A 57,671-nucleotide genomic window follows, 5' to 3' on the forward strand; every position below is an offset into this window, starting at 1 on the left:
AAATACGGGTATAGAAAAGCCTTTCTGAAATTGGATTGAATTCTTAGGCATAACGTCACTCCTATACTTCAATATATTGAAGTATAGGAGATAATTTAACAGTGGCTGTTAAATAGTGGTAATCAGGTTTATTTTTATAGCCTAATAAAAATGAATAATTATACATAATTAATGGTAGATATTATGAAGGAAGGAGTGTGATAAGTAAAATTATTAGGTCATGGAACGATGATCAAGGGATCGATAAAATCATTGAAAATTTAAGATATCGTTTTTTTTAACACATTGTTTATAAATGTTTTTATTATTATAGTTGGTTTAGTGCCATCAATGTAAGCTTGTTTTTGCCTTAGTTAACCATATATTGGCCAGTAGATTTTAGTTGAAGTTACATTCCCCGTAAAAAATCGTATCTTGATCATCGTTCTGTTACTGCTTTTGTCGTTTTTTTCTTAGAAATAAGACAATGAATAAGTAATGAGACAATAAAATCATAAGTAATAAATTTATTATTTATGATGAATGTCTATAAAGGCGGAATTATGTTGAAGTATATTGGTGTTTTTTTTGTTTTTTTTTCATTAAATTTAACTAGTTATACTGTGTACGCTTCAACCTTTCAGAATGTGGTTCTAACTAAAACAGTGACAAATATTACGCAACGTAGTGAAGCATCAACCTTGATCGATGCTAAGCCTGGCGATGTGATTGAATACAATATTTATGTTGTTAATAGCACCAATAGTGCTATTTCAAACATTAATATTTCTGCGGCTATTCCTCTATTTATGGTGTCGACAGCGATCATTGATTGTAGCAATAGTTATTTACCGTCGTCATTGCGTTGCCAAATTTTGACGCCTGATGGTCTTAACGATTCTGGGTATCAGGGTGGCATTATTTGGCAATTATTTGGCGAACTTGAGGCTGGTGTTACGACACGAGTAAGTTATCAAGTGATGATTAAATAATAGAGCCACCGGTTCTTTGCTTTATAGCTAACCATACTCCCGCTATAGCGTATGATTATCGATGAAGCGCTGTAATATTTGCAGACTATCAGGTGAATTAGCTTGTTCCGCAACTAAAAAGTAATAAATAGCATTTTCATGGTCAGCAACTAAATTAAATATTTTTTGGTGTTGTTGTGCATTTTCAGCCTGCTGTTGATAACGTTGTTGATAAGGAGCAACCCAAGCAACCATCGTATCAATTAATGCAGTCCATGGTAGATGTAGCCATTTACTTGCATCTTCAACCCCTTTTTGTGCCATTTTTTGATCATAATTTGGGCATGTTATACCTAATGGAATTAATGCTATTTTTAACTTTTTTGCGGTAATTATTTCAATCTTTAATAAGGCTTGCAATTTGTTGTTACAGTTATTGTCACTATACTGTTCAATAAATGTAGTAAAAAAGCTAATACCATAAAGCTCACCTAAGTAAGCATTGTGTAAATGATTGAGTGTCATAGTTGATCCATCATAATGAGTATTTCAGTTATGATATGCTGTTTTGTGGTAAATGTTGAGTATCAAGGAGCGAGTTATGGCGTTGAATATTTTTCCATCTTGGATTGGCGGTTATGAAATTAAGCAACATATTACTAACCCAAATATAGAGGTGGGTGATTATAGCTATTATTCAGGCTATTACCATCAGGATCACTTTGAAGATCAATGTGTTCATTATTTATTAGGTGATCAATCAAGTAATGAAGTGTGGCAATCGGGTGTTTTTGGTGATGTTGATAGACTCATTATTGGTCGCTTTTGTTCAATTGCCAGTGGCGTTGTAATTATGATGGCCGGTAATCAAGGTCATAGACATGATTGGATTTCATCTTTTCCGTTTGATTTTGCTGAATTCGGTGATGGAGTAAAAAGTGGCTTCGAACGAGCAGGAAATACTGTTATTGGTAATGATGTTTGGCTAGGCGCTGAATGTGTGATTATGCCGGGTGTTATTATTGGTGATGGTGCTGTTATTGGAACTCGTGCAGTAATTACTAAAAATGTTGACCCTTATTCGATCGTTGTGGGTAATCCAGGACGGTGTATTAAAAAACGATTTACAGTGCCGCAAATTAGTTTATTACTTGAAATGCAATGGTGGAATTGGTCACAATCACAGTTAAAAGCAGCAATGGCAATTATGTGTAGTGCCAATATTGATCGTCTTTATGATTATTATATAACAATGGATAATCCATCAGCAGATTAATAATTTGTTATTGACTCTAAAAAAAGCGAATTATTTGTGATCGGTAATGTTTTCTTACTATTTAGTATTCGCTGTAAGAATGCATAGCTGGTAATATTATTTTTATTAAGTCTATGCCATCACTCGATTGAAATAATAGCGCTAAAATGACGTTTATTTGAACTTTTTGATTGAAATTTCACGTATTGTTATTAATGACAGCTTAAAATATGAAAAAATTTACATATTAAATTCAACTTAATTTGATTAAATGGTGCAGATTTATGCGAATTAAATCGATTTTTAGTCTTTAAATTGATCTAAGCCAGTAAAATTTAAATTTTTAAGTGGTTTTTGAAACAAAAGTTGAGACATTAAAAAAAAATTGAGTAGTATGGGGTAGAATATACTTACTGAGTTAAATGAATATTACGCATTGAACTGAGTAAAAAAAAACTGGATGTTGTTAATAAATCCGAAATTCGCCCTTAAATATTCTGATGAGATAACCATGAGCAATTCTTTAGTTCTTGTAATCAATTCTGGTAGTTCTTCACTTAAATTCGCATTGATTGATACAGTAACCGGTGAAGCTACGTTAAGTGGTCTTGGTGAGTGTTTTAATCTTCCTGAAGCCGTTGTTAGCTGGAAAGTTAACGGTGTAAAACAAGAGTTCAAACTCAATGGCCTTGATGGTCATCATCAGCAAGCAATTGATCGTATTGTTGCTTTAGTTGATGAGCTTGGTATGAAAGACAATATCGTGACAATTGGTCATCGAGTTGTGCATGGTGGAACTAAGTTTAATTCTACTGTTCATGTTGATGAGCAAGTAATGGTTGATATTGAAGCGTTGAGCGATTTAGCTCCGTTACATAATCCTGCCCATGTTTTGGGTATGCGCGCTGCAGCAAAAGCTTTCCCTACATTGTCACAGTTTGCTGTGTTTGATACGGCTTTCCACCAAACCATGCCAGAAAAAGCATATACTTATGCAATTTCTAAAGAAGTTTGTCAGCAATATAATATTCGTCGCTATGGCGCTCATGGCACAAGCCACTATTATGTTACTCGTGAAGCTGCGAAACGAATTAATAAACCTGTTGAAGCATCAAGCTTTATTTCGGTTCACCTTGGTAATGGCGCATCTGTATGTGTTGTTAAAAATGGTGAGAGTATTGATACTTCAATGGGTTTCACCCCACTTGCTGGTCTGATGATGGGCACACGTTGTGGTGATATTGATCCAAGTATTCTTGAATATTTATTAAAGAAAGGTTGGACGCCAGAACGTTTACATAACGAACTTGTTAGCAACTCTGGTTTCTTAGGTATTTCAGGCTTAACTAGCGATTGTCGTGGCATTATTGAAGCAATGGACGCGGGGAATCATGACGCTAAACTTGCATTTGAAGTCTTTAGTTACCGTGCTGCGAAATATATCGCGTCTTATATGGTCGCATTAGATGAACTAGACGGTATTATCTTTACTGGCGGTATTGGTGAGAATTCATTACCTGTACGTCGTGAAATTATGCGTTTATTGAAGATTTTTGGTTACCGTGAAGATGTTGCGGGTAATGAAGCGGCTCGTTTTGGCGCTGAAGGTATTATTAGCCAGCCAAATACGCCATTAGCGATGGTTATTCCAACCAATGAAGAATTTGTGATTGCACAGCAATCACTAGCGTTACTGAATGCTGAAGCATAAGTAGTTGTAAGCATCTTAGATGGAACGCTAAGATGATATTCTGAAGTGGAACGCAGAATATAGTGAACAGGAAAACGGCTTTGGACATATGTCTAAAGCCGTTTTGCTTTTTTGCGTATTAATGCTTATTAATTATTAGGTATACAGCATTACAGCATTTTTTTAGGCGGAGAATGTTGGTATTTTTAAATATTTACGATGATTATTTCCTCATCACGCCAGCGATAAGTTATATCTTGTGGGTTTGTTTGACACCCTTGGCACTCTTGACTGCATGTTTTTATTGGCTCACAACGTTCTATTTTTCCTCTTTTGATTAAATCATCAAGTAATATCAATAGCCATTGTGGTTCACTGTTAAATTTTTTGGTGAGCTGAATTAGTGAAATGATTTTCGCTGTTCGTATCGCATTTCTCACGGCAATTAAGCTAGTCATTAATGACATCCTCCACTTTTATGTTGTAGTGCTGTGGTTGGAATTGACATTTGCCAATCAACTTTTTTACTTAAATAACGAATTCCAACAATGAAACTGGTGAGTAGTAATACTGCAAAAATCACCCAACTGATGGTGGCTATTGGATGTGCCATAAAGGTTGCAGTTTGGTAGAAACCTATCGCTAATGCATAAGCAACAGCGATTCCCCAGAAAGTAGAAAACCAAGCCCAGTTACGACCAATTTCTTTCGCAATAACTCCGATTGTCGATACACATGGCACATACAATAAAACAAAAATTAAATATGCATATGCGCCCGCCATTGATCCAAATTGATTCTGCATTTGCCCCATTGAGGTGGTATTCATGGTGCCATCAGCTTCGCTGGCTTTGATTGGATTTTTAAGCGTAGTTAATGAAAAGCTATTTACTACACCATTAATCGTATCTTGCCATGCTGTTTTTAATTCAGCGAATAGATGGAACGAGTGTGATCCATCTATGATCTGCTTATTGGCTAATTCAGCACTATAAAGGGTATTAAGTGTACCAACGACAACTTCTTTAGCTAAGAAACCCGTTAATAAACCAACGCTTGCAGGCCAATTTTGTTGACTCACTCCCAGAGGGGATAAGACAGGTGTTACCCAACGGCCAATATCAGATAATGCTGACTGTTGTTGCTGACCCGGTTCAATAACTCGTCCAGAAAACGTAACACTATTTAGCGCCATCACAATCATACAAATAGGAATGATAAGTCGGCAAGCCTTAACTAAAAATCCCCGCAGACGACTCCAGCTATGGATCAATGTTGTTTTAACACTGGGTACATGGTATGTCGGTAATTCCATAATAAAGGGCGATGGCTCACCCGTTAATAACGTTTTCTTTAATATAAAGCCAGTAAGAACTGCGACAAAAATACCCAGTAGATAGAGAGAGAAAACAATCAAGCTTCCCATGCCTTGAAAAAACGCAGCAGAAAAAACACCAAAAATAGCTAATCGAGCACCGCAAGACATAAAGGGTGCCATCATGGACGTTAGAATCCGATCTCTTGGGGTTTCAAGTGTACGAGAGGCCATGATCGATGGGATATTACAACCAAATCCAACAATTAATGGCACAAAGGATTTTCCTGGTAAGCCTATTGATTGCATTAAGCGGTCAATAACAAATGCCGCTCGTGCCATGTAGCCACTGTCTTCTAATACTGAAAGATATACGAACATTAATCCTATTTGAGGAATAAATGGCATTACTGTATTGATACCACCGCCAAGGCCCTGTGCCAAAATGGCCGTTAACCAAACAGGTAAACCGAGATATTGGCATAGCCACGCAGTACCATGAATGAAGATTGCGGCTGAGCCTTGATCAAAAATAGGTTGGAGCCCGCCACCAATGTTAATTGCAAACCAAAACATTAAGTACATGACGAACAAAAAGATCGGCAAGCCGAGATAGCGATTAAGGACGATTGAATCGATCCATTGGGTTAATTTGTGCTGTGTTGCCTGTTCATGAGAGGTACATTGATGGATGAGATTGGCGACGGTTTGATAGCGAGCATCAGCAATTAATAAATCAGCCTGTTCATGGTATGTTTGATAAAGTGAATGTTGATAATGTGTTACGTGAGTAGGAATATTCGTATTTATAACATGATGTTGTGCTGAAATGTCAGATTCAAGTAGTCGTAATGCTAACCATTCTTTATTGTTATCTGCAATTAATGTGGTAGGGATTTCTGCTGCTAATTGTGTGATTGCTTGATGTAACGGTGCTGGAAATTCTGTTTTAAATTGAGATAATTGAGGCGCAATAAGTTGTTTTTCTATTGCTGCTTTTAATGGTTCGACACCTTTGTTTTTATTTGCAATTAAACTGACGACTGGGCAACCAAGTTGAGCGGATAATTTTTCACTATCAATGATAATGCTTTTTTGGCGAGCAATATCTAGCATATTGAGCACAACTAGACAGGGAACATTCATTTCAAGTAATTGTAATGTTAAGTAGAGATTACGTTCAATATTGGCGGCATCAACAATATTAACCACAAGATCCGCTTCACCACTTAAAATATATTTACATCCAATTTGTTCATCAAGAGATCCTTGCTCATCAAAGGAGCTCATTGAATAAATACCAGGTAAATCTACCACCGTAACAATTTGGTTATGGTAGTGATAAAGTCCTTCTTTTTTATCAACGGTTACACCAGCCCAGTTGCCTGTGCGTTGTCTTGAACCCGTTAAAATGTTAAATAATGTGGTTTTGCCACAGTTTGGGTTTCCCAATAAGGCAATACTATTTGCCATTATTATTTCTCCGAACATAGTCTGATAATAGGAAAAGTAGCTAATAAAATTGAGATTAAAAGTATATTAACGTTATTAGTTTGATTATTTAATATAAATGTAAATAGCTATCAATTACATTTATATCGGGGTTGATAGCAACCGTCAAATATTATTTAAAAAATATGAGTTATTTATTATGGATACTGATTTTTTAGGCATAATTATTACACACTAAGAATGAAATCTTTTATATATTAAGGATACGATTAACGTAGTGAACTTTTATTGTTATTACTGAAATGAAGAATAGTTAATAAAAATGGCTTACATTTAGTTGTCTATTTATTTTTGTTAAATGATACCTATTTTCGGTATCATGCCGTTAATTAAAGGGGAATGTTAACTTTAGTCCATGACGCAACGGTGAGATGTTATAAGCGGTAAGTTTTAATACATTCAAAAATCATGCTTTAATCTGAATAGTACCTAATTTGACCCAATTGTTATTTTTTATGGTTATATTTGCGATGCGGTTAATATTTGTTAACAGTTATGTGTTTTTGAAAACGATTGTTTTAGTTTATTATCACTGTGTTTATAATCAGTGTGTGAAATGTTTTATGTGGTTTGAGAGCAAAAAAAATACAGCTACAGTGGATAAAGATAAATTAATTTCTGAAATTCATGAGCTTGTTTTAAAACAATATAGTCAACATGATATAAAATTAATAAAAAATATCACCTCGAAAGGTAGTATTGAGTTACATTTTGCTGTGGCGGGTGAAGATGTATTACAGATGAGTATTGAATCATCTAATGCTTAATTGTTTTATCAGAAAATCAGCCATAATCATTTATGGCTGACGATAATGTTAAATTATTAATTTGTTTTTTGTTATTGAATGAAAAAATATAATTAACTGCAGCATACGTTATTATTGTATAACCTAATAGTTCAGTAGTTTCTTCCGCAATATTTTTTACAATACGCTGAAAATCAGAATTCATTACTTGATGCCAAAAAACTTCCATACCAAATAATCGAGAGAATACAAAAATAATGGCTAATCCAATACATAATATTGGAAAGTTTTTGTTTTTTACAAATAAATATAATGTGTTAAGTGTATTTTTTCGTTTTTGTATAGAGTAATAAAGTGCTGTAATTGCAGTGATTATCGCTGGATAAATCCAAAATCCATGAAAGACTAAATTATCAAAAAATGAATCGAGTTCTCTAATTAATATACAATAAAAGAAAGCTGAAATTAATATAAAGCCATGATGATATTTTCTATCTATGAAGCTAATAAACAAAAAAGATCCCGCTGTAATAGTTAATAATATTTCTTCACTCCATTCTGTTAGTGATTGTTCGGGTATATTATTATGTAACGTTAAGACATCGTAACGAACAGTAAGAATAGGTAGCGTAACAAGAATTAGAATAAAAATGAAATTAATGAATTCCATAAGAATATATTTAAAATGTTCAGTCATAATCTCACAATTTATTTTGTTTTATAATTATCCTTTGAATATGATTTAATTAAATCAATTAGTTACGGTCCCTGTGAGTAGGCGCGTATAATAGGTTAATTAATTGGTTATTACAAAGTATAAATAAGTAAAAGACTTTTACTAAAAGCTATGAAATTGTTTTATACGCAATAAGTTAATTAATAGAGGATGTAAAGTTAATACTGTTGTTTTATAAATAGATAAACGATAAGTATTTATCTCGTTGAACTAAAAGATGATCAATAACCCCTTTTTTATTAATTGTCGTTATCACCATATGATGTGGAAATAGAACGACTTCACCATTATTAGAGGCAATTACAGCATGAGTAAAACTATGCCATAATATTTCCTTGTTACATGGGATGTCGCCCAGTACAAGGTGCTGCGATTGATGCCACTTATTGACACCCTCACTTAGAGTTATTTTTTAAAGAAAGAGATCAGATTATTGCTGAAACAGGGACGGTATCAATGGGGCTTGGAATGGCACATTTATTGATAGAATATATGCTTTGATAACTTATTCTATAGCATGATTGTTAGTATATATATTGTTATTGATAATAAAAAACGCCAACCATTAATTTAATGATAGGCGTTTTTATTATTTAAAGTAGTATTAATTTATAGCGGGTTGTTGTGCTAATTTGCGGATTTTAATTTCTTCAAATAAAGCAACAACAGCCATTAATACAAAACAAGCGATCGCAGCAGCTTTAATTGCGGCAAAAGTACCAGTCCAGCCATCAAGACCAAAGAATGGGTTACCTTCTGCAATATAGCCAAGACCAATTTTTGCAAATGAATCACCAATTAGGTAAGCAAATGTACCTTTAACACCGTCAGCTGCGGCTAGACCTTGTTTAGGTACAAAACCGATAGCTGCCACACCAATCAGTAATTGCGGCGCAAATACTAAGAAGCCAAGTGCAAACAATGATGCTTTATAAGCAAAGATAGAATCAGCGTGTTGGTAGTAACCTAGGGTAAATACAATACCAATTAAAGCAATGCAAGATACCGCGCCACGACGACCATTAAATAAGTCTGATAATAGACCCCATAAACATGTACCAACTAAAGCACCCACTTCAAACATGGTAAAGCCAGAGTTTGCAACATCTTTAGAGAAACCTAAAATTTGGTGTGCATAAACTGTTGACCATTGGTCAATACCGCTACGTACGATATAAAGAAAGACGTTAGCAAAACAAAGTAACCAGATCACTTTGTTAAAGAGAACATATTTCTTAAAAATTTCCATTTTAGTCAGTTTGTTTTCTTTAACTGCATTATCTTCTTCTGAAATGGGTTCTTCAAAAAGTTCTTCTACAGTACCAAGACCATAAGCTTCAGGGCTATCGTTACCCATAAAGAAGCCGATGATTGCAATAATGATAGCGATAATTGCTGGGAAAATGAACATCCCTTTTACATCACCACCAAAGAAGTAATCAGCACCAAACATAGCAACAGCAGCGGCTAATGCACCACCGGCATTATGTGATATGTTCCAGAAACCAACGCCAAGGCCACGACGATTACGTGGTGTCCAGTTAGTAATGGTTACTACTGAGTTTGAACCACCACCTGATTGGAAGAAACCAGATGCGGCATAAAGGATGGTCATCATAATAAATTGGCTAGAACTTGGTCCCATGACTAAGCCCATACCAAGAATACAAAAACCTGATAATAAGAGACCTAAAGGAAGAATGTTTTTCGCATTCTTACCGCCAGACCAGTAATTTAGAACAGTCTTACCAACACCGTAAGTAATTGAGAATCCAAGACCGATAGTACCAAGCTGGGTTAAACTCATGCCGTAATCAGAAATCATGTCATTCTGGGCAATGTTGAAGTTTTTACGGACCAAATACATGGCCATATAACTAACGAAAACTACTAAATAGGACTTTAAAAAAGGAGAAAACCATAGTTTACGACGTTCTTTTGGCGATAGGTCAAGCGTGGGCTTGCGGACTCGTTTAAGTATTGATAATTCCATCGGCTGGATCTCTTAGGGCTTAAATAAGATTTGTATTAATAAGACAAATCACTATAGCGAGACGATACCGATACTATTGATAAATGGATTAAGAATTTTTCCTAGTTTTTTTGTGGAATTTTAAATCTCAAAGTTAGATCACGTTTTTTGATATTTGCTATGAAATCTTTGGTTTCATTTTTGATGAGTTTAGGGCGTAAATATTTTAATATTATGAGTACGTTTTCACAGAAAGCAATCAAATTATAAGAATGAATGATAAATAGTATTATTGACAATGATTATTAGTAACAAAATTTTATTAGGTATTTAACTGTTTTTTATCATATTATAATTTTGTAATATATTGATTCTTAATATAATTTACAGGTAGATATCATTATTGATTATGATTTTTGTTAAAGATTACATTTTTAAATTTGCCTATTATCGATTTATCTACCATAGTTTAATTAACCTGAACTGAGATATATCATCAAGCTTACGGAGGAAATAAGCTGTTTTCATCTAACTTAGAGATTCAGGTTCCGGTTGTTATTGGTAGACCTATTTAACCCGTTATTAATAGCAATCAAGTTGCAACGCGTAACAGTAAGTGAAATACGTAAAAGCTTCTAAGGTAACACTCTTAGTTGTTAACAATTTGGATAGTAATACCGTAAAACTCTTGCTTCTTCGTCAAAATATGGGTCCATACATAGTTATCGGACACGCCAAGCTCAACGTAATGAGTGACGAAGCGTAATAAACTTGATGTGCTATGTATAAGTACATTAAGTGCAACATCCTAGCCGCACTTACACAGTGCGGCTTTTTTATTTTCAAATATTTGCTATTGAAAATAATATAGTATTGATATCTAAATATAAATCACTGTTATCCACAAAAAAAGTGGGTAACTATTCTAGCGAGTTGATAGGTGATAATTATTATTGTTGTAATATGATTTTGAGTAAACATTGGCGTTTAGTGGCTGAAGCTGTGCGGATAAAAGAGCATAGTAACTAAAGATAAAGGTTAATTATTGACGTAATATTGAAGAAGGAATGTTAAATGTTAACTATGATTGATATTGGCATTGATAATGCGGTGGCTTTTACGTTATCAGGAAAAGTAACAGAAGATGACATGAAGCGCATTTTGATGGATGCGGAAGCGAAAACTGTCGATCATGGTGGAATTGTTATCTATGAAGAAATTAACAATTTTTCGGGCATTGAATTAGCCGCAATTATAGAAGAATTAAAGTATCTTGTTCATGCAGGCTTAAAGCATATTACTCAAGTCGCGGTTGTTGCAGATGCTAGCTGGATCGAAAAAGTAGTTAAAGTTGAAGATGCATTATTTCGTAACATAGATATTGAATACTTTACTTTTGCTGAAAAGCCACAAGCGATCATGTTTTTACAACTGCAATAAGTCAATTTAATATCAATTATAGCGTCAGTTAGTGGTTGTCGAAGCCTTATGTGTTAATACTAATACCCTATTAAGTTTACTAAGCCGCTACATTTTTCGTTCAATGAGCGAAGAATGTAGCGGCTTTTTTATATCTGGTTATTAGCGATGCATATCAAGGTATAAACTTTCAACTTTAGTACGTGCCCATTCAGTCTTACGTAAGAACTTAAGACTTGATTTAATGCTTGGATCATCATTAAAGCAACGGATGTTAATACGTGCACCTAGTTCATTCCAACCATAATGCTCTACAAGTTCAACCAATACTTTCTCTAAGGTAATGCCGTGTAGCGGGTTATTTTTCTGTGTCATGGTATATGCCGTCTGAGTGACTAATTTAAGATGTTGAGTGAGTCGTCGTAGTGTAACTGACAATGGTCAGATAACCCACTGTCGTTTTTAGTGGTATGCATTATAGCTAAACTGCGGCGTGTAGGGATCGATGTATTGAGAGGCTTTAAATTACCTGAAATATAATCGACATGATTGAGCTATTTTATTAATGGTAACGTTAAAAATAAATGCTTTATATATTTAATATAATCGACTGTCATCGAGGATTAATAATAATACGATAAAAACTATATGCTTTACGCTTTCTTCTTAAGAAGCATAAGCGGTATTTTATTTTTACTATCAATAAGATTGTAATAATTTAATTGGCGGTTGGTTATTTATCTGACTGATTTTTTTCCTTCTTTGTAATGCACATTTTGGACAGCCACTACCTGCAAGATGGTTGGTCGGTAATTGGGTAAATTGATCATGAATAGTGCAAATAATAATACCTTTTGTTCGCATATTCTGATATTCAAATAATGAATAGTTATACCGATTGCCATGAATTTTTCTTGCATCAATGATAAATTGTTTTGTGGTTTTTTTTTGATTGTTGTTCACACATTTTGGACAGCCACTACCACGTAAATGAGCATCAGCACGTTGAGAAAAATCACCATGAATAAGACACGTTATGTCTATTTTTTGGAGCGCACTCGTGTAGTTCACATTAGAGTATTGATAGCGATTATGGTGAATTTTATTAGCCTTTGTTATATATACTGTTTGTGAGTGATGATAAGACGATGCACATTTTGGACAGCCTTTTCCTGCAAGATGTGCGTTAGGACATTGTTCAAAATCACCATGAATCTGACAATATATAACCCCTTTCTGTAATGCCCCTTTATAGATAAATCCCATATAAGAATATTTACCGCCATGAATGGTTGTTGCTTGAGCTATAAAATCACCAATATTCTTTTTTAGCTTACCCGAACAGGTAGGACAGCCATGCCCGGCAAGGTGAATATCGGGTCGTTGATCAAAATTCCCATGTATAGGACAAGTGATCGTACCTTTTGTTTTGGCGTTTATATAATCAAAAAACGCATAGCTGTACTGTTGTTGATGGCGGTTTGTTGCTTTTATAATAAAGGTGTCTTTCTTCTTCGTCATTATATTTTGGTTTCTAAAAAGAGTTTGTTGTGATGCTTTTTTGTTAACAATATAATTCCTAATGTATCGGTTAGTTATTTATATTGAAATGAAGAGGATCTACTTATTGATAAAATAACGTTTTTTTTTATAGGGTTAATACAAACGGCGAGATCTCTCTAATGTAAACAAAAATTAAAACATATGAATGATTAGTTATGCGTAATATATACATTATAATGTAAATATTAGCTTGCAACATCAAGCACCAAAAATAGTAATCATTGTTTGCATTTATTTTAATGGATATCGTAAAACTGATCACGTAGATTTCATACGGCAGAGAGTTAGCTTAAACGTATTGAAAAATAAGATCATTAGCGAAGTGTGTTAATAAATGTAACTTATTCTAATATTTTTAAATAAGATCGACGTTTGAAATTTCATTAAGAAGAACGATAAATTAAAAATGATTCAGTATTCATGTTGCTTCAACCTGTACATGGTGTTGATAAGGATTAATTAACGGTTTTATATTTTCTGTAATAAACACAAGTAAGAAAGGAGTTGTAATAGTTAAGATACAGGGTGTAGAGGATTTAAATATGAAAGCAGACTCTGGTTGTAACGATATTCTTTCTGCAGCAAAAATCATATTACTCGGGCAGTCAATACTTGGATTTTTATTTATAATATCCATTTGTATTACAAATGACACGTTTGGTATGAAATCTGCAATTATAGGTGTTGCGATTGCCATTATTCCTTCATTGCTCGGACTTGGTAGTGCGGCATATAAATTGAAGATAAATAAAGACGTTAATATTAGATATTTAGCCAAGCTTAACACGTTGGTTAAATGGGTTTATACCGCTTTAATGATATTAGCTGTGGCTCGTTTTATACCGGTTGATAACAAAATTATGTTATTGGCCTATAGCGTTACATTTTTAGGATGTTTTTTAACTCCGATACTTAACAAACCTCAATTTAGGATGACGTAAGGTGGAATCAGTAACTACCGCTCACGATTATATTGAGCATCATCTAACATTCTTCACTGTGGGTAAGGGTTTTTGGAGCATTAACATTGACTCCATGTTCATGGTTTGGTTGTTAGGTTTACTATTTATCGGTGTCTTTAGATATGTTGCTTCACGAGGAACCAGTGGCGTTCCTGGTAAATTGCAATGTTTTATTGAAATAACCTATGAATTTGTAAACAACCTTGTTAAGGAAATATTTCAAACAAAAGATAAGTTAATTGGTCCATTAGCATTAACTATTTTCGTTTGGGTTTTCTTAATGAATGCAATTGACTTATTGCCAGTTGATTTTATTCCTGCACTTGCTCGCTTACTTGGTTTTGAGCATTTCCGTGAATTACCTTCTGCCGATGTCAATGTGCCGATGTCAATGGCGCTTGGTGTGTTTATGTTAATCATAATTTACACATTAAAAGCAAAAGGATTAAGTGGTTTTATTAAAGAACTCACGACACAACCTTTTGAAAGTCCATGGCTTTACCCGGTGAATTTAGTTTTGGAGTTAGTGACATTAATATCAAAACCAATTTCTCTCGGTCTTCGGTTGTTCGGCAACATGTACGCAGGTGAAATGATTTTCATCTTAATAGCGTTGATGCCGTGGTGGATGCAATGGGCGCTCAGCGTTCCATGGGCACTATTCCACATTCTTATTGTGTTCCTTCAAGCCTTCATTTTTATGGTACTAACCGTTGTGTACCTTGCGATGGCAACAGAAGAGCATTAATAAACTAAGTTCGATTTACATTTTAACTATTTAATAATTTTGGAGTCATTCATGGATATTGTAAGTGCAGTTCTTTATGTTGCTGGTGCACTACTGATTGGTTTGGGCGCTGCAGGTGCGGCTGCTGGTATTGGTAATTTAGCGGGTAAATATCTTGAAGGTGTTGCTCGTCAACCAGATCTTATGCCGATGTTACGTACGCAGTTCTTTATCATGATGGGTCTTGTCGATGCGGTTCCTATGATTGGTGTTGGTATCGGCCTTTACATCATCTTTGCTGTAGCTTAATAGCTAAACTACCGTTATTTATCATAACGTTATTTAAATAGTGAGGATGGTATGAATTTAAATGCAACCATGCTTGGTCAAGCAATTTCCTTTGTGATTTTTGTTTGGTTATGTATGAAATATGTCTGGCCGCCGCTTACTGCGTTAATAGAACAACGCCAGCGTGATATTGCCGATGGACTTATTCATACTGAAAACGCAGCAAAAGAACTCGACATCGCGAAAGCAAATGGTGCCAAAGTTCTTGAAGATGCGAAGAAAAGTGCGAGTGAGTTAGTTGAGCAAGGTAATAAGCGTCGAGCACAGATTATCGAAGATGCCCAAGCTGAAGGCGTGAAAGAAAAAGCCCGTCTTGTAGCGCAAGGTCAAGCTGAGTTAGAAAGCGAACGTAATCGCATTCGTCAGGAACTACGTGCTGAAATGTCCGATATGGTCATTGCAACTGCAGAGAAACTGATTAATCGCAATTTGGATACTGATGCTAACCGCGATCTCGTTAATAAACTTATCACGGATATGTAAGCGGAGAGCACATTATGTCAGATCCACTAACCATTGCTCAGCCCTATGCCAAAGCTGCATTTGATTATGCGGTTGCTAATCAGGCATTGGAACAATGGGAGCAAATGTTGACCATCGCAGCAACGGTTGCTAGTCAACCAATCATTGCTCAGCAGATTGAAGACAGCGAACAGTTTGGTGCTAATGATTCAGCAGCGTTTACTGACATGTTCTTGGGCGTTTGTGAAGGTCTACTGGACGAACATGGCCAGAACCTGATCAAAGTAATGGCTGAAAATGGACGTCTAAATGTGATCGTTCAGGTTGTCGAATTGTTTCATGAGCTTAAAGATGATTATGAACGCATGGTTACTGCGCATGTCACTACTACTGAGCCATTAAGCATTCAACAACAAGCCAATTTAGTACAGGCGCTGCAGAAAAAATTAAATCGTAGTGTTGAGCTTGATTGCCACATCGATGAAACGCTAATAGGCGGCATACTGATCAACGCTGGTGAACTGGTGATTGACGGTACGCTTAAAAGCTCTATCAACCGACTCGCAACGAGCCTTCAGGCGTAATAGGTAATAGATATGCAACTAAACTCTAACGAAATTAGCGATTTAATTAGACAACGAATCGCAACCTTCAACGTGACAAGTCAAGCACGTAACGAAGGGACTATCGTCTCTGTAAGCGACGGTATTATTAATATCAATGGCCTTGCTGATGTTATGCAAGGTGAGATGATTGAGCTACCTGGCAATCGTTATGCATTGGCACTTAACTTAGAGCGTCACTCTGTTGGTGCGGTAGTTATGGGTCCTTATGCTGATCTTGCTGAAGGCATGAAAGTGACCGGTACAGGTCGTATTCTTGAAGTACCTGTTGGTAAAGGTTTATTAGGGCGTGTTGTTAATACCCTAGGTCAACCTATTGATGGTAAAGGCGCTATTGAGAATGACGGTTTTGCGCCAGTAGAAATTATTGCTCCAGGTGTTATTGAACGTAAATCGGTTGATCAGCCTATTCAAACTGGCTACAAAGCCGTTGATGCAATGGTGCCAATCGGCCGTGGTCAGCGTGAGCTTATCATCGGTGACCGTCAAACAGGTAAAACAGCGATGGCGATTGATGCCATCATTAATCAGAAAGATTCTGGTATTTACTCTGTTTATGTCGCTATCGGTCAAAAAGCATCAACTATTGCTAACGTAGTACGTAAGTTAGATGAAAACGGCGCACTACAAAATACTATTATCGTGGTTGCCTCTGCTTCAGAAGCCGCAGCATTACAGTACCTAGCACCTTATGCTGGTTGTACTATGGGCGAATATTTCCGTGACCGCGGTGAAGATGCATTGATTGTTTATGATGACTTATCAAAACAAGCCGTTGCTTACCGTCAAATTTCACTATTGCTTAAGCGTCCACCAGGCCGTGAAGCTTATCCTGGTGATGTTTTCTACCTTCACTCCCGTTTGCTAGAACGTGCTTCACGTGTAAATGCACACTATGTTGAGCAATTTACTAATGGTGAAGTAAAAGGTAAAACCGGTTCATTAACCGCATTGCCGATTATCGAAACCCAAGCGGGTGACGTATCTGCTTTCGTACCAACAAACGTAATCTCGATTACTGATGGTCAGATCTTCCTTCAGACTAACTTGTTTAATGCAGGTTTACGTCCAGCGGTAGATCCAGGTATTTCAGTGTCTCGTGTTGGTGGTGCTGCGCAAACTAAGATCATTAAGAAACTGTCTGGTGGTATTCGTACAGCATTGGCACAGTATCGTGAACTTGCAGCATTTGCTCAGTTCTCATCTGACCTTGATGATGCGACCCGTAAGCAGCTTGATCACGGTGAGAAAGTAACAGAACTGATGAAGCAAAAGCAGTACGCGCCAATGTCTGTAGCGGAGCAAGCACTTGCTATCTTCTCTGCTGAGAAAGGTTATTTAAACAGTGTTGAGTTATCTCAAATTGGTGCGTTTGAAGAAGCATTAATGGCATTTGCTAAGAGTCAACATGCAGAGTTGCTTGCTTCAATTAATGAATCAGGTGATTACAACGATGATATCGAAGCAAGTCTACATCAGCTTCTAAAAACATTCGTTGATACGCAGTCGTACTAAGTAACGCGAATATTTTCCGTCTAGACGACGCAGTATGAATGTAGATAGGAGCTAACCATGGCAAATGCAAAAGAGATCCGCACTAAAATCGCTAGCGTACAAAATACGCAAAAGATCACTAGTGCAATGCAAATGGTTGCCGCAAGTAAGATGCGTAAAGTTCAACATAACATGGAAGCAACCCGCCCTTACGCAGAGAATATGCGTAAGGTGATCGGACACTTAACTTCTGGTTCGTTGGAATATAAGCATCCCTATCTTGAAGAGCGTGAAGTAAAACGAGTCGCTTACATCATTATTTCCTCAGATCGAGGATTATGTGGTGGTTTGAACATTAACTTGTTCAAGAAAGCGTTGGTCGATATGCGCCAGTGGCAAGATCAAGGGGTTGATGTAGATACCACCTTGATCGGCTCAAAAGCAATTTCGTTTTTCCATCGCTTCGGCAACGTGATTGCACAAACATCAGGTATTGGTGATTCACCAAAACTGGAAGATATTTTAGGCCCGGTTAATGCCATGTTGGAGTTTTTCGACCAAGGCAAAATTGACCGTTTGTTCCTCGTTTACAACCAATTTGTAAACACCATGGTGCAAATGCCAAAAGTAACCCAGTTGTTACCTAACCCTAAGCTTGAACAAGAAGCATCAGATGATGTGAATAAAGCAAGCCGTTGGGATTATATCTATGAGCCTGATCCTAAACCGATCCTCAATGAATTGATGCTTCGTTATATCGAATCACAAGTATATCAAGGCACCGTTGAGAGTATCGCTTGTGAACAAGCCGCACGAATGGTTGCAATGAAAGCTGCAACAGATAACGCGGGTGAGCTGATTAATGATCTTCAGCTTGTATATAACAAAGCCCGTCAAGCAGCAATTACCCAAGAGCTAAGTGAAATCGTCTCTGGGGCACAAGCCGTTTAAACAGAATTTTAAGGACATCAAATGAGTACTGGTAAGATTGTCAAAGTCATCGGCGCTGTCGTTGACGTTGAATTTAATCAAGATAGCGTGCCACGAGTATATGATGCGCTTACCCTGAGTGACAGTGAGCATGCAGCGCTTGTTCTAGAAGTGCAGCAGCAAATTGGTAGCGGTGTTGTACGTTGTATCGCAATGGGTTCATCAGACGGTCTTCGTCGTGGTTTAGAAGTGGTTAATACTAAAGCGCCAATTTCTGTACCTGTAGGTGAAGAAACTCTTGGCCGTATCATGAACGTATTGGGTACTCCAATCGATGAGTGTGGTGAAATTGGTGAAAAGAAAAAATATGCCATTCACCGTGCTGCACCTTCTTATGAAGAACAATCAAGCAGCTCTGAATTACTAGAGACTGGCGTTAAGGTTATCGACCTTATTTGTCCGTTTGCTAAAGGTGGTAAAGTTGGTTTGTTTGGTGGTGCGGGTGTAGGTAAGACCGTTAACATGATGGAACTTATCAACAACATTGCTAAAGCGCACTCAGGTTTATCAGTATTTACAGGTGTTGGTGAACGTACTCGTGAAGGTAATGACTTCTATTACGAGATGAAAGACGCTGGGGTACTGGATAAAGTAGCCATGGTTTATGGTCAGATGAACGAGCCCCCAGGTAACCGTCTACGCGTTGCATTAACAGGTTTAACTGTTGCAGAAAGTTTCCGTGATGAAGGCCGTGATGTATTGTTATTTATCGATAACATTTATCGTTACACTTTGGCAGGAACAGAAGTATCAGCATTGCTAGGTCGTATGCCATCAGCGGTAGGTTATCAACCAACACTTGCTGAAGAAATGGGTGTATTGCAAGAGCGTATTACATCGACTAAAACAGGTTCTATTACTTCTATTCAAGCGGTATATGTACCTGCCGATGACTTAACTGACCCATCACCAGCAACTACGTTTGCTCACCTTGATGCGACGGTTGTATTGTCACGTAATATTGCAGCATTAGGTCTATACCCTGCGATTGACCCACTGGATTCGACTTCACGTCAACTTGATCCTTTGGTTGTTGGTCAAGAGCATTATGATGTTGCTCGTGGCGTACAAACTGTGCTTCAGCGTTATAAAGAATTAAAAGATATTATCGCTATTCTTGGTATGGATGAGCTATCTGAAGAAGATAAGCAAACTGTATCTCGTGCACGTAAGATTGAACGTTTCTTAACGCAGCCTTACCACGTAGCGGAAGTATTTACAGGTCAAAAAGGTATTTTTGTTTCTCTTAAAGAGACAATCATAGGCTTTAAAGGCTTATTAAGCGGTGAGTATGATGACATTCCAGAACAAGCATTCTTGTACTGTGGTGGCATTGAAAATGTACTCGAAAAAGCGAAAACCTTATAAGGCTTAAGGAGTCATTATGGCTATTGGCGTTACTGAGAACACGTTCCAACTCAATATCGTAAGTGCTGAGGGATCTTTGTTCTCTGGTCCAGCCCACGCGCTGGCAGTTTCAGGCTCCGATGGTGAGTTGGGTATTCGCCCTGGTCACTCTCCGTTATTAAGCCGATTAAAACCAGGTGTAGCGAGTTTTGTCATAAATCTGAAGGATCCCGAAGAAATCCTTTATATTTCTGGCGGTATAGTTGAAGTTCAGCCCAACGTAGTAACTGTACTTGCCGATACGGCAATGCATGGGAAGGACATCGATCAAGCCCGCGCTGATGAAGCTCGTCGCGCCGCCGAAGAAAACATCAACAGGCATGCTGATGATGTTAACTTCGCAATGGCGGAAATGGATCTGGCGAAAGCAATGGCACAATTACGTGCAGTTGAATTAACGCAGAAACAAATGCGCCGTTAAACCAGTTGGAATAAAACGTTAACCGTGCGTTGTAACTCAATCACCCTTGTTTTAATGTGTGGTTATTGTCTTATTCTTATTGGTCCCCGTCTCTATAGGTCTCCAGCCTAATACCAAGGGACAATATAATAAATATACAGGATGTTATTTATTATAGGTGGACGTTCAGTTTACCATCACTATCTAAAGCCCCTGCGCTGTACCGAGAGCAGGGGCTTTTTTTGTGTTTTTTTTGTGTGATTGATGTCACATTTTGGTGTATGTTGATAATTGTTAATAGTCGCGATTATTGAGATAAAATGAGAAATAAAGGTTTTACATTAATTGAATTGGTGGTTGTGATTGTTATTCTAGGAATCTTAGCCGTTGTCGCTGCACCTAAGTTCATGGGATTACAGCGAGAAGCTCGTATTGCTGATTTGAAAGGGCTTGAAGGCAGTTTAAAAGCCGCTAATGAAATGGTTTATGCAAAAGCTGCAATGAAAGGGTTAGAGCATTCCTCATTTTTTGAAATAAATACGTCTGAGAATAACATCGAGATTAATGGAAAAAGAGTTGATTTAAATTATGGGTATATTAAACCAACTAGCGATAATATAAAAAGGATTCTAGATATAAGTGATGGCGATTGGAATATTCAAGGCTATCCTGGATTATTTAATCCAATTTATCTGACACCAAAAACTGCACCTGCTTTCCATGCAAATAATAAATCTTATCGACCTGATGCTAGTGGTGATAATATAAAAGCTTCGAACTGTTATTTATCTTATAGTTTCATTGATTCACATGATCCACTTTTTTCAGGTAATAATAAGCAATTGAAGATTCCGCAATATCATTTAGTCACATCTGGCTGCTGATTGTATTTATAGTTACCCTGAGAGTGAAATTTATCAAAGAAGGATAGATAGATGTGACATCATTACACTCTATCTATTTTTAATTTGAAATATGTATAATAATAAATCATTAAAAGTGACTTATTATTGATAAAATTGTAATTTATGAGAAATAAGTCACAAAATGAGAACAAAAAAGACTAATTATGAATAAATGTGTAATATGAAAAGGTAAAATCCTTTAATAGCCATACAAAGACTAAGGCTAACTAAAGGATCATACTTATGAAAAAACGCTATATTGCTTTAATTGCTGTTATCGGTATTATTATTGGTTGGATAACTTTAGGGGGTACACAAGCTGTACTTCATGCAACCTCTAGTACTGAATTTTGTGTATCGTGCCATACGATGCAAAAACCACTCGCTGAATATCAAGGTTCAGTTCACTTTAGTAATCAAAAAGGCATTCGTGCAGAATGTGCTGATTGCCATATCCCTAAAGATCCTATTGATTATTTAATTACCAAGGTTCGAGCTTCTAAAGACATCTACCATGAATTTGTTACGGGTAAAATTGATACTGATGCTAAGTATGAAGATCACCGTTTAGCAATGGCTGAAACCGTATGGGAGCAAATGCGTGAAAACGATTCTGCTACTTGTCGTTCTTGCCACAGCTTTGATGCAATGGAAACTTACGACCAATCTGCTAGTGCACAAAAAATGCATGCATACGGAAGAGAAAATAACCAAACTTGTATTGATTGTCATAAAGGTGTTGCCCACTTTGCACCACAAGCTACGCTAGATACCTCCGCTTTTGATCACCTTTTTGACATGGCTAAAAATACCAAAGCAGATGCAGTAAAAGTTTATCCAATTAAAACTATCAAAATGGCTGATCTTGCGACGATTAATCCGACGGTTGAATTAACCACTGTTGCGCATAAAGATAACCAACGCACTGTTATGGTTTCTGGCTACCAAATGAAAGGCGCAGAATCTGTTATCTATATGGGTGAAGGTCAACGTTCAATTATCGCGACTTTGACTGATGCGGGTATTAAAGCATTAAAACTGGGCGATGCTAAGACTGATGCTTATGGTAATCAATGGCGTAGTGCTGAGCTAACAGGCACAATCGAAGCTCCTGTTCTTGCTTCTAATCAACCATTATGGGACTACGCAGAAGAATTAGATAATGTTTACTGTGCAACTTGTCACGCTAAAATTCCTGCCAATCACTTCACTGTTAACTCTTGGGGACCTGTTGTAAAAAGTATGGGCGCTCGTACTGATATCTCTGAGCTAAACCTTGAGATCTTAACTAAATTCTTCCAAAACCACGCGAAAGACGTGGCAACTCATCAATAAGGGAGTGGTGACTATGACAACTATTACTCGTCGCGGCTTTTTAAAAGGCGCAAGTGCATCTGCTGGTGCATTAGCGATCACCTCTATCGCTCCGTTATCGGTTAATGCTGCTACGCTTGGTCGTACTGATTCTTTGGTGCTAACAGCTGGCCGTATGGGACCTTTGCTTTGTGAAGTTAAAGATGGCCAACTTATCTCAACCAAAAGCGGCTTAGCGCAAACTGTACCCAACAGCTTACAACAAACAGGTCCTTCACAGGTTTACACCAAAGCGCGTGTTAAGTATCCAATGGTACGTAAAGGTTACTTAGAAAATCCAAGTGATCCTCAAGGTGTACGTGGTAGTGATGAATTTGTGCAAGTATCATGGGATGAGGCATATAAGCTGATCCATGAACAACATATGCGTATTCGTAAAGCTTATGGCCCTGAGTCTATCTTTGCGGGCTCTTATGGCTGGCGTTCAAGTGGTGTATTGCACAAAGCACAAACATTACTTCAGCGTTACATGAGTATGTCGGGTGGTTATGCGGGTCACTTAGGCGACTATTCTACGGGTGCGGCTCAAGTTATTATGCCGCACGTTGTTGGCTCGATTGAAGTCTATGAACAACAAACTACTTACCCTGTAATTTTAGAAAACAGTAAAGTAGTTGTATTGTGGGGCTTGAACCCCATTAATACGTTAAAGATCGCATGGTCTTCAAGCGATGGTCAAGGTCTTGAGTTTTTCCATCAACTAAAGAAATCAGGCAAAACTGTTATTATCATTGACCCAATGCGTTCAGAAACCGCTGAATTCTTTGGTGATAAAGCACAATGGATTGCACCTAACCCGCAATCTGATGTGGCGATGATGATGGGTATTGCTTATCAGTTGATCAAAACACAACAGCACGATACTGAATTCCTTGCTAAATACACCGTAGGCTTTGAGCAATTTGAAGCCTACCTAATGGGTAAAGAAGACGGCATCGAGAAAAGCCCTCAATGGGCAGAAGCAATCTGTGGTGTGCCAGCAAGACAAATGGAATTACTGGCTAAGATCTTTAAAGAAAACCGCACTATGCTTATGGCGGGTTGGGGAATGCAACGTCAGCAACATGGTGAGCAACGTCACTGGATGCTAACAGTGCTTGCTTCAATGCTTGGTCAAGTTGGCTTACCTGGCGGTGGTTTCGGCTATTCATACCATTATTCTAATGGTGGTAATCCGACGCGTGACGCTGGTGTTCTACCTGCAATGTCGCCATCTCTAGGTGCAAGCTCTGCCGGTGGTAATGACTGGGCTGTTCAAGGTTCGGTGACGGCTTTTCCTGTTGCGCGTATTGTTGAATGTTTAGAAAAACCGGGAACAGAGTATCAACATAATGGCCATACGCTAACCTTCCCAGAGCTAAAAATGATCTGGTGGGCGGGCGGTGCTAACTTTACCCATCACCAAGATACCAACCGTTTGATCAAAGCATGGCAAAAACCCGAATTGATCGTTATTTCAGAACCATACTGGACGGCTGCGGCTAAACATGCGGATATCGTGTTACCTATTACGACCTCATTTGAGCGTAATGATATGACGATGACAGGGGATTACTCTAATCAACACCTTGTGCCAATGAAGCAAGTGGTTGAACCACAAAACGAAGCGCGTAGTGATTTAGATGTGTTTGCTGATATGGCAGAACACCTAAAACCCGGTGGTCGAAATGTGTATATGGAAAACAAAACGGAGATGGAATGGCTGCGTGATTTCTATAAAACAGCACAAAAAGGCGGCCGTAACGCGCGTGTTCCTATGATGAATTTCTCTAAGTTTTGGGAAGCAAATAAACTTATTGAAATGAAGTGGAATGCAAAGAACGCCGAGTTTGTACGTTTTGCTGATTTCCGTAAAGATCCAATTATGAGCCCATTGGGTACGCCAAGTGGTAAAATTGAGATCTTCTCTAAAACGATTGAAAGCTTTAAGTTAGATGATTGTCCTCCACACCCCGTATGGATGGAGCCAACAGAGTGGATGTTTAATTACAATGATGGTGAATTGCAGTTAATGACATCACACTTAGCACACCGTTTGCACAGTCAGTTTAACTATGCTGATCTTCGTAAAGAATATGCGGTACAGAACCGTGAACCCATTACGATCCATCCAGAAGATGCAAAAGCTCGTGGTATTAAAGATGGCGATTTAGTTCGCGCTTATAACCAACGTGGTCAAGTTTTGGTTGGTGCTTTTGTTTCTGATGGCATTAAAAAAGGCAGCGTATGTATCCATGAAGGTGCATGGCCTGATTTAGATCCTAAGACGGGTATGTGTAAAAATGGTGGAGCAAACGTATTAACGATGGATATTCCAACATCACGTTTAGGTAATGGTAACTGTGGTAATTCTGGTGTAGTGAAAATTGAGAAATTCACGGGTGTTGCTCCAACACTAACTGCGTTTACACCACCTAAAAATGGTTAGCTAGTAGTGTAACCTGACTTAAAAAAGCCGAGTGTTAATACTCGGCTTTTTTGTAACTATTTAATAAAAAAGATATTTTCAATCACGCTGCACTAATTCTAGTTTAGCTAATTCTTTTTTTAATCGATTTAATTGTGCTTTTTTCTTTTTTATTAAATTAGGTTGTTGATTGATTTCTTCTATTTTTTCTAATTTCTGCTGTCTTTCACGAGCCGTTAACTTATCGTAAATGATACTGTTTTTTAATTTAGTCAATCGCTGTTGTTGATATTCACTATCATATTGTTCATTTTGTAATGCTTGCTCGGCTTGAGTCACTTTGTTTTTTAACGTGAATAATTGTTGTCCTTTATGATAACCACGTAAAAATAGAGCAGAGGTCGATTGTGGACAAACACCAAGATAGCTATTGCCATTTGAACCAACAAAAAAGCCATGACTTTCAGTGCAGTATGTTATTAATCCCTGCTGATAACTTGCTTGATATTGGTTAAAGTTAGCATGAACCTTATATTCAGAGCACGCAGAGCTTCGTTCATTAAATTGATTGGCTGATGCCCCTTGTGAACCATCGACATAGCCTAAAGCTGACCAATTTGCCGCTTGGCATTCTTGTTCATTCATTACGGAGCATGCACTTACCGTTGAGCATAATATAAGTGTAATAGTGAGTGATTTTATCGTCATGAATGATTATCTTATAATGAATAAAATGGAGTATTTTAAAGGGATCACAATTAAAAATAAAGTAAGGTATTTTTAATACTAATATCTATGCATAAATAACAGTGATTTTCTGGTAATAAAAAGGCTAATTAATTGCTAGTGCTATTATTTAATATATTAATAGAGTGTGTTAATTAAAAGCGATACCTATATTTAGCGGTTATAGATATCGCTAATGATTAAAATAAATTCAAACCAAAGGCAGTTTTAATATCCGTTAAAACTTGCTGGGTTTGTTGGTTAGCATGTTCAGTGCCAGACTTTAGCACCTCAATGAGATAGTCTTTATTATTTAAATAATCAGCGCGACGTTCGCGTATTGGTGAGATTAAATCTTGTAGGCATTGTTCTAATATTTTTTTTGTTGTTCCATCACCTAAACCTCCTTGACGATATTGCTGTTTCAACGTTTCAATATAAGCGCCATCTGGGTGGAAAGCATCAAGGTAAGTAAATACAATATTGCCCTCAACGCAGCCAGGATCTTCAACACGAAGATGAGTAGGATCGGTATACATTGATTTTACCGCTTGTGAAATAGTCTTACTATCAGCACCTAATGTGATGGTATTACCCATTGATTTAGACATTTTATTTTTACCATCAGTACTTGGTAAGCGAGCGACTTTACTCAATAGTGGTTGGCACTCAACTAAAATATTCTTACCTGCAATGGTGTTTATTTTTCTGACAATTTCATTTGTTTGTTCAAGCATCGGTAATTGGTCATCACCGACAGGAATTAAACTTGCACGAAATGCAGTAATATCCGCTGCCTGAGAAATAGGATAAGTTAAAAATCCAGCAGGAATAGAACGGCCGAAAGCTTTAGATTGAATTTCACTTTTAACGGTAGGATTACGTTCTAAACGTGCAATAGAAACGACGTTAGAGTAATACATGGTTAATTCAGCAAGAGCGGGAATCGCAGATTGTAGACAAATTGTGGTAAGTTTTGGATCAATACCAACCGCTAAATAATCAGCCACAACATTAAGAATATTGTCTGCGACCTTTTGTGGATTATGACCGTTGTCAGTAAGACCTTGCATATCAGCCACTAAAATATTCTGTTGGTATTGATGCTGTAATTGTACCCGTTGCTGTAATGAGCCAACGTAATGACCAAGATGGAGCTGACCTGTTGCCCGATCGCCAGTAAGAATAATCGGTTGATGTTGATCTGGTGTGATTGATGCTTGAGTGTTCATCTGCTTCTCCGAAAAAGTGCGGCCGGAGAGGTGAGGAAATACGGATAAGATTAAGCGTATTCATTTGCAACCTTCCGGCGGCAAAATGAAATAGAAATAAAAAGATAACTCTATTCAGCGCCGCTCTATGAAGAACGCCACCAAAAGAAGAGGGATGAGATAGTGCTTGTTATCTTTTTCATGCTGTAAACGTATCAAAATAATTTAAATGAAACAAGTTGTTTTATTTGATAAATAAATGATGTTTTTTATAGATTGATTATGTTTCTCGTTCTAATGCTTAGATTTAATGTGACTTTAAAAATTTGTAGTCTTTATGAAGTTAAAACGACATGTAAATAAGCTGATGTTACAGGTGCTAATATTGTAATAATAATTACTGGAGTGTAATAATGTATTTATATTTTGTTGTGATCATATAAATGAAGCGTGTCTTTTAATTAACAACGAGAAAGTATAATCATACTTGAGGCGCGTTTTTTTTCTAATAAAATGAGCAAATGAAAGGTCGTTTGATTTAATTTGTATTAAAAAATAACTAATATTGTTCAAATATTAGTTTATATAGACATAATAAATAGTATTTTATATTTTATTTTTGATCTTGAAATATAAAATAAACCTAAAAATAGACAACTAGACACTATTTTTATTGTTTTTTATTTAAATATAACTCTTTGATTATCTTTTATTTTTTGCTTGGTTTTGAATTTTTATTAGCATCTTGTAGTCAACAAGGCAATCATGGGTTCATAATGACGGTTAATGGCATTTAGAAAATAAATTTCATCTTTGGTTGTGATATATGTTTATATACAGCCAACTTTAATACTGATATTCGTCTAAATTAAGACAATAAGCATTGTTGATTTTAACATGAATCAAAAAATAGAGATTCAACCGAAAAACACGATCCAGAATTATATTGATGGAATATCCATCAGTAATTCAGTCACTAATAAATATTCAATGTCAATGACACGTGTGCAATGGCGAATTTGGTTATTAGCAACATTTGGCAAGTTTTTTGAGGGTATGATCGTTTTTATGATGGGGTTAACCCTACCATTATTGACCCTACAATTTCATTTAACAGAGCTACAGAAAGGTATAATTAGTTCCTCGATTCTGTTTGGTATTTTAATTGGAGCAAGTGCTCTGGGTGGGCTATCTGATCTTTATGGACGTAAGAGAATGTTCATTATTGAGATGGCTTTACTCTCTATATGCTTGATAGGTATGGCGACTAGCCAGTCTTATTTGAGTATTGTAGTGTTTAACTTTGGCATTGGTTTAGCTTTAGGGTGTGATTATCCTACGGCGCACTTAATGATATCTGAAAGTATTCCATCCAAAAACCGCGGTAAGTTGGTTTTGGGTGCGTTTGCATTTCAGTCTATTGGTGTTTTGCTTGGTATTTTAACCGGTATTTTTGTATTGACGTACGTAAACGACATCAATGCATGGCGGTTGATGTATGTTATTGCTTTGATTCCATCGTTGGCGATTACGGTTGCACGTTTCTTTATTCCAGAAAGTGCGCATTGGCTTTTGTCTAAAAATCGTAAGGCTGACGCTGAAATATCACTTAAGCGATTATTAGAGCGATCTCAACAGTCGACAATGCCAATTGAAGATGTACCGAGTGACGAAGTTGAATTAACTTCTTGGATACATGGTTATAAGCGATTATTTAAGGAAAAATATCGCGCAAAAACTATTTTGGCATCAGTGCCTTGGTTTATTCAAGATCTTGGTACTTATGGTATTGGTATTTTTACGCCTGTTATTCTTGCATCTGTACTTGATCCTCATCAAGCAACGGGTGGTGACGCGCTACATAACATCATTGCTAATACGGTTTATTTAGCAAAAGGTACTGCTGTCATTGACTGCTTGCTTATTGTTGGTGTTATCTGTGCGATTATTTTTTCAGAATCTGTTGGCCGTATGAAACTGCAAATTTATGGTTTTATTGGTTGTGCAGTAGGTTTACTGTGTGCGGCTGTTTCAGTGAAAATGCATGGTGATTATCAGATGTACATGCTGTTTTTAGGTTTTATGTTATTTAATTTTATGAATAACTTAGGCCCAAATGCACAAACATATTTGATTTCAGGTGAGATTTTTCCGGTGAAAATCAGAGCGAAAGGGGCAGGTTTTGCAGCATCAATTGCTAAATTTGGTGCTATTTTAACGGCTTTCTTATTTCCTATTCTATTACATGGAATTGGTGTGTTTACGCTCTTATTATGCCTAGTTGTGACGTCATTATTAGGCGCATGGGTAACGCATAAATACCGTTTTGAAACATCAGGTAGAAATATCGAAAGTATGTAATTACCGATATTAACGTATTTATTGAAAGGCACCAGTTAATGACTGGTGCCTTTTTTATATTTATATTTATATTTTGTTGAGTGATAGTTTTAGTTATTGCCGTTAATTATATTAGTGATGTTTGCAATAGTTATTGCCTTTTAAGTCGTAATTTTAGGTATCTATTTATTGACCTTCCCCTAAGTGTAATCTTTATGATGCTACTAAATAGATTGATAGCAGAGAGTAGAGGTTAAGATGAGTTGTTGTAATAAGGCCCCAAAAGGCGGGGCAAGTTTAGGGTTATTATTGAAGTTTATTGCTGTAATTTTTGTGTTGTTATTAATTGCTTCTTATTGGCAATAAGGTCTAGCTAATGAAACCCTCTGTCGTGATTGAACCCCATCATCGTTGTTGCTATATCACAGGTTCGAGTGTGAGCATTGAAGCGATGTTAGCCACATTGAAGACCAACCAATATATTCAGTCAGTAAACATTAACTCATCACATAAATTGCAGTTGATTTATGATTTTAGATATATTGAATTTCAGCAGATATTGGCCATTATCAGTACTACAGGTGTTAACTATAAGAATGGTTTTTTTCAGCGATTAAAATATCAGCTGTATAGTGATGCTGATCTACAGGCGCGTGATAATCTAAAGATTACGCCATTTTGTTGTGATAAAGTCGCGATTAGGCGTGAAAATCTTTAGTCTGAGCGAAAATTAAGTCTTTTGATTGTTTGGCCGTCTTGAATAATGTTTTATTGATCCCTTTCTTCGTATAACAAACTAACTCAGCATAGCAAACTAATTAAGTGGGTATTTTTAATCGTCAATATGATTAAAAATGCGACTGTTCACATTTTTATAAAGTGGTTGGATATACACTCCATTTTATATTATGGCTTTATCATTACGTATAACTGTCGTTATGGTTATCTGTGATCATAAAGTGTGTTGCTATGGTTGTTATATACGGAGATAGAATATGACTATCGGTAAGTACCTCAGATGGAAAGATTCGCAAGGGAACGTGTTTCGTCCTGTGTCATTAACAGGCACCGAGTTACTCAATGATCGCACTTTAAATAAGAGTACGGCTTTTACTCAAGAAGAGCGCGATGCTTTTCAATTAACGGGATTATTACCCCCGCGAGTACAAACGTTTGATGATCAACTTAACCGTGTCTATGACGGCTTTAGTAATGCTTCTACGGATATTGAAAAATACCTCTTTTTACGTTCGCTTCAAGAGCGTAATGAAACCCTTTTTTATGCGTTACTCTCTCGCCATGTAGAAGAAATGACGCCCATCATTTATACCCCTACTGTCGGCAAAGCATGTCAAGAATTTAGCCATCGTTATCAAAAAGCACGTGGGTTATATATTACTGAAGATAATGTCGGTGCAATGGGTGAGATGTCGCGCCATTTTATGGGTAAAGACATTAAAATTATTGTCGTAACCGATAGCCAAGGCATTTTAGGCATTGGTGATCAAGGCGTTGGCGGAATGGGGATCCCGATTGGTAAGTTATCACTCTATACTTTAGGTGCTGGCATTCACCCTGCCCATTGTTTACCGATTGTGTTAGATGTAGGTACTGATAACCAAGAGCTGCTTGATGATCCAATGTACTTAGGCATTTCACGTAAACGACTTCGTGGTGGTGCTTATAAACGCTTTATTAAATCATTTGTACAACAAGTAAAACGCCATTTTCCAAAAGCAGTATTGCAATGGGAAGATTTTAGTAAAGCCAATGCGTTTGATAATCTAAGTGATTACGAAGATAGTTTGCCATCATTTAATGATGATATTCAAGGTACTGGCTCGGTTGTTCTTGCCGGTATTTTGGGTGCATGTAAGATCAAACAAGAACGATTAGTGGATCAAACCTATGTGATCTACGGCGCTGGCGCGGGTGGCGTAGGAGTTGCTGATCAAATCTATGCAGGGTTACTAAAAGAAGGTTGTACGCATCATTCTGCTCGTGAGAAGATTTTCATTCTTGATTCTAAAGGCGTCGTGTTTGATGATCGCGATGGTTTAGAAGATTATAAACGTCGCTATGCTAAATCACGTTCAATTTCTGCCGGATGGCATGCCGCTGAGTTGGGTAAGATTAGTTTAACCGAGCTTATTAATAACCATCCAGTCACCGTATTGTTAGGCGCCAGTGGTATTGGTGGTTCATTTACTGCTGATCATATTCAGAAAATGATGGAATATACGCCACGACCGATTATATTCCCACTCTCTAATCCTACCGCCAATTGTGAGGCTATTCCTGAAGCGATTTATCATTGGAGTGATGGACAAGCTATCGTCGCAACCGGCAGTCCATTCTCTGATGTAGAATATAATGGGCATCAATACCGCATTGGACAGGGCAATAATGTCTTTATTTTCCCTGGTGTTGGCTTGGCGTCTATTGTGTCGCAAACGGCAAAAATTACTCAAGATATGTTTACCACTGCGTCTTATGCACTTGCTGAGTGTGTAAGTGATGAAGATATTGCAAATGGGTGTATTTACCCTCGCATTAGTGCGTTGAAAGCCGTTTCTATTCATGTTGCTTATTCAATTTTAGCTCAGATGCAAGCAACAGATGCTTGTTGTCACTTACGAGATCAAGATCTTGAGCAAGCATTAGCTGAACATATGTGGGAACCGGTCTATTTGCCGTATCGACGAGTATAACCACGCTGTTTTGTAATCATGCGTGATAAAAAAGCCATATTCTTAATTGAATGTGGCTTTTTATTTTATAAATCATGCGCTTAATTATTAATACCAGTGTGTTTTTATAAATAATCGTATACAGATTGATATGATACTTTTTTAATATCGAAACGTTTCGATTGTAAAACTGTGAGCTAAATAGATATTTTAGTTATTTTATTGCAGTTGAAAGCGATCCTTCTCACACCTTCTCTATTTTGCTCTGGTGAAAAATTTGAGTCCGTTTATTATCCTCATCGAAACGTTTCGATATGTTTTTCTGCCACTTAAAAAACATCAATACTAAGGCAGAAAATTTGAGAGGTATAACGTGTAACAAGAAGGTCTACCAAATGAAAAAAAGTACGCTAATTAATGCAGAGCTTTCATACCTTGTGGCAACACTAGGACATACAGATGAAATCACTATTTGTGATGCAGGTTTACCGATCCCTCAACATGTAAAACGTATTGATCTTGCGTTAACCCATGGTGTACCAAGTTTTCTTGATACGGTGAAAGTGATTTTGTCAGAATCACAAATTGAAGGTGTCATTATGGCCGCAGAGTTTGCTGAAGTCAGTCCTGCTCATCATCAAGCATTGTTAGCTATTTTAGATCAAGAAAGTACAGTAACGGCTAAGCCGATTCATATTTCATATTTATCTCATGAAGAATTTAAGCAACGCACTGCGCAAAGTCGTGCTGTTGTGAGAACAGGAGAATATACGCCGTATGCCAATATTATTTTCCAAGCTGGTGTCGTTTTTTAAATCATTGAGGAAGTGAGCTTCGTTTATTTCTTTAACGTAACTAGAAGATATTTAATATGAAAAAAATTGCGGTTATTGGTTCGATTAATGTTGATTTAATTACTTATGGTGATCGTATCGCTAAAAGTGGAGAAACACTTGAAGCGACAGCATTTGCGATTGGTAATGGTGGTAAAGGCGCAAACCAAGCGGTCGCGGCTGCTAAATTAGGCGCACAAGTCGTTATGGTATCAAAAGTGGGTGATGACCAATTTGCAGAGATGAGTTTAGCAAATTATCGCAGTCAACAAATAGATACAAAGTTTGTGACTAAAGTGAGCGGTGTTAGTACGGGGGTTGCGCCTATTTTTGTTAATACAACTACATCACAAAATTCCATTTTAATTGTAAAAGGAGCAAACAATTATCTTACTCCGGCAGATATTGATGCCGCGGAAGCGGAATTGAAAAATGTCGATATGATTGTTTTGCAGCTAGAAGTGCCTTTAGAAACGGTTTATCACGCGATTGATTTTGGTCAAAAATACAATATCACTGTTTTACTCAATCCGGCGCCAGCCATACCTGAACTATCTCTGGAATATGTTTGTAAATGTGATTTTTTTGTACCCAATGAAACTGAACTTGAAATATTAACAGGTAAGCCTGTTTCAACGATTGAAGAGATCAATCAAGCTGCGAATATGTTATTTGAACATGGTTTAAAGAATCTGATTGTGACGATGGGATCACGTGGTTCACTGTGGATATCCAAGACAGGTGAATATCTTGCTAAGCCAATTAAAGTGAATGCGGTTGATACATCAGGCGCAGGTGATGCTTTTATCGGTTGTTTTTCACATTTCTTTACTCAAACCGGGGATGTGGTATTAGCACTGGCAAAGGCGTCTATTTTCGCGGGGCTTTCAGTCACCGGAAAAGGGACTCAGTCATCCTATCCTACGATTGAAAGATTTGATGATTATCAAGCAAACAACCTCTAAAAATCATGCTCTTTGGTCAGAGTGATTATTTATGGAAGATAAATTATGTTTATTAAAAATAATACAATTCAACATGCTGATGGTTTTTTAAATAGAACCCCTATATTTCAATTTTTATTATTATCATCAGTATTTGCGCTTTGGTCTGCCGCCGCTGCACTGAATGATGTTTTGATTACGCAATTTAAATCAATTTTTGATTTGTCTAATTTCGCTTCAGCGCTGGTCCAGTCGGCGTTTTATGGCGCTTACTTTTTAGTTGCAATTCCAGCGTCAATGGTTGTAAAAAAAACCTCTTATAAATTAGCGATTCTACTTGGTTTAGCGCTGTATATTTTTGGCTGCTTGATGTTCTTTCCTGCATCTCATGCGGGTACGTACACCATGTTCTTAGCCGCTATTTTCTGTATTGCTATTGGCTTGTCGTTCCTTGAAACCTCATGTAATACCTATTCTGCAATGATCGGTGAGCCTGAACGGGCGACATTACGTTTAAACATTTCTCATACCATTAATGCAATGGGCTATATCATTGGTTTATTACTTGGTAAGCACTTGATTTTCCAAGATGGTGTCGATGTTGGTCATATGATGGCAACATTAACAGGTCCAGAGCTTGAAGCGTTTAAAGATCAAGTATTGCAACAAACATTAGAACCTTACAAATGGTTAGTCGGTGTAATCGCAACGATCGCTATTTTGATTGCGATGACTGAATATCCTAATTGTAAAGCGGCAACAGACACTAAAGATAACCAGCCATCATTTGGTGAGACACTGTCTTATTTAATGGGCAATAAACGCTTCTTCAAAGGTATTGTGACTCAGTTTGCTTATGTTGGTATGCAAGTCGCAGTATGGTCATTTACGATTCGTTTAGCATTAGAACTAGATCCTAATATGGTTGAGCATGATGCGGCTAACTATTTGTTGTATGCCTTTATCATGTACTTCTTGGGCAAGTTATTAGCGAACTACTTATTCACTAAAACGGCACAAGAAAATATATTAATGGGTTACTCAGCAATTGGCTTTCTCTGCTTGATGTACGTAACCTTTGTTCCTAACTTCAGCGCTGTTTGGGTTGCTGTCGGTACGTCAGCCTTATTTGCACCTTGTTGGGCAACGATTTTCGCTTCTACTTTACAATCTGTTGATACACGTTACACAGAAACTGCAGGTGGTTTTGTGGTGATGTCTATTATCGGTGGCGCAGCGATTCCAGTGATTCAAGGTCTACTTGCCGATAATATTGGCTTACAATCTTCATTCATTGTTAGTGCGTTATGTTTCGCCGTCGTGTTTGTCTACTTTATGAATGAAAAGAAATACAAGCAACAATTCAACTTTGTAGCTGCTAAAGCGTAATGTTCTATTATGACCACTCAAACATGGGTGGTCAGTTTTTGCGAGGAATTGAATATGTTTACCTTACCGTTATATAAAGAAAATTTCACCAAACAAAGAACCTTAATCGCTCAGTCTGAACATTTTGAAATTCATAGCTTCCTGTATCATTCAGGTGTTCATGCGATTGAAATTAAAAATGCCAAAGGACATTTAGTGGTATTGCCTTTTATGGGACAGATGATTTGGGATGCACAGTTTTTAAATACTGATTTATGCATGAAAAATATGTTCTCTGAGCCCAAATTTGCCAAAACAGTAGTTGAAACCTATGGGTGCTTTGCTTTTCATGCGGGCATGATCCGTATGGGATGCCCATCGCCACAAGATGATCATGTATTACATGGTGAAATGCCTTGTGCAACAATGGATACTGCATGGTTAGAAATTAATGATGATCGTGTTGTTATCAAAGGCTCTTATGAATATGTAATGGGATTTGGCGATCATTATTTAGCAATGCCTTCGGTACAGTTAGATAAAGATGCTAGCTTATTTGATATTAAAATGGTGGTGAAAAATCTTGCCACTGTGAATATGCCGTTGCAGTATATGTGTCACATCAACGCGACGTATGTTGAAAATGCAGTGATGACGCAGAATATTCCAGATAGTGCCTTAATGTTACGTGAAACTGTGCCTGCACACGTACAACCGACAGCGCAGTGGTTGGCATATAATGAAAGTTTGAAAACATCAGCACCTATTTCTATATTAGATAAACCTGAAATGCATGATCCAGAAGTGGTGTATTGCATGGATGATATTGCGCGTTATACCGACAAAGCCGTATTTAAGATGCAGATCGATGCTGATAAGTACCTGCAAACCGAGTTTGATACTCATGAGTTTAATTGTGCGACACGATGGTTATTGTGCAGTGGTGATCAACAAGTTGCGGCATTTGCATTACCTGCAACCTGTCGACCTGAAGGCTTTTTAGCGGCTAAAGAGAAGGGTTCTTTGATTTATCTTCAACCGAATGAAGAACGCTGCTTTAGCGTACGTACGGGTATTTGCCAAGCGTTATAATGTGTATTTACTCTCTCCTGAATGTTATTTAGTGATGGTAGGAGAGAGTAAAATGGATGCTTTTGATTTTTTATTTTAACGGTTAATTCAGCTAAAAATTAAAATCATCCATTTTTGTTATGTTCTATTAGAAAGGCTCTTTAAGAGCCGAGGAAAATCCTATGAATAAGTTAGTGGTATTAGGTAGTGTTAACGCTGACCATGTTCTGCAAGTCCCTTCTTTCCCACGTCCAGGCGAGACGCTTCATGGTCGTAATTATCAAGTTATTCCTGGGGGAAAAGGTGCTAACCAAGCGGTGGCTGCTGCACGTTTAAATGCAGATATCGGCTTTATCGCTTGTGTAGGAGATGATTCATTTGGGATCAATATTCGTGAAAATTTCAGAATGGACGGTATTGATATCACTGCGGTGAAAATGCAACCTAATTGTCCAACTGGCATTGCAATGATTCAAGTGTCAGATAGCGGTGAGAATAGTATTTGTCTTTCTGCAGAAGCTAACGCTAAGTTAACTGCTGCTGCGATTGAGCCTGATTTAGAGCGTATTCGTCAAGCTGACTATTTATTAATGCAATTGGAAACACCATTGTGTGGTATTGAAAAAGCAGCGCAAGTTGGCAAAGATGCGAATACCATTGTGATCTTAAATCCGGCTCCTGCGCGCGTATTGTCTGATGAATTATTAGCGTGTGTGGATATGATCACACCAAATGAGACTGAAGCTGAAGTGCTGACTGGCGTAACGGTTACTGATGCTGAGAGTGCGCAACAAGCGGCAAATATTCTGCATGCTAAAGGGATTCAAACAGTAATGATCACCCTTGGTGCCAAAGGCGTATGGTTAAGCCAAGACGGTCGTGGAGATATTATTGCGGGTTTCCGTGTGGAAGCAACAGATACAACGGCGGCGGGCGATACGTTTAACGGTGCATTCGTGACTGGTTTGTTAGACGGTTTAGTTTTAGAATCAGCGATTAAATTTGCTCATGCTGCTGCGGCTATTTCAGTGACTCGCTTTGGTGCTCAAACGTCGATTCCAACCCGTAAAGAAGTTGAAGATTTTCTGGCTCAGCAACAATAGCTAACGTAATGGCTCAATAAAGGAAAAATAACATGGCAACGATGAAAGATATCGCAAAATTAGCAAAGGTTTCTACATCAACAGTAAGCCATGTTATTAATAAGACTCGCTTTGTTAGTGACGAGATTTCAGAACGAGTAAATAGTGCTGTTAAAGAACTCCATTATAACGGGCCTTCAGTATTAGCACGTAGTTTTAAGGTTAATCGTACTAAAACCTTTGGTATGTTAGTGACGACATCGACTAATCCTTTTTTTGGTGAAGTTGTTAAGGGTGTGGAGCGTAGTTGTTATCAAAATGGGTATAGCCTTATTTTGTGTAATACCGAAGGTGATCACCAGCGGATGCGCGAATCTATCAATACCTTATTACACAAGCGCGTTGATGGTTTGATCTTAATGTGTTCATCATTAGAAGGTGAACGTATTGATGTCTTTGAACAATACCCTGATATTCCTGTTGTCGTTATGGATTGGGGACCAATGTTATTTACTAGTGATAAGATTCAAGATAATTCTTTGCGGGGCGGCTATATGGCAACCCAATATTTGATTGAATCGGGTCATGTTGATATTGGTTGCATAACCGGACCACTGATTCGGCATCAAGCTCAAATGCGTTATGAAGGCTATAAACGTGCGATGAATGAAGCGGGCTTAACCTTTAATGCTGATTGGATCATTGAGTCTGATTTTGAATGCGAAGGTGGCTATGATGCTTTTATGGAAATGAAGCAACATGGCGTGTTACCCAGTGCTATTTTTGTTTCCAATGACATGATGGCAATGGGCGTTATTAATGCAGCTAATGAGTGCGGTATGTGTATTCCTGATGATTTGTCGATAATTGGCTATGATGATATTCATATTGCTAAATTTATATCACCAGCATTGACGACCATTCACCAGCCAAAGTATCACTTAGGACAAGCTGCGGTTGAAACGTTATTAACCCGTTTAGATCATCAAGCAAGTGATACGCAAGTTATTCAAATTGAGCCAACATTAGTAACCCGTAAGAGTGTGAAAATTATCAATAGTAATAATAGTAACTAAACGACCATCGTTATTGGAACACTTGTTTATGGTTTCATTCCGCGCTTAATTATTTAATTGGTATAGCTAGATGATAAGTTTTCCCGCTTATCATCTTTTTTTTGTATCTGACATAGCATAATGTTATTTCAATAGATTATAATTTAGCTATCGTTGTTTCTTTGCGTTGTTTCTTTGCGTTGTTTCTTTGGTGGCACAGAGATTATTAACATCGTACTCAATAAGTTGTACTTTGAGAGCGGCGAGAAAATTTATGTGCAAAATAGATGATCCATTTGCTGCTTGGTTACAGGTAGCCTTAGGATTTACGATCCTATTTGTTGTAAATTAGCATTGTCAGCCATTATATGCAGTGATTAGACGATTTTTAAGAGAGTAGAAGATACACGTAATAAAAAGTCGTAACTAAATGATTTATTTACGACTTAGTGGTTGGGAAATAGTTGCTTTATTATTCAAATATTGACTCTAGTAATAAATATAAACTGCGCAGTAAATCCATATAACACCTTCCGTAGTGGCTAATTTTTTCAATATATTTCGTTGTCTACTTACAATCTAGAATAGTGTGATTGTGTGGTAAGTCAATGACTGAAATGTATATATTGTTTACCATTTGTTGTGAATATGTAATGTGTTGATTTTTTTTATATATTTTTAATATTATTAATTAGAGCACGAATAGAACATAAGGATTATGAATGACAACTCGTTTTAAACACTTAGCCACAGCATTTGAACCTTTTATGTTATTAATGGGGGTTATTGGTCCATTAGCGACGCTGCCGCAATTATATAAACTATTTTTCTCTCATAGCGAACACGCTTTAGGATTGTCTCTCACTACTTGGGTGCTCTATGCCTTATTAGCGGCATTATGGGCCGTATATGGTTTCGTTCATAAAAATCCGCCAATTTGGGTCGGCAATAGTTTGGGTTTTTTAATGGATATGGCAATGGTGATGGGTATCTTTTGGCATACTGGTGGTACGTTTTAACGCTATTTATTCGCTTATTTATATAGATATAAACCTTTTTTATAACTGTTGCTGGGTTGTATTTTATATACTCAGTAACAGTCTCCTTATTTTAAAGCCCTACGTTATTAAACAAAAACACTTACGTTAGCTTTCATTATTATTCGATGATTTGATCTATCTCTCAGGAATATTTTTGGCTATCTTACCTGAACGTGGCAAAATTAAGCACGTAGAAGTGCTTGAATAATTGAAAACATCAGATTGTAAAATTACGGTTGATTTTAATTATCGGCCATAATTATAGAATAGCGTTACTCATGTTAAAACAGGGTTATCAGAGCTAGGTATGCTCGCTGAAATTATTGCTGATCGTTTGTACCGTTTAGGCGTCAGCTATATTCCTTTGCAATGTACCTAATACTTAACGGATTTAATGAGTAGTAATTATGATGACAAATGAATGGATTGATCGTTTGCGTGCATTGCGAGTCATGCCTGTAATTCAAATTGAATATGCAATAGATGCTGTACCTCTGGCTAAAATATTAGTTGATAATGGTTTACCTGCTGTTGAAATCACCTTTCGTACCGCTGCTGCGGTGGAGTCTATTCGCTTAATTCGTGCCGCTTATCCTAATATTGTGTTATGTGCTGGGACTGTTCTAACTATTGAGCAAGTGGATGCCGCTATGGCTGCGGGTGCTGATTTTGTTATTAGCCCTGGATTTAACCCTACTATAGTTAAATATTGCCTTACTAATAATATTAAAATAATCCCTGGGGTGAATAATCCTAGTTTAGTTGAACAAGCATTAGAATTAGGTGTAAATGCCCTGAAATTTTTTCCAGCTGAAGCTTCTGGTGGTGTCAATATGCTTAAAGCATTAGTGGCGCCTTATAGTCAGGTTCAGTTAATGCCAACGGGAGGAGTGACACCGCTTAATTTGGGGGAGTATTTAGCGATTCCACAAGTAATAGCTTGTGGCGGAACATGGATTGCACCAACCAACACAATTACCAATCATGACTGGGATCTGATTGCTGGTAATGTACGTGAAGTGTGCGTAATGATTGCTCAGATGAAGGCGTAGGGATTGATGATGAATAATACTATAACTGTAATATGGATAGAAAATGCTAAGCCTAGTTAAGTTAAATAACTAGGCTTTTATATATTCAGCGGAAACCTTTTAAATAACCATCTGATAATAAATTTATCAAAGACAGATCACAATGAAGGTGCATGAATTAATGTGCGTTTAATTGACGAATTATCTCTGTCGCAACCGCTTGTGCTGATGCTGGGTTTTGACCAGTGATTAGATTATCATCGACCACAATATAGCTCTGCCAATCAGGTCCTTGAGTGTAATGCGCACCTTGGTCAGTTAACATATCTTCCAGTAAAAAAGGAACCACAGCACTTAATCCAACCGCGTCTTCTTCACTATTACTAAAACCTGTGACATTTTTGCCTGCGATAAGTGGGCTGCCATCCGTGTTTTTAGGTGCTTTTAATGCTGCTGGTCCATGACAAACAAGACCAGTGGGTTTGTTATGTTGATAACACCATTCAATAATATTTTGTGAGGCTGCATTCTGTGATAAATCCCATAGTGGCCCATGTCCGCCAGGATAAAACACGGCATCGTAATCGGCTGGGTTGATGGTTGATAACAGTAATGTATTCGCTAATTGTGTGACTGCATCTTGATCATTTTTAAATCGAATAACCGATTCTGTTTGCATCTCTGCTGTATCACTTTTTGGATCAATGGGCACTTGTCCGCCTAGTGGTGAAGCGAGGGTAACCGTGTCATTATTATCTTTAAATGCATAAAAAGGGACAGTAAACTCATCTAACCATAAGCCTGTTTTTTCAGTGGTTGTACCTAAACTTTGATGAGATGTTAATACGATTAAAATATTCATATTTACCTTTAAACCCTTATTTAAATAAGTCATATTAATTGGATGTAAATTAATATCTTAATTAGTTATAGGCTTAAATAATGAGACTTACAAGCATACATCGTTGTTCTTTTATCAATATTATATCTAAGAAGTAATTAATAAATAATCTGGATGAAAAATAATAGCAAAGTGGTAGGAATCATTATGGAAGTAAAAGCAGCGAGGTATTGAAATAAATAAGATGAATAGCGAAATAAACAAAAAGGTCACCGAAGTGACCTTTTTGTGAAAAAATGAAAGACTAAAATTAGTCAGCCATTTCAGCGTTGTGGTAAACGTTTTGTACGTCATCACAATCGTTTAGTGCATCAAGGAATTTTTCAAACATTGCAATATCGTCACCAGACAATTCAGTCTTTGTCTGTGGAACGAAAGCAATTTCTTCTGAATCAATGGTAACGTCAGCCATTGTTGCAGCAAGAGCATTTTTCACTTTAAAGAATTCAGTGTGCGGAGCGTAAACGGTGATCTCGCCGTTTTCACAAGTGATGTCAGTAACGTCAACGTCTTCCATCATTAGATTTTCAAGAACCATTTCTTCGTCGGTGCCTTTGAACTCAAATACTGCTTGGTGCTCAAATATGTGACCCACGGTGCCTGGGCTACCGATTTTTGAATTGTTTTTAACAAATGCTTGACGAATGTCCATAAAAGTACGGTTGTTGTTGTCTGTTAGACAGTCAACGATAACCATGCAGTTGCCTGGGCCAAAACCTTCGTAACGTGCAGTTGAGTAATCTTCACCGCCGCCGCCGTTTGCTTTATCTATCGCTTTTTCGATAACGTGGCTTGGTACTTGATCTTTTTTTGCTTTTTCAATAAGACGACGAAGTGCTAGGTTGCTATCCGGATCGGAACTACCATTCTTAGCACAAACGTAGATTTCTTTACCGTACTTAGAGTAAACCTTGATCTTAGCGCCTTGGGTTTTTGCCATAGACAACTTACGTACTTCGAACTTTCTTCCCATGAGGAATCACTCTCTTTTACTGTTTTAAACGGTCAATTATGCAAATATTTTACCAGTACCCCCTTATTCTGGCTAGTTAGATCTGTATTTATGCAGGCTAAAGTTGATTTTTTTATTTTTACGTTGAAATAATAAACCAACCTAAAAAATAATAGCCATGACGTCTATTTTTGGAGCTAAAGACTTCGAAGATGGATTAATTTCTCGTAAGGTAATAAATTAAAGCAAATAAATCCTATATTTTCTCATAATACAAGAATAGCACTTGTTGTTCGCGCTATAATTGGGTACAAATAATCATCACACAAATTAGAGATAACTGACCTGTGACTCATTCACTCAGTGCTAATGAAAAATTGTTGCAAGTGCTCGTTCATATTGCAGCATCAAATGTACCGCTACAAGCACAACAACTCAGTACCGAAATGGGAATGCCAATAAGTAGCTTATATCGTTATTTGGCCTTACTTCGCGATTGGAATTTAATTGAAGAAAATCATGGGTGTAATACCTATAGTGCCGGTCCTGCTGCACTGCAACTTCAACGTAATTTTGAAATGAATTCACCATTACCTGATGGTGTAAGACCTATCTTAAAACGGTTACAGCAGCAAACAGGTGAGATGTCAGCTTATATGGTCGCGGTTGGGTTTAATGCCTTATGTGTTGACAGTATTGATAGCCCTTATGCACTGCGTTGTAGTTATGAAAAAGGTCAAAGTCAGCCATTGATTCGTGGTGCTTCAGCTAAAGTTATCTTGGCTTATTTACCCTTGGCGCGCCAATTAACGATTTTAGAACATTATGAGATTACCGAACAAACACAGATTGATACTTGGATTGCTGAATTGGATCTAATTAAGCAAGATGGCTTTGCAATTAGTACGTCAGAAATTGATGCCGGTGTTTCTGGCGTCAGTGCGCCAGTTTTTGTAGGTAATAAGGTTGTCGGAGCGGTTAGTGTTATGGCGCCAGCCGAGCGTATAAATAGCCGTAAAAATAAAATTGTAATGAGTGTATTACAAGCCGCAAGAGCATTACCACCACAGCACTAGTCATGTTGTTTGTAAAAGATAGGGAAGATAGGCGTATGTTAGTTGATCAATTAAAAAAGTTATTTAAAAATGAGCCACAAAAACCGATGTTATGTCATCGTAAACATACGCTCATCAGCCCTTATATTCAGCAACATCAACCTGGAATTATGCTTGTTGGTGTGATTTCTGATCTTAGTCTTGATTGGGGACGTGGTTTACAAGGGGCTAAAGAAGGTCCTGCTAGTATTCGACGCATATTACCGTATACACATGCTCAAACGAAATTACCTTTCTATGATGCTGGTGATATTGAACAAACAAATAATGATCATAGTTTTGTTGCTGTTAGCCAGAGACAACATCAATTGTTACTGCGTAGTTTACGTGAGGGTCATTTCCCTGTTGTTCTTGGTGGAGGGCATGAGATCTCCATTGCTAGTTACCAAGCATTATCTGACTTTAGTACTGAAGACATTCCTGCGGCAGTTATTATCACTGAAGATGAGCAACCACAGTTGATACCACAACGAGTGGGTGTGATTAATTTTGATGCTCATTTTGAGCTAAGACCCTCATTATCGTTACGAGCAGGCTCTGCGTTTCATGCTGCATGGTGTTATAGCAAAGAACAACAACGCAGTTTTGATTTTCTTGGTCTCGGTATTTGTGATCATGCTAATTCACAAGCAATGTTTAAACTTGCAGAAGATTTAGGTTGCCAGTGGTTACTTGATAATCAAATGACCACGCGAAATAAGAAACATGTTCAAGAGCAATTAGATAGTTTTATTGATAGTGTTGATTGTATTCAATTGAGTATTGATCTTGATGTGTTTTCATCATCGATAGCGCCGGGTGCTAATATGACTCGGATGCATGGTGTGAGCTTATCGATGGTTGAATGGGCGATTAAACATATTATGGCGAGTGGCAAAGTGAAAATTGTCGATATTGCTGAATTAAATCCTGAATATGATTATGAAAATCAAACAGCAAAATTAGCAACCAAGTTAATTCAAACGATTGTTCATTTTGCATAAATCATTTTTATAAATAAGTAATGATATGAAAGTGCTAGTTTTATAATCATAAAGATGTTTTTTTAATGGTTTTGAGTGAGTATTGATATCAATACCGTTAATAATATTGTTTTTGTAAAAAAAAGACTTTACAGATGCCATGATGATGGGTATTATTCTCGGCATTGGAGAGATGGCTGAGCGGTTGAAAGCACTGGTCTTGAAAACCAGCATATGTTTATAGCGTATCTAGGGTTCAAATCCCTATCTCTCCACCACATTCTAGAAATTTGATGTAATCGAGTTTCATACAGAATTGGAGTGGTAGTTCAGTTGGTTAGAATACCGGCCTGTCACGCCGGGGGTCGCGGGTTCGAATCCCGTCCACTCCGCCAACACAACGAATCCTCGTCAGAAATGACGGGGATTTTTTGCATCTGGATTATCCAAATCATAATCAATAGAACGTAATATCCCCTCTTTCTCTGATTGCCGACCTGTCACGTAGGGTGGCGTGGGTAGTAGATTCCTTATCGTCGCTCGTAACCTCGCTGTAGAGAATGACGGGGTTGGTTCCTCAATAATGATAAGTTACTTATTTACTGCTAAATACGCCCCTGCCGCAATCATAATGCTACCTGCTGTTTTATTTAACCGTTGCTGTGCTATTGGCGTCTTAATAACGTTAGCTAAACGTGATGCACCACAAGCCACTAGCATAATTGCCGTCATTAATGCGATGGAAGATAAGACAGAAATAAGAATAAGATCACTGCCATGTAAGCGGGTTAAATCAATAAATGTCGGTAAAAAAGACACATAAAATAAAATGACTTTAGGGTTAGACGCTGAAATTAAAAAGCCATGACTAAAACTGGTGAATGACGTTTGTTGTGATTTTTGTTGATTAGAAATGGGTTGATTGTGGGTAAAAGTGGTGATCATCTTATAACCCAGATAAATTAAATATCCAGCACCCAGATAACGAATAATTAAAAATACGTCTGACCAATTGTCAGCGATGGTGGCTAAGCCAAAGCAAGCTAATTGTAAATAGAGCAGATCACTTACCACCATGCCTAATGCCATCATGATACATTTTTAGGACCTTCAACCATCGCTTTGGCAAGAATTGCAAATACACCAGGACCGGGAGTAATTGCAAAAATAAAAATAGCAATAAAGAATGTGACAGCAGCTTCAAACGACATCATGTCATTCCTATCAGTAAATAGATCGGGAATGTTATCACGATGCTAATGTTTTACCTTCGGATTTTTCCATTTTAAATTAAGCGTTGCTTATAATGTAACTATTTGTTTTTAATGGTTTTTATTGTTATTTATGATAGCGTAATATGATAATAATAATTGTTTTCAATACAATGTAATAATTAAAGTGCTGTATTTTGCTTTTTAAATAATCAAACAACACATAAAGCATGGTTTTTTGTGGCGATTAGTTTCAGAATGTCGGGTTTATTGCATCAGCAAATGTTAAGAGCATCACTGTGTGGTTCTCTGTCTATAAGTCCTCAGAGGGAAAAGTTCTTGGATAAGCCTAAAATTATATGTGTAGAAGGTAATATTGGTGCCGGTAAATCGACATTACTCCCTCAATTAGCAATAGCCTTAAATGCAACTGCTATTTTAGAGCCAGTAGATTCTGATCCTGAATTTCAACATCTATTGGGTGAATTTACTAGCGACCCTTTTAACGTCGATGCACGTAGTAATTTTCAATGTTACATTACTGCCCAACGCGCTGAACTCTTGAATAATTTAGATCCTCAAGGTGTCTATATTATTGAGCGTTCTTTGTTAAGTGATTTAGTCTTTACCCACGCTTGTATTGCTAATTACAATAGTACAGCTGAAGATATAGCTAAACATATGGCGTGCTATCAGCATTTAATCGGTCAAATCAATCAATATCCAACCATTGACTATTGTATTTATTTAAAGACAGATCCTGAAGTAGCTTATGGTCGTATGCGTCAACGTGGACGAGCAGAAGAGATGGGATTAGACCTCGGTTATATCAGTGATATTAATGCCTTTCATGATGCGGTATTACCACAAGCATGTCGTAAAATGGGCACAATATTAATTAATATTGATTGGAATACACCACTTACAGTAACCGATTTATTACCACAGTTGAATGCTGCTGGTTTAGTGATGAACTGATTTTTTGAGTTTGTTATAAAACTAGAGAGGCTACAGTTAATGATTAACTGTAGCCTTTTTTGTGGTTAGCTTTTTAGCATCTGCCAATATCTTTGGTAAATATTCACAGCGTCACCGACATCATCCGTAAATTCACCATTCTCGACTTGTGCGTCAGTTGGGAAAATCATTGAATCATTCTGTAATTCAGTCGGTAAAAATTGTTTTGCTTGTTTGTTAGGTGCAGGGAAACCCAATTCTTCGATAATTTTAGCTTGGTTTTCTGGTCGCATAAAGAAATCGATAAATTTAAATGCGAGATCTTTATGTTCGCTACCTTTAGGGACGATAAAATTATCCATCCATAAAATAGCACCTTCTTTCGGATAGACAAACTTAAGCTCTGGCATCTCTTTTTTTGCCATAAAAGCATTACCGTTCCATTGCATACCCACCATCGCTTCCCCGGTGACATAAGGAACATGTGGTGCATCAGAATTATAAACGACAACATTTTGACGTAGCTTGAGTAAGCTTTCGTAAGCCTGCTTAATTTCGACTTCATTGGTGCTATTGATGCTATGACCTTGAGCGCGCAATGCCATACCGAACACATCTCGAACATCATCAAGTAACATCACTTGTTGTTTGAAATTCGTGTTCCATAGATCTTTCCAGCTTGTTACCTGATCAGACGTGATCACTTCTGCATTGTAGCTAATCCCCGTGACACCCCATACATAAGGTAAAGAGTAATCATTATTAGGATCAAATGGTTGTTTCATTAGACCAGAATAAACGTCATTTAAGTGATGCATTTTGCTTTTGTCTATCTTTGCAAGCATGCCTTCACGTGCCATTTTGTCAATAAAATACGTCGATGCAAATGCAACATCATAGCCTTTACTATCAAGTAGCTTAAGCTTGGTGTACATCGATTCATTATTATCAAACGTAGAGTAATTGACGGTGACATCATATTCTTTCTCAAAGGCTTTGATTACATCTGTTGGCATATATTCCGCCCAGTTGTAAACGTTAAGCACATCATTTGCTGCCGAAACATTAAATGCTGAAAGTGCGAATGCTAGTGTGGTCACCCCTTTGAATATTTTCTTCATGTTATTAATTCCTAATTGACCAGGTAAGTCAGATCTGAGCGCGGATATTAGACAGAAGTTTGTTGGTGTCAAAAACAATTAAGCTAAATTATGAGCTGAGTCACAGTAATAAAGTGCTTGTGAAGCCATAAGACTCGTGACATTATCCGCGCGATTTTTAACCTGTATTTTTTTGTGGGCAATTGGAATGTCAATCAACAGTCAATATATCGATAGTTACTACCAAGCAACCGTTAATGCGTTACCTGAACAACCGCTACTAGATCAAGCCATTGAAGCTGATGTTTGTATTATTGGTGGTGGTATGACGGGGCTAAATGCCGCGATTGAATTACGTCAAAAAGGATTTTCTGTTGTGGTGCTTGAATCACAACGTTTAGCATGGGGAGGATCTGGGCGTAATGGTGGCCAGTGTTTAGTGGGTTTTTGCCTAGGGTTACGTGAAGTTGATGAAACATACGGACCTGAGTGGGGCAAGCAACTGTGGGATCTCTCTTGTGAAGCGGTTGATATTGCTCGTGATCGAATCGAGCAATTTAATATTGATTGTGATTTTCAACAAGGTTATATCGAACTTGCGCTGAAGAAAAGCCAAGAAACAGAACTAAAATCTTGGTATGACTTAAAACAAAGTCGTTATGATTACCCAAGTGCTAGCTGGTGGGACAAAGATAAAGTTCAACAAGTTGCGCATACTGAACGCTATTTAGGTGGTCTGTATGATTCAAACAGTGCTCATATGCACCCGTTGAATTACACCTTAGGTTTAGCAAAAGCAGCATTAGGTTTAGGGGCGACTATTTTTGAAAATACCCCAGCGGTAAAATTGGATAAAGGCAACCCGCATATTATCCATACGCCTAAAGGTCAGGTTAAAGCAAAGCAAGTGCTATTAGCGTGTAATGCGTACCTTGAGGGATTACATCGTAAAGCACAGAGCGTTGTGCTGCCTGTTGTATCTTACATTGGTGTTACTGAGCAATTAGGCGATCGTCAACCTATCAGTAATATGATGGCAATGTCAGATTTAAATAATAGCCTTGATTATTACCGCCCAACACCGGATGGTCGTATTCTGTTTGGTGGTGTTAATCACCCATTCAATGGTGAATACAGCGATTCAAGTGAGCGTCTACGCCAGCGCATGATCACCGTGTTCCCACAACTTGCTGACGTGAAGATGGAATACCATTGGGGCGGATTATTTGCAGTTACTCGTTCTTATATGCCGCAAATCGATCATCTAGGCAATGATATCTATGTTGCTCATGGTTATACCGGACACGGCGTCGGACTAACGAATATTGCGGGTAAAGTGGTTGCGGAAGCAATGGCGGGGACGGCTGAACGTTTTGATGTATTTGCTAAAATTAAACACGGTTGGATCCCTACACCTGAAGTTTTACGTAAACCTGCTTTAGCGATGGCAATCTGGAAAGCGCGTTTAGAAGATTCATTAACTAAGTAATTAAATTTAGTTGCAATAAAATACAAAAAAGTAAAATTATTTGTAATTCTCAAGGGTCGACAGTTTGTCGGCCTTTTTTATACTCAAATAAATCATAAATCAGCATGGTAGTACGAAAAATAAGCTGTTGATCTTTTTCCTTAAATTTTCGCTTTACAGCATCAGCTAACCTCGCTATTATGCGCGGCATTGGAGAGATGGCTGAGCGGTTGAAAGCACTGGTCTTGAAAACCAGCATATGTTTATAGCGTATCTAGGGTTCAAATCCCTATCTCTCCACCACATTCTAGAAATTTGATGTAATCGAGTTTCATACAGAATTGGAGTGGTAGTTCAGTTGGTTAGAATACCGGCCTGTCACGCCGGGGGTCGCGGGTTCGAATCCCGTCCACTCCGCCAACACAACGAATCCTCGTCAGAAATGACGGGGATTTTTTGCATCTGGCTTATTTAAATTACAATCAACCATTTGTAGTATTTTTCTATGATTGCGGTCTGTTGTGCAGAGGAGCGACTGATTTTCGGGATGGAAAATCCTGTCCACTTCACAACATAACGAATCCTCGTCAGAAATGTGAGGATTTTTTGAATAAATATTATTAATAAATTTTTTGGTTTAGCTGTTATATATCTAAATATAATATTTGTACGAAAGGCTATATTGAACTGTTCTTATATTTTAATAATAGCAAAATATGAAGGGAGCTGTAACGAATGAAAATAGGTGATAAATGATACTAATTTAAGAAAATCAATAAGTTGAATTAGTATCATTTATAGTAATAGCATTAAGCGCTATGATGTTTTCTGTTACCTTCAGTTGTTAAACGAGCATTGCCGTGAGAATGAATACGACGTTTGCCTTTACATGTTTTGATATCACCTTTAGCCATGAGAAATAATCCTTTTTAATGAAAATATAAATAATAGAGAAGAAGAAATCATCTTAGAACTATTAATATTTAATTCAACATGGTGAAATATTGCTTATAAAATCAGAGTGTAAATATAAGCGGACACTATTAATATTTTATTGCACTATTCTTAATATATATTGAGATATCAGCTTATAGTTAATATATAATTGCATTATTCGATTGCTTTATATTAATTTTTTCTCAGTTTTAAATTTATCTTATTCTTATACAATAAGAAATGAGCTGAAAATATAATGATTATTGCCATTTTATTATATGATTATTATTCCAAGTATCATCAATTGTTGCATAGTGCTGCTCTAAAACATGACGTTTTATTTTTAACGTTGGTGTTAAAATACCATTTTCAATGCTCCATGGTTCTTTGATCATCAGTACGCCCTTGATTTTTTGATGTGATTCAAGTTCGGTATTTATTTTTTTAATGATAGTTTGAAGTTTTTTTTCATACCGAGACTGATCGAATTGAGCATAGTTATGAGCAACGGCTAACAATATAGGTGCGGTCATTCCTGAACCAATTAAACATACCATTTCAAAATGACCCAGATCCATTAAGCGTTTTTCGATCGGCACTGGTGAAACAAATTTTCCTTTAGCTGTTTTAAACGTATCTTTTTTACGGCCTTGAATAGTTAAATAACCGTCATTATCTAAGCTGCCAATATCACCGGTATATAACCAGCCGTCATTATCAAAGCTTTCTTGGGTTGCTTGTGGATTATTATAATAGCCACTAAATAAGCCTTTACTGCGTACTAAAATTTCTTTATCTGCCGCAATTTTTAACTCAATACCGGGACCTGCATTACCGACAGTACCTATTTTGTCACTGCGATAAGGATGATTAAGAGTACTGTAGGCAAATGATTCTGTCATTCCCCATGCTTCGGTAATATTAAGCCCAATACTTTCATACCAAGATAATAATCCCGCTGATACAGGAGCGGATCCACAGCCAAGGACGCGTGCTTGATCGAGTCCTAATCCTTGCGCTAATTTACGTTTAATTAATGTCGAAATGAATGGGATTTTAAGTAGAATCTTTAATTTAGCTTGTGGCAGTTTATCTTGGATCCGTTGTCGGAATAGGGTCCATAAACGGGGTACAGAAACAAAAATAGTCGGACGATGCATTTTTACATCATCAATAAAGGTATCGAGAGATTCAGGAAAGGCGACCTGTAACCCTGACATAATCGAAGATCCAAAGATATAAACGCGTTCAGTAATATGGGCTAATGGTAAATAAGAAAATAACCGGTCATTACTTTTTAAGCCAATATGCTCAATAATTTTTTGTGATGACCAGACAAAAGCGCCATAAGTTAACATTGCGCCCTTAGGCATGCCTGATGTACCTGAAGTATAAACAATCGACATTAAGTCAGTATCATGATGCGTTCTACATGCAGTTGTCGGTGAGTATTGCTCAATAAGGTCGTCGAATTGATATTGACATGTTGGTGTGCCGGGATAAGACAAGGCAATCGTAGGAATTGTAGCATGGCTGGTTATGACTTCATTGACGGCTGTTGGGCTATCTAGTTTTCCGATAATGATTAATGCTGCATCACTATGATCAACACAATGAGCAATGGTATCAGCCCCGGCAGTGGGAAAGATGGGCACACTAACATAACCGCCTAACATCATGGCTAAATCACAGATAAACCATTCGGCACAATTTTTAGAAATCAGCGCAATACGCTCACCGGGTTGAATACCGAGTTGTTGAAATGCGGTAACTAAACGTTGAGCTTTATCCGCAACACTTGCATAAGTGTAATTAACAAATTGACGATTGATAATTTGCTTTAGATAAACATCGTCAGGACGTTCGTTGGCCCATTTAATGATCATATCAGCAGGTGTTTGCAGTTGAGTCATAAGCACTCCGATTGATAATGGACCATAATTGTTCGTGTTATTATAATGTTAAATTTAAGCTGTTATGTTCATGATAGTCAAGCGAGATGATATGAGTAAATGCGTATTATAATGGCTTGTAAGAAGATGATTTCACATTAACCACTTGAATTATAATAACTTGTATTCATATTGATGTATGGGGGATTGGGTGTTTAACTTACTCAATTTATGTGTCTTATGTGATATTGATAAATTGAGTAAGGGTATTAAAGAGAATAATAATGATAATTAAGCAGTAATATAATGTTGAGCTTGAGTGTGTAGTTGCTGATATTGCGCTGTTTGTTGATCTTGATTGTGACAAATAGACAATAAATCTTCAATAAAGTAACCGACAGCTCGCCATTCAATAATGGCAATTTTTTGTTGCTGCTCAATGGTTAAATCATCATAAATAGATGCCGCCCCAAAATCACCCACTAAAATATTAGCATTGTCGTCAACCAATACGTTATGTGCATAAATATCACCATGAGCTACACATCGTGTTTGCATATGGCTAATTACCGCTGTCATTTGTTCAACAATTGTCACTATAGCTGCAATTGACAGTGTAAATTCAGCAGGAAATGTGTCACGAGTGCAAGTAATGAATGTTGGCGGTAATCCAAGATTATGATAATGCGCGGGAATTAAAGCCATTATTAATGCGAGATAATTGGGTTCACTCACTTGTGCTAATGATGCCACTAAATTGGAGTGCGCGCCTGTTTTTAAACACGCATTTAATTCATCTTGTGGATAACCGTCAGAGGTAACTTGTCCTTTAAAGACTTTGACGGCAATATCGTTATTAAGTTGATGTGGGTTAGAACGCCATTGAGCCAAAGATATAACCCCCGAAGCCCCTTGTCCTAATACTTTATCTAGCTGGTAATCACTTGAAGCAACATAAGGCAGTGAATTAGTCACATGTTGGTGACGATTGAAATCATTTCCTGAAAAAGCAATCCATGCTAATTTTGGTAAATCTAATAATTGATCTGGAAAGACAGTTAATGCATTTGCGGATAATCTAATTAATTGTAAGTTAACTAATTTATCCATAGAAAGCGGTAGCGCCGTTAGGGCATTACCCGCTAGCGCCAGTTTTTGTAAATGAATACAATCGCCAATGGCTTCAGGAAGTGCGGCTATTTTATTGTCAGTTAAGATTAACCAACGTAATTTTTTAGGCAGTGCAGCTGCATTAACAGTAGTAATCTTATTTGATTTAAAACCGATCATTTCAAGATTAGGACAAGCCCCTAAAATGGTAGGTAATTCAGTGAAATTGTTATTTGAAATAAAAAGAATACGTAATTTAGTGAGCTGACTGAAACTCTTAGGTAAATGGCTTAATTGGTTGTTAGTCAGATCTAATACTTCTAAGCTGCTCGCGAGCGTTAGAATCTCTTTAGGAAAGTGTGTCAGTTGTTCGCTTAAAGTTAAATATGTGGCGCCTTCAAGTTGGCCTGAGCGTAATTGTTCTAACGTATGCAAAATCGTCTCATTTTTAATTGGATATAATTTATAGACGCTATTGTAAAGATTTTAAAGAGTTAGATCACGACTACTGTAGAAGTTTACAATTTCATTAAAACATGGTTATAAAGTGGTGGTTGTTTAATCAATAATTCGAGTAAACTAGTACAATTCAGCCATAGGTCATGGTTGGTTATAAGTAAATTACCGCAATGTTATGCGTGTAGAAAAATTATCATTGAGGGTCGTGTGCTAAAGAACGTTATTTGTCCATTAATGCTAGTGTTAACATCAATCAGCTGCGCCCGCGCAGAATCATTATATATCCCATCATCAACGTATGCATTATATCCACCGACAGGCAGTCGTACTGTTAGTGACGTTATGAGCCGTTATTCACCTTTTGTTGAGCCTCGATTAAAACGGTATTTTGATAATGTCGGATTACACTATCCGCCACAAAATATTGCCTTATTTGCGATGAAACAAGAGCAGAGTGTGGAATTGTGGGCTAAAGAAAAGGATAAATGGTCTTACGTAAAACGTTACGATATACAAAAAATGAGTGGGCACACGGGACCAAAAATGCGTGAAGGTGATAAACAAGTCCCCGAAGGTATTTATCAAGTGTCTTTGTTAAACCCAAATAGCCGTTATCATTTATCAATGAAGCTTAATTACCCTAATGCATTTGATCAAAAATATGCACAATTAGAAGGACGGACTTCACCTGGGAGTAATATTTTTATTCATGGGAAACAAGCATCGGTTGGCTGCTTAGCAATGGGCGATTATGCGATTGAGGAATTGTTTTTATTAGCTGAACGTACGGGTATTGATAATATAGAAGTATTGATTAGCCCGCATGATCCAAGAAAAGGTCGATTATTAGCCGCAAATACGCAACCTTATTGGACTAAAATTTTATATCGTGACATTGAGCAACATGCAAGAAAATTTAATCGTTAATAATGTGGGTTAACCCTAGTTAAGCGAAAAACATTTTGTAATACTACAGCGAGCCAATATTCTTGACACGATTATTTCGAGTAAAGTGTATTATCGTTGCATAAAATGATTAGAACAGAGCCAACGCATTATGCCCAAGCGTAGTAAAGAAGACACAGAGATCACTATTCAAACCATTATGGATGCAGTGATTGAGCAAATACTGACCTTAGGTTACGATAAAATGTCGTATACCACCTTGAGTAACCAGACTGGAATTTCAAGAACAGGTATTAGCCACCACTTCCCTAAAAAGCAAGATTTTGCTCATGCTCTTGATGGACGTCTCTATCATCTCTTTGTTGATAAGTTGGATCTAACCGGTGATTTGCAGGTATTTGCAACAAGCTGGTCTGCTGCATTGGAAGATGAAAAATTTCGCGCAATTTTACGATTATTATTTCATCATATTTCTTCAGCTGAAACATCACATGAATTTGCTCATCATGGCATTGAGCGTTTGTTTATGCTTTGTGAGCAACGTTACGGTAAACAAAGCATTGTTGAATTAGAGTGTTTATTAGGACGTTCATTAATTCGTTTAGCGCGTTAATTATTGCTTATTGAATAACGGTGATTTTTTGACTAAATATTAATAGCCCACATTATTGTGGGCTATTTTGTTTGTCGATTAAAATGACATTTATGTTTTGCTTAATAAACGATAATTAAAATAACGTAATATTTTAATTATCTGTTAAAATTTATCGTTTTAGAGTATCTGCTCTATATTTATAATTACGCATTGGCTGGAAAGAGGTTAAAGGTTCGTACATGAAAATTAGGCCATTGATGGTGAAGCATCTGACAATTGCATTATTCGCAATCGTACCAATGGTACAGGCAGCCCCCGTCAGTTTTAACGATGCATGGTATACTGTAGTAACCCAAAATGATGGTTTAGCCGCAGATCGTGCCAGTGTTGAACAAGCACAATATATGCAAGATGCAGCTAAAGATTTGTATTTCCCCAAGGTGACCGTTGGGGCAAATTACACCCGTTTAGATCATGATATTAAATTATCACCAGCGGATGTTTTTAGTAGTACATCTGCCTCAAATACTGACATTGGTAAAGTTATTAATAACATTATTTCTAACTCACAATTAAATTCTGCTTTGACTTCAAATATCTCTGATCGGGATGTGTTTACTAGCTCTATTCGTGCGATTTGGCCAATATTTACTGGTGGTCGTATTAACGCTGCGCAAGATATTGCTCAAGGTAAAACAGATCAAGCAAAATACATGCTAGCAATGCAACAACAAGCAAAATTTGAAGATTTATCCCGTTTTTATTTTGGGGTTGTATTAGCAAAGAATGTATTACAAACACGGACAGAAGTTGCAACTGGCTTAAAACATCATTATCAAGATGCGGTTAAGCTTGAACAGCAAGGTCAAATCGCGCGAGTTGAGCGTCTACAAGCGCAAGCTGCGTATGATAAAGCCAAAGTAGAACAGCAAAAATCCCTTCGCGATTTAGAAATTGCCCAAGTTGCTTTAACACAGCTATTAAAACAATCAACACCAGCGATGCCATCGACAGGGCTGTTTATTAATAACTCACTGCCACCTATGTCTGCTTTTGTTGATAAAACTTTAGCGACGTATCCCGGTTTGCATATTTTGGATGCGAAGCGTAAGCAAGCGGGTGGCTTGATTGAAGTTGAACAAGGTAAATATTATCCTGAAGTCTATTTATATGGTGATTATAATTTGCATGACAGTGGTAGTTTAGCCGCAAAAATGGCCCCTGATTGGGCGGTTGGTGTGGGTGTTAGTGTGCCATTAATTGATAACTCTGGTCGTTCAGGCAAATTAAGTGCTGCCCATTCAATGGTGACACAAGTTAACCATTTACAAGCACAAGCTCAGCAAGATCTAACAGTATTAGTTGAAAAAACTTACCGTGAAGCGAAACAAGCATTAGAAGAATATAACGGCCTCGCATCTAGCTTGGCATTGGCGAATGAAAACAGTTTATTGCGAGAAAAAGCCTTTGGACAAGGGTTATCAACATCATTGGATGTTGTCGATGCTGAACTTTTTGTTGCCAGCATTAAAACGCAACGTTTAGCGGCCGCTTATCAATATGTAGCTTGCTTAACTCGCTTGCTTGCTATTAGTGGCGAAATGAATACATTTAAAAATTATCAGCAATACCAAGGGATCGAGGTCAAATTATAATGAGTAAGTTAAAAGCAATTGCAGTTGCTATTCCTGTTATCGCAGTGGTTGGATGGCTCGGCTATACCTTTTGGCATGCTTATCAGCCGCAACCTGAACGTATGCAAGGTCAAATTGAAGCCCAACAATATAATATCGCGTCTAAAGTACCTGGGCGTATTGATAAAGTCTTAGTACGTAAAGGCGATGAAGTTCAGCCTGGACAATTAATTTTTACCATTTTAAGCCCTGAAATTGACGCTAAATTAGAACAAGCACAAGCAGGAGAACAGGCTGCAGGTGCACTAGCGCAAGAAGCAGAAAAAGGTGCACGTATTCAACAAATTGCGGCAGCGAAAGATCAGTGGGGGAAAGCCAAAGCGGCAGCCGCATTGATGCAAAAAACCTATGTTCGGATTAATAACCTTTATAAAGACGGTGTATTAGCAGAACAAAAACGTGATGAAGTGTATACCCAATGGCAAGCCGCTCAATATACAGAAAGTGCTGCTTTCCAGATGTACCAAATGACGAAAGAAGGGGCTCGAGTTGAAACTAAACGTGCAGCCCAGGAAAAAGTAAAAATGGCAGCAGGGGCTGTTGCTGAAGTTCAAGCCTATGTTGCGGATACTAAAATAAGTAGTTGGCATAAAGGTGAAGTGTCACAAGTGTTGCTGCATGATGGGGAATTAGCACCACAAGGTTTCCCTGTGGTTAATATTATTGATATTAGCGATGCATGGGCTGTCTTTAATGTGCGTGAAGATAAATTAAAGGACTACCTAGAAGGTAAAACTTTTGAGGTCACTATTCCTGCTTTAGGTC

Annotated in this window: 53 protein-coding genes and 4 tRNA genes (1 of these 57 running past the window's edge); 40 read left to right on the plus strand and 17 right to left on the minus strand. The window is 37.3% G+C overall.

Annotated elements, in window-relative coordinates; translation table 11 throughout:
- Nucleotides 1-542: 542 nt before the first annotated feature.
- The gene (locus tag CIK00_RS13440) at nt 543-971 is read left to right on the plus strand and encodes a hypothetical protein (protein ID WP_101769354.1); all 429 of its coding nucleotides are present in this window, start codon (nt 543-545) and stop codon (nt 969-971) included.
- 42 nt (nt 972-1,013) lie between these two features.
- Here the strand turns inward: CIK00_RS13440 and CIK00_RS13445 are convergent, their stop codons facing one another.
- A complete protein-coding gene (locus CIK00_RS13445; protein ID WP_101769355.1) occupies nt 1,014-1,475 on the minus strand; it encodes a hypothetical protein in 462 nt (153 codons plus the stop codon).
- Between the two features lie 76 nt (nt 1,476-1,551).
- Here CIK00_RS13445 and CIK00_RS13450 point away from each other — a divergent pair, with 76 nt between their 5' ends.
- Nucleotides 1,552-2,226, plus strand: a complete 675-nt coding sequence (locus CIK00_RS13450) for a CatB-related O-acetyltransferase (RefSeq protein WP_101769356.1) — start codon at nt 1,552-1,554, stop codon at nt 2,224-2,226.
- Nucleotides 2,227-2,716: 490 nt separating this feature from the next.
- Entirely contained in the window at nt 2,717-3,916 is a 1,200-nt protein-coding gene (locus CIK00_RS13455; RefSeq protein WP_101769357.1) for an acetate/propionate family kinase, read from the plus strand.
- 185 nt (nt 3,917-4,101) lie between these two features.
- Here the strand turns inward: CIK00_RS13455 and CIK00_RS13460 are convergent, their stop codons facing one another.
- Both CIK00_RS13460 and feoB read right to left on the minus strand, forming a co-directional pair.
- Nucleotides 4,102-4,353, minus strand: coding sequence for a FeoC-like transcriptional regulator (locus tag CIK00_RS13460; protein WP_101769358.1), 252 nt, complete (start codon nt 4,351-4,353; stop codon nt 4,102-4,104).
- Entirely contained in the window at nt 4,353-6,683 is a 2,331-nt protein-coding gene (gene feoB / locus CIK00_RS13465; RefSeq protein ID WP_101769359.1) for a Fe(2+) transporter permease subunit FeoB, read from the minus strand. Before feoB ends, CIK00_RS13460 begins: the two co-directional genes overlap by 1 nt.
- Nucleotides 6,684-7,285: 602 nt before the next feature.
- Here feoB and CIK00_RS13470 point away from each other — a divergent pair.
- Entirely contained in the window at nt 7,286-7,489 is a 204-nt protein-coding gene (locus tag CIK00_RS13470) for a hypothetical protein (RefSeq protein ID WP_144043164.1), read from the plus strand.
- Between the two features lie 16 nt (nt 7,490-7,505).
- Here the strand turns inward: CIK00_RS13470 and CIK00_RS13475 are convergent, their stop codons facing one another.
- Nucleotides 7,506-8,165, minus strand: coding sequence for a hypothetical protein (locus tag CIK00_RS13475; RefSeq protein ID WP_101769361.1), 660 nt, complete (start codon nt 8,163-8,165; stop codon nt 7,506-7,508).
- A 643-nt stretch (nt 8,166-8,808) separates the two neighbouring features.
- Complete coding sequence (gene uhpT / locus CIK00_RS13480) at nt 8,809-10,197, minus strand: hexose-6-phosphate:phosphate antiporter (protein WP_101769362.1); 1,389 nt, start codon at nt 10,195-10,197, stop codon at nt 8,809-8,811.
- Nucleotides 10,198-11,250: 1,053 nt separating this feature from the next.
- On the opposite strand from uhpT, the gene CIK00_RS13485 reads away from it, so the two are divergent.
- Nucleotides 11,251-11,616: a SpoIIAA family protein gene (locus tag CIK00_RS13485; protein ID WP_101769363.1), complete on the plus strand. Its 366-nt coding sequence runs from the start codon at nt 11,251-11,253 to the stop codon at nt 11,614-11,616.
- Between the two features lie 141 nt (nt 11,617-11,757).
- Here the strand turns inward: CIK00_RS13485 and CIK00_RS13490 are convergent, their stop codons facing one another.
- The gene (locus CIK00_RS13490; RefSeq protein WP_101769364.1) at nt 11,758-11,970 is read right to left on the minus strand and encodes a VF530 family protein; all 213 of its coding nucleotides are present in this window, start codon (nt 11,968-11,970) and stop codon (nt 11,758-11,760) included.
- 324 nt (nt 11,971-12,294) lie between these two features.
- On the minus strand, nt 12,295-13,116 hold the full coding sequence (locus CIK00_RS13495; RefSeq protein WP_101769365.1) for a hypothetical protein: 822 nt from the start codon (nt 13,114-13,116) through the stop codon (nt 12,295-12,297).
- 584 nt (nt 13,117-13,700) lie between these two features.
- Here CIK00_RS13495 and CIK00_RS13500 point away from each other — a divergent pair.
- The 12 genes from CIK00_RS13500 to CIK00_RS13555 all read left to right on the plus strand — a co-directional run bounded on the left by CIK00_RS13500 (nt 13,701) and on the right by CIK00_RS13555 (nt 25,278).
- Nucleotides 13,701-14,099, plus strand: a complete 399-nt coding sequence (locus CIK00_RS13500; protein ID WP_101769366.1) for a hypothetical protein — start codon at nt 13,701-13,703, stop codon at nt 14,097-14,099.
- A 1-nt stretch (nt 14,100) separates the two neighbouring features.
- Nucleotides 14,101-14,868 carry a F0F1 ATP synthase subunit A gene (gene atpB, locus CIK00_RS13505; protein WP_101769367.1) on the plus strand — a complete coding sequence of 256 codons (768 nt, stop codon included), beginning with the start codon at nt 14,101-14,103 and terminating at the stop codon, nt 14,866-14,868.
- Nucleotides 14,869-14,919: 51 nt separating this feature from the next.
- Nucleotides 14,920-15,156, plus strand: a complete 237-nt coding sequence (gene atpE, locus CIK00_RS13510; RefSeq protein WP_036791577.1) for a F0F1 ATP synthase subunit C — start codon at nt 14,920-14,922, stop codon at nt 15,154-15,156.
- A 51-nt stretch (nt 15,157-15,207) separates the two neighbouring features.
- A complete protein-coding gene (gene atpF, locus CIK00_RS13515; protein WP_101769368.1) occupies nt 15,208-15,678 on the plus strand; it encodes a F0F1 ATP synthase subunit B in 471 nt (156 codons plus the stop codon).
- 14 nt (nt 15,679-15,692) lie between these two features.
- Complete coding sequence (locus tag CIK00_RS13520) at nt 15,693-16,241, plus strand: F0F1 ATP synthase subunit delta (RefSeq protein WP_045037085.1); 549 nt, start codon at nt 15,693-15,695, stop codon at nt 16,239-16,241.
- Between the two features lie 12 nt (nt 16,242-16,253).
- Nucleotides 16,254-17,795, plus strand: coding sequence for a F0F1 ATP synthase subunit alpha (gene atpA, locus CIK00_RS13525; protein ID WP_101769369.1), 1,542 nt, complete (start codon nt 16,254-16,256; stop codon nt 17,793-17,795).
- Nucleotides 17,796-17,852: 57 nt separating this feature from the next.
- Nucleotides 17,853-18,725: a F0F1 ATP synthase subunit gamma gene (gene atpG, locus CIK00_RS13530; protein ID WP_101769370.1), complete on the plus strand. Its 873-nt coding sequence runs from the start codon at nt 17,853-17,855 to the stop codon at nt 18,723-18,725.
- Between the two features lie 21 nt (nt 18,726-18,746).
- On the plus strand, nt 18,747-20,132 hold the full coding sequence (gene atpD / locus CIK00_RS13535; protein ID WP_101769371.1) for a F0F1 ATP synthase subunit beta: 1,386 nt from the start codon (nt 18,747-18,749) through the stop codon (nt 20,130-20,132).
- A gap of 16 nt (nt 20,133-20,148) precedes the next feature.
- Entirely contained in the window at nt 20,149-20,592 is a 444-nt protein-coding gene (locus CIK00_RS13540) for a F0F1 ATP synthase subunit epsilon (protein WP_101769372.1), read from the plus strand.
- A 299-nt stretch (nt 20,593-20,891) separates the two neighbouring features.
- The gene (locus tag CIK00_RS21625; protein ID WP_101769373.1) at nt 20,892-21,455 is read left to right on the plus strand and encodes a type II secretion system protein; all 564 of its coding nucleotides are present in this window, start codon (nt 20,892-20,894) and stop codon (nt 21,453-21,455) included.
- A gap of 264 nt (nt 21,456-21,719) precedes the next feature.
- Nucleotides 21,720-22,811, plus strand: coding sequence for a NapC/NirT family cytochrome c (locus CIK00_RS13550; protein ID WP_101769374.1), 1,092 nt, complete (start codon nt 21,720-21,722; stop codon nt 22,809-22,811).
- A gap of 13 nt (nt 22,812-22,824) precedes the next feature.
- Nucleotides 22,825-25,278, plus strand: a complete 2,454-nt coding sequence (locus CIK00_RS13555) for a molybdopterin guanine dinucleotide-containing S/N-oxide reductase (RefSeq protein ID WP_101769375.1) — start codon at nt 22,825-22,827, stop codon at nt 25,276-25,278.
- A gap of 78 nt (nt 25,279-25,356) precedes the next feature.
- Here CIK00_RS13555 and CIK00_RS13560 read toward each other — a convergent pair whose 3' ends face one another.
- The gene (locus CIK00_RS13560; RefSeq protein ID WP_232576679.1) at nt 25,357-25,902 is read right to left on the minus strand and encodes a DUF2799 domain-containing protein; all 546 of its coding nucleotides are present in this window, start codon (nt 25,900-25,902) and stop codon (nt 25,357-25,359) included.
- Nucleotides 25,903-26,183: 281 nt separating this feature from the next.
- The gene (gene trpS, locus CIK00_RS13565; protein ID WP_101769377.1) at nt 26,184-27,215 is read right to left on the minus strand and encodes a tryptophan--tRNA ligase; all 1,032 of its coding nucleotides are present in this window, start codon (nt 27,213-27,215) and stop codon (nt 26,184-26,186) included.
- An 876-nt stretch (nt 27,216-28,091) separates the two neighbouring features.
- Between trpS and CIK00_RS13570 the strand changes: the two genes are divergently transcribed.
- The 11 genes from CIK00_RS13570 (at nt 28,092) to CIK00_RS13620 (ending at nt 40,669) form a co-directional block, all read left to right on the plus strand.
- Entirely contained in the window at nt 28,092-29,555 is a 1,464-nt protein-coding gene (locus tag CIK00_RS13570) for an MFS transporter (RefSeq protein ID WP_101769378.1), read from the plus strand.
- 355 nt (nt 29,556-29,910) lie between these two features.
- Nucleotides 29,911-30,252: a hypothetical protein gene (locus tag CIK00_RS13575; RefSeq protein ID WP_101769379.1), complete on the plus strand. Its 342-nt coding sequence runs from the start codon at nt 29,911-29,913 to the stop codon at nt 30,250-30,252.
- A gap of 277 nt (nt 30,253-30,529) precedes the next feature.
- The gene (locus CIK00_RS13580) at nt 30,530-32,245 is read left to right on the plus strand and encodes an NAD-dependent malic enzyme (RefSeq protein ID WP_101769380.1); all 1,716 of its coding nucleotides are present in this window, start codon (nt 30,530-30,532) and stop codon (nt 32,243-32,245) included.
- A gap of 374 nt (nt 32,246-32,619) precedes the next feature.
- On the plus strand, nt 32,620-33,039 hold the full coding sequence (gene rbsD, locus CIK00_RS13585; RefSeq protein ID WP_101769381.1) for a D-ribose pyranase: 420 nt from the start codon (nt 32,620-32,622) through the stop codon (nt 33,037-33,039).
- 56 nt (nt 33,040-33,095) lie between these two features.
- On the plus strand, nt 33,096-34,022 hold the full coding sequence (gene rbsK, locus CIK00_RS13590) for a ribokinase (RefSeq protein WP_101769382.1): 927 nt from the start codon (nt 33,096-33,098) through the stop codon (nt 34,020-34,022).
- 45 nt (nt 34,023-34,067) lie between these two features.
- Nucleotides 34,068-35,390: an L-fucose:H+ symporter permease gene (fucP, locus tag CIK00_RS13595; protein ID WP_101769383.1), complete on the plus strand. Its 1,323-nt coding sequence runs from the start codon at nt 34,068-34,070 to the stop codon at nt 35,388-35,390.
- A gap of 9 nt (nt 35,391-35,399) precedes the next feature.
- A complete protein-coding gene (locus tag CIK00_RS13600) occupies nt 35,400-36,461 on the plus strand; it encodes an aldose 1-epimerase family protein (protein ID WP_233426566.1) in 1,062 nt (353 codons plus the stop codon).
- 161 nt (nt 36,462-36,622) lie between these two features.
- Nucleotides 36,623-37,543 (plus strand): ribokinase, encoded by a 921-nt coding sequence (gene rbsK, locus CIK00_RS13605; protein ID WP_101769385.1) that lies wholly within the window; start codon nt 36,623-36,625, stop codon nt 37,541-37,543.
- 32 nt (nt 37,544-37,575) lie between these two features.
- Nucleotides 37,576-38,598, plus strand: coding sequence for a substrate-binding domain-containing protein (locus tag CIK00_RS13610; protein WP_101769386.1), 1,023 nt, complete (start codon nt 37,576-37,578; stop codon nt 38,596-38,598).
- 701 nt (nt 38,599-39,299) lie between these two features.
- A complete protein-coding gene (locus CIK00_RS13615) occupies nt 39,300-39,596 on the plus strand; it encodes a SemiSWEET transporter (RefSeq protein ID WP_101769387.1) in 297 nt (98 codons plus the stop codon).
- 428 nt (nt 39,597-40,024) lie between these two features.
- On the plus strand, nt 40,025-40,669 hold the full coding sequence (locus tag CIK00_RS13620; protein ID WP_101769388.1) for a bifunctional 4-hydroxy-2-oxoglutarate aldolase/2-dehydro-3-deoxy-phosphogluconate aldolase: 645 nt from the start codon (nt 40,025-40,027) through the stop codon (nt 40,667-40,669).
- A gap of 157 nt (nt 40,670-40,826) precedes the next feature.
- Here the strand turns inward: CIK00_RS13620 and CIK00_RS13625 are convergent, their stop codons facing one another.
- Both CIK00_RS13625 and CIK00_RS13630 read right to left on the minus strand, forming a co-directional pair.
- On the minus strand, nt 40,827-41,510 hold the full coding sequence (locus tag CIK00_RS13625; RefSeq protein ID WP_101769389.1) for a type 1 glutamine amidotransferase domain-containing protein: 684 nt from the start codon (nt 41,508-41,510) through the stop codon (nt 40,827-40,829).
- A 289-nt stretch (nt 41,511-41,799) separates the two neighbouring features.
- Entirely contained in the window at nt 41,800-42,522 is a 723-nt protein-coding gene (locus CIK00_RS13630; protein ID WP_101769390.1) for a YebC/PmpR family DNA-binding transcriptional regulator, read from the minus strand.
- 326 nt (nt 42,523-42,848) lie between these two features.
- Between CIK00_RS13630 and CIK00_RS13635 the strand changes: the two genes are divergently transcribed.
- The 4 genes from CIK00_RS13635 to CIK00_RS13650 all read left to right on the plus strand — a co-directional run bounded on the left by CIK00_RS13635 (nt 42,849) and on the right by CIK00_RS13650 (nt 44,973).
- Nucleotides 42,849-43,577, plus strand: coding sequence for an IclR family transcriptional regulator (locus CIK00_RS13635; protein WP_101769391.1), 729 nt, complete (start codon nt 42,849-42,851; stop codon nt 43,575-43,577).
- Between the two features lie 35 nt (nt 43,578-43,612).
- On the plus strand, nt 43,613-44,599 hold the full coding sequence (locus CIK00_RS13640; protein WP_101769392.1) for a formimidoylglutamase: 987 nt from the start codon (nt 43,613-43,615) through the stop codon (nt 44,597-44,599).
- 166 nt (nt 44,600-44,765) lie between these two features.
- Nucleotides 44,766-44,856, plus strand: a tRNA-Ser gene (locus tag CIK00_RS13645).
- A 40-nt stretch (nt 44,857-44,896) separates the two neighbouring features.
- Nucleotides 44,897-44,973 (plus strand) — tRNA-Asp (locus CIK00_RS13650).
- Nucleotides 44,974-45,169: 196 nt separating this feature from the next.
- Here CIK00_RS13650 and CIK00_RS13655 read toward each other — a convergent pair.
- Both CIK00_RS13655 and CIK00_RS21700 read right to left on the minus strand, forming a co-directional pair.
- Nucleotides 45,170-45,670 carry a LysE family translocator gene (locus tag CIK00_RS13655; RefSeq protein ID WP_373322862.1) on the minus strand — a complete coding sequence of 167 codons (501 nt, stop codon included), beginning with the start codon at nt 45,668-45,670 and terminating at the stop codon, nt 45,170-45,172.
- Nucleotides 45,667-45,792, minus strand: coding sequence for a hypothetical protein (locus CIK00_RS21700; RefSeq protein ID WP_373322863.1), 126 nt, complete (start codon nt 45,790-45,792; stop codon nt 45,667-45,669). The genes CIK00_RS13655 and CIK00_RS21700 overlap by 4 nt, the downstream gene beginning before the upstream one ends.
- 336 nt (nt 45,793-46,128) lie before the next feature.
- Here CIK00_RS21700 and CIK00_RS13660 point away from each other — a divergent pair, with 336 nt between their 5' ends.
- Nucleotides 46,129-46,767 (plus strand): deoxynucleoside kinase, encoded by a 639-nt coding sequence (locus CIK00_RS13660; protein WP_167388562.1) that lies wholly within the window; start codon nt 46,129-46,131, stop codon nt 46,765-46,767.
- Between the two features lie 65 nt (nt 46,768-46,832).
- Here CIK00_RS13660 and CIK00_RS13665 read toward each other — a convergent pair whose 3' ends face one another.
- Nucleotides 46,833-47,867 carry an ABC transporter substrate-binding protein gene (locus CIK00_RS13665; RefSeq protein ID WP_101769394.1) on the minus strand — a complete coding sequence of 345 codons (1,035 nt, stop codon included), beginning with the start codon at nt 47,865-47,867 and terminating at the stop codon, nt 46,833-46,835.
- Nucleotides 47,868-48,054: 187 nt separating this feature from the next.
- Here CIK00_RS13665 and CIK00_RS13670 point away from each other — a divergent pair, with 187 nt between their 5' ends.
- The 3 genes from CIK00_RS13670 (at nt 48,055) to CIK00_RS13680 (ending at nt 49,734) form a co-directional block, all read left to right on the plus strand.
- Nucleotides 48,055-49,335: an NAD(P)/FAD-dependent oxidoreductase gene (locus tag CIK00_RS13670; protein WP_101769395.1), complete on the plus strand. Its 1,281-nt coding sequence runs from the start codon at nt 48,055-48,057 to the stop codon at nt 49,333-49,335.
- A 191-nt stretch (nt 49,336-49,526) separates the two neighbouring features.
- Nucleotides 49,527-49,617: transfer RNA gene (locus CIK00_RS13675), tRNA-Ser, on the plus strand.
- A 40-nt stretch (nt 49,618-49,657) separates the two neighbouring features.
- Nucleotides 49,658-49,734, plus strand: a tRNA-Asp gene (locus tag CIK00_RS13680).
- A 389-nt stretch (nt 49,735-50,123) separates the two neighbouring features.
- Here CIK00_RS13680 and CIK00_RS13685 read toward each other — a convergent pair.
- The 3 genes from CIK00_RS13685 to CIK00_RS13695 all read right to left on the minus strand — a co-directional run bounded on the left by CIK00_RS13685 (nt 50,124) and on the right by CIK00_RS13695 (nt 53,687).
- Complete coding sequence (locus CIK00_RS13685; protein ID WP_101769396.1) at nt 50,124-50,228, minus strand: 30S ribosomal protein THX; 105 nt, start codon at nt 50,226-50,228, stop codon at nt 50,124-50,126.
- Between the two features lie 282 nt (nt 50,229-50,510).
- Entirely contained in the window at nt 50,511-52,136 is a 1,626-nt protein-coding gene (locus CIK00_RS13690) for an AMP-binding protein (RefSeq protein ID WP_193435473.1), read from the minus strand.
- A 297-nt stretch (nt 52,137-52,433) separates the two neighbouring features.
- Complete coding sequence (locus tag CIK00_RS13695) at nt 52,434-53,687, minus strand: leucine-rich repeat-containing protein kinase family protein (RefSeq protein WP_101769398.1); 1,254 nt, start codon at nt 53,685-53,687, stop codon at nt 52,434-52,436.
- A gap of 231 nt (nt 53,688-53,918) precedes the next feature.
- On the opposite strand from CIK00_RS13695, the gene CIK00_RS13700 reads away from it, so the two are divergent.
- From CIK00_RS13700 to CIK00_RS13715, 4 genes are all read left to right on the plus strand, one after another.
- Complete coding sequence (locus tag CIK00_RS13700; RefSeq protein ID WP_101769399.1) at nt 53,919-54,638, plus strand: L,D-transpeptidase family protein; 720 nt, start codon at nt 53,919-53,921, stop codon at nt 54,636-54,638.
- A gap of 130 nt (nt 54,639-54,768) precedes the next feature.
- Complete coding sequence (locus tag CIK00_RS13705) at nt 54,769-55,230, plus strand: TetR family transcriptional regulator (protein ID WP_101769400.1); 462 nt, start codon at nt 54,769-54,771, stop codon at nt 55,228-55,230.
- A 221-nt stretch (nt 55,231-55,451) separates the two neighbouring features.
- Nucleotides 55,452-56,867: a TolC family protein gene (locus tag CIK00_RS13710; protein WP_101769401.1), complete on the plus strand. Its 1,416-nt coding sequence runs from the start codon at nt 55,452-55,454 to the stop codon at nt 56,865-56,867.
- Nucleotides 56,867-57,671, plus strand: partial view of an HlyD family secretion protein gene (locus tag CIK00_RS13715; RefSeq protein WP_101769402.1) — the 5' portion only. The gene runs 170 nt beyond the window's last position; 805 of the gene's 975 nt are visible here — the first part of the coding sequence; its start codon is at nt 56,867-56,869; its stop codon lies off the right edge, out of view. The genes CIK00_RS13710 and CIK00_RS13715 overlap by 1 nt, the downstream gene beginning before the upstream one ends.

The sequence above is a fragment of the Photobacterium carnosum genome, assembly GCF_002849605.1.
In the GTDB taxonomy this organism is placed as follows: domain Bacteria; phylum Pseudomonadota; class Gammaproteobacteria; order Enterobacterales; family Vibrionaceae; genus Photobacterium; species Photobacterium carnosum.

Coding starts and splice junctions, on each gene's coding strand:
- CIK00_RS13490 (WP_101769364.1), bottom strand. CDS start 11,970: ATGACACAGAAAAATAACCCGCTACACGGCATTACCTTAGAGAAAGTA.
- CIK00_RS13495 (WP_101769365.1), bottom strand. CDS start 13,116: ATGACGAAGAAGAAAGACACCTTTATTATAAAAGCAACAAACCGCCAT.
- CIK00_RS13685 (WP_101769396.1), bottom strand. CDS start 50,228: ATGGCTAAAGGTGATATCAAAACATGTAAAGGCAAACGTCGTATTCAT.
- atpG (WP_101769370.1), top strand. CDS start 17,853: ATGGCAAATGCAAAAGAGATCCGCACTAAAATCGCTAGCGTACAAAAT.
- CIK00_RS13705 (WP_101769400.1), top strand. CDS start 54,769: ATGCCCAAGCGTAGTAAAGAAGACACAGAGATCACTATTCAAACCATT.
- feoB (WP_101769359.1), bottom strand. CDS start 6,683: ATGGCAAATAGTATTGCCTTATTGGGAAACCCAAACTGTGGCAAAACC.
- CIK00_RS13570 (WP_101769378.1), top strand. CDS start 28,092: ATGAATCAAAAAATAGAGATTCAACCGAAAAACACGATCCAGAATTAT.
- CIK00_RS13665 (WP_101769394.1), bottom strand. CDS start 47,867: ATGAAGAAAATATTCAAAGGGGTGACCACACTAGCATTCGCACTTTCA.
- CIK00_RS13690 (WP_193435473.1), bottom strand. CDS start 52,136: ATGATCATTAAATGGGCCAACGAACGTCCTGACGATGTTTATCTAAAG.
- atpA (WP_101769369.1), top strand. CDS start 16,254: ATGCAACTAAACTCTAACGAAATTAGCGATTTAATTAGACAACGAATC.
- rbsD (WP_101769381.1), top strand. CDS start 32,620: ATGAAAAAAAGTACGCTAATTAATGCAGAGCTTTCATACCTTGTGGCA.
- CIK00_RS13540 (WP_101769372.1), top strand. CDS start 20,149: ATGGCTATTGGCGTTACTGAGAACACGTTCCAACTCAATATCGTAAGT.
- CIK00_RS13550 (WP_101769374.1), top strand. CDS start 21,720: ATGAAAAAACGCTATATTGCTTTAATTGCTGTTATCGGTATTATTATT.
- CIK00_RS13640 (WP_101769392.1), top strand. CDS start 43,613: ATGTTAGTTGATCAATTAAAAAAGTTATTTAAAAATGAGCCACAAAAA.
- CIK00_RS13485 (WP_101769363.1), top strand. CDS start 11,251: ATGTTAACTATGATTGATATTGGCATTGATAATGCGGTGGCTTTTACG.
- rbsK (WP_101769382.1), top strand. CDS start 33,096: ATGAAAAAAATTGCGGTTATTGGTTCGATTAATGTTGATTTAATTACT.
- CIK00_RS13580 (WP_101769380.1), top strand. CDS start 30,530: ATGACTATCGGTAAGTACCTCAGATGGAAAGATTCGCAAGGGAACGTG.
- CIK00_RS13655 (WP_373322862.1), bottom strand. CDS start 45,670: ATGATGGCATTAGGCATGGTGGTAAGTGATCTGCTCTATTTACAATTA.
- CIK00_RS13475 (WP_101769361.1), bottom strand. CDS start 8,165: ATGACTGAACATTTTAAATATATTCTTATGGAATTCATTAATTTCATT.
- CIK00_RS13670 (WP_101769395.1), top strand. CDS start 48,055: ATGTCAATCAACAGTCAATATATCGATAGTTACTACCAAGCAACCGTT.
- CIK00_RS13460 (WP_101769358.1), bottom strand. CDS start 4,353: ATGACTAGCTTAATTGCCGTGAGAAATGCGATACGAACAGCGAAAATC.
- CIK00_RS13625 (WP_101769389.1), bottom strand. CDS start 41,510: ATGAATATTTTAATCGTATTAACATCTCATCAAAGTTTAGGTACAACC.
- atpF (WP_101769368.1), top strand. CDS start 15,208: ATGAATTTAAATGCAACCATGCTTGGTCAAGCAATTTCCTTTGTGATT.
- CIK00_RS13470 (WP_144043164.1), top strand. CDS start 7,286: ATGTGGTTTGAGAGCAAAAAAAATACAGCTACAGTGGATAAAGATAAA.
- CIK00_RS13450 (WP_101769356.1), top strand. CDS start 1,552: ATGGCGTTGAATATTTTTCCATCTTGGATTGGCGGTTATGAAATTAAG.
- CIK00_RS21625 (WP_101769373.1), top strand. CDS start 20,892: ATGAGAAATAAAGGTTTTACATTAATTGAATTGGTGGTTGTGATTGTT.
- trpS (WP_101769377.1), bottom strand. CDS start 27,215: ATGAACACTCAAGCATCAATCACACCAGATCAACATCAACCGATTATT.
- CIK00_RS13710 (WP_101769401.1), top strand. CDS start 55,452: ATGAAAATTAGGCCATTGATGGTGAAGCATCTGACAATTGCATTATTC.
- fucP (WP_101769383.1), top strand. CDS start 34,068: ATGTTTATTAAAAATAATACAATTCAACATGCTGATGGTTTTTTAAAT.
- atpD (WP_101769371.1), top strand. CDS start 18,747: ATGAGTACTGGTAAGATTGTCAAAGTCATCGGCGCTGTCGTTGACGTT.
- uhpT (WP_101769362.1), bottom strand. CDS start 10,197: ATGGAATTATCAATACTTAAACGAGTCCGCAAGCCCACGCTTGACCTA.
- CIK00_RS13600 (WP_233426566.1), top strand. CDS start 35,400: ATGACCACTCAAACATGGGTGGTCAGTTTTTGCGAGGAATTGAATATG.
- CIK00_RS13440 (WP_101769354.1), top strand. CDS start 543: ATGTTGAAGTATATTGGTGTTTTTTTTGTTTTTTTTTCATTAAATTTA.
- CIK00_RS13610 (WP_101769386.1), top strand. CDS start 37,576: ATGGCAACGATGAAAGATATCGCAAAATTAGCAAAGGTTTCTACATCA.
- CIK00_RS13500 (WP_101769366.1), top strand. CDS start 13,701: ATGAAAGCAGACTCTGGTTGTAACGATATTCTTTCTGCAGCAAAAATC.
- CIK00_RS13630 (WP_101769390.1), bottom strand. CDS start 42,522: ATGGGAAGAAAGTTCGAAGTACGTAAGTTGTCTATGGCAAAAACCCAA.
- CIK00_RS13445 (WP_101769355.1), bottom strand. CDS start 1,475: ATGACACTCAATCATTTACACAATGCTTACTTAGGTGAGCTTTATGGT.
- rbsK (WP_101769385.1), top strand. CDS start 36,623: ATGAATAAGTTAGTGGTATTAGGTAGTGTTAACGCTGACCATGTTCTG.
- CIK00_RS13555 (WP_101769375.1), top strand. CDS start 22,825: ATGACAACTATTACTCGTCGCGGCTTTTTAAAAGGCGCAAGTGCATCT.
- CIK00_RS13455 (WP_101769357.1), top strand. CDS start 2,717: ATGAGCAATTCTTTAGTTCTTGTAATCAATTCTGGTAGTTCTTCACTT.
- CIK00_RS13575 (WP_101769379.1), top strand. CDS start 29,911: ATGAAACCCTCTGTCGTGATTGAACCCCATCATCGTTGTTGCTATATC.
- CIK00_RS13520 (WP_045037085.1), top strand. CDS start 15,693: ATGTCAGATCCACTAACCATTGCTCAGCCCTATGCCAAAGCTGCATTT.
- CIK00_RS13560 (WP_232576679.1), bottom strand. CDS start 25,902: ATGAATGAACAAGAATGCCAAGCGGCAAATTGGTCAGCTTTAGGCTAT.
- atpE (WP_036791577.1), top strand. CDS start 14,920: ATGGATATTGTAAGTGCAGTTCTTTATGTTGCTGGTGCACTACTGATT.
- CIK00_RS21700 (WP_373322863.1), bottom strand. CDS start 45,792: ATGATGTCGTTTGAAGCTGCTGTCACATTCTTTATTGCTATTTTTATT.
- CIK00_RS13620 (WP_101769388.1), top strand. CDS start 40,025: ATGATGACAAATGAATGGATTGATCGTTTGCGTGCATTGCGAGTCATG.
- CIK00_RS13615 (WP_101769387.1), top strand. CDS start 39,300: ATGACAACTCGTTTTAAACACTTAGCCACAGCATTTGAACCTTTTATG.